General features: G+C 64.1%; 45 protein-coding genes (2 of these 45 only partly in view). 16 read left to right on the forward strand and 29 right to left on the reverse strand.

What is annotated here, in order from left to right:
* Window positions 1-190: the 3' portion of a hypothetical protein gene (locus HQR01_RS14180; protein ID WP_173215667.1), read on the forward strand. Its footprint begins 62 nt before the window's first position; 190 of the gene's 252 nt are visible here — the last part of the coding sequence; its start codon lies off the left edge, out of view; it ends in the stop codon at window positions 188-190.
* Between the two features lie 44 nt (window positions 191-234).
* On the opposite strand, the gene HQR01_RS14185 is transcribed toward HQR01_RS14180, so the two are convergent.
* A complete protein-coding gene (locus tag HQR01_RS14185) occupies window positions 235-2,391 on the reverse strand; it encodes a trypsin-like serine protease (protein ID WP_173215669.1) in 2,157 nt (718 codons plus the stop codon).
* Between the two features lie 160 nt (window positions 2,392-2,551).
* Here HQR01_RS14185 and HQR01_RS14190 point away from each other — a divergent pair, with 160 nt between their 5' ends.
* A complete protein-coding gene (locus HQR01_RS14190; RefSeq protein ID WP_173215671.1) occupies window positions 2,552-4,489 on the forward strand; it encodes a hypothetical protein in 1,938 nt (645 codons plus the stop codon).
* Between the two features lie 21 nt (window positions 4,490-4,510).
* On the opposite strand, the gene HQR01_RS14195 is transcribed toward HQR01_RS14190, so the two are convergent.
* Both HQR01_RS14195 and HQR01_RS14200 read right to left on the reverse strand, forming a co-directional pair.
* Window positions 4,511-6,364, reverse strand: coding sequence for an EAL domain-containing protein (locus tag HQR01_RS14195; protein ID WP_267905494.1), 1,854 nt, complete (start codon window positions 6,362-6,364; stop codon window positions 4,511-4,513).
* 10 nt (window positions 6,365-6,374) lie between these two features.
* Window positions 6,375-9,068 (reverse strand): hybrid sensor histidine kinase/response regulator, encoded by a 2,694-nt coding sequence (locus HQR01_RS14200; protein ID WP_173215675.1) that lies wholly within the window; start codon window positions 9,066-9,068, stop codon window positions 6,375-6,377.
* 294 nt (window positions 9,069-9,362) lie between these two features.
* Here HQR01_RS14200 and HQR01_RS14205 point away from each other — a divergent pair, with 294 nt between their 5' ends.
* Together HQR01_RS14205 and HQR01_RS14210 are read left to right on the forward strand one after the other, a co-directional pair.
* Window positions 9,363-10,010, forward strand: a complete 648-nt coding sequence (locus HQR01_RS14205; RefSeq protein ID WP_173215677.1) for a trypsin-like serine peptidase — start codon at window positions 9,363-9,365, stop codon at window positions 10,008-10,010.
* A 52-nt stretch (window positions 10,011-10,062) separates the two neighbouring features.
* Window positions 10,063-10,566, forward strand: a complete 504-nt coding sequence (locus tag HQR01_RS14210) for a hypothetical protein (RefSeq protein WP_173215679.1) — start codon at window positions 10,063-10,065, stop codon at window positions 10,564-10,566.
* Window positions 10,567-10,626: 60 nt separating this feature from the next.
* On the opposite strand, the gene cysN is transcribed toward HQR01_RS14210, so the two are convergent.
* Both cysN and cysD read right to left on the reverse strand, forming a co-directional pair.
* Window positions 10,627-12,534: a sulfate adenylyltransferase subunit CysN gene (gene cysN / locus HQR01_RS14215; RefSeq protein ID WP_173215681.1), complete on the reverse strand. Its 1,908-nt coding sequence runs from the start codon at window positions 12,532-12,534 to the stop codon at window positions 10,627-10,629.
* Complete coding sequence (gene cysD, locus HQR01_RS14220; protein WP_173215683.1) at window positions 12,534-13,454, reverse strand: sulfate adenylyltransferase subunit CysD; 921 nt, start codon at window positions 13,452-13,454, stop codon at window positions 12,534-12,536. The genes cysN and cysD overlap by 1 nt, the downstream gene beginning before the upstream one ends.
* Window positions 13,455-13,534: 80 nt before the next feature.
* Between cysD and HQR01_RS14225 the strand changes: the two genes are divergently transcribed.
* Window positions 13,535-14,563 carry a helix-turn-helix transcriptional regulator gene (locus tag HQR01_RS14225; protein WP_173215685.1) on the forward strand — a complete coding sequence of 343 codons (1,029 nt, stop codon included), beginning with the start codon at window positions 13,535-13,537 and terminating at the stop codon, window positions 14,561-14,563.
* A 186-nt stretch (window positions 14,564-14,749) separates the two neighbouring features.
* Here HQR01_RS14225 and HQR01_RS14230 read toward each other — a convergent pair whose 3' ends face one another.
* Window positions 14,750-15,496, reverse strand: a complete 747-nt coding sequence (locus HQR01_RS14230; RefSeq protein WP_173215687.1) for an acyl-CoA dehydrogenase family protein — start codon at window positions 15,494-15,496, stop codon at window positions 14,750-14,752.
* Window positions 15,493-16,629 carry an acyl-CoA dehydrogenase family protein gene (locus HQR01_RS14235; protein WP_234030185.1) on the reverse strand — a complete coding sequence of 379 codons (1,137 nt, stop codon included), beginning with the start codon at window positions 16,627-16,629 and terminating at the stop codon, window positions 15,493-15,495. The genes HQR01_RS14230 and HQR01_RS14235 overlap by 4 nt, the downstream gene beginning before the upstream one ends.
* A 113-nt stretch (window positions 16,630-16,742) precedes the next feature.
* Here HQR01_RS14235 and HQR01_RS14240 point away from each other — a divergent pair, with 113 nt between their 5' ends.
* Entirely contained in the window at window positions 16,743-18,167 is a 1,425-nt protein-coding gene (locus HQR01_RS14240) for an aldehyde dehydrogenase family protein (protein WP_173215692.1), read from the forward strand.
* A gap of 3 nt (window positions 18,168-18,170) precedes the next feature.
* On the opposite strand, the gene HQR01_RS14245 is transcribed toward HQR01_RS14240, so the two are convergent.
* The 12 genes from HQR01_RS14245 to HQR01_RS14300 all read right to left on the reverse strand — a co-directional run bounded on the left by HQR01_RS14245 (window position 18,171) and on the right by HQR01_RS14300 (window position 35,508).
* The gene (locus tag HQR01_RS14245) at window positions 18,171-18,743 is read right to left on the reverse strand and encodes a nucleotidyltransferase family protein (protein ID WP_234030325.1); all 573 of its coding nucleotides are present in this window, start codon (window positions 18,741-18,743) and stop codon (window positions 18,171-18,173) included.
* A 1-nt stretch (window position 18,744) separates the two neighbouring features.
* Window positions 18,745-19,689: an XdhC family protein gene (locus tag HQR01_RS14250; RefSeq protein ID WP_173215695.1), complete on the reverse strand. Its 945-nt coding sequence runs from the start codon at window positions 19,687-19,689 to the stop codon at window positions 18,745-18,747.
* 7 nt (window positions 19,690-19,696) lie between these two features.
* Window positions 19,697-20,155, reverse strand: a complete 459-nt coding sequence (locus tag HQR01_RS14255) for a c-type cytochrome (protein ID WP_173215697.1) — start codon at window positions 20,153-20,155, stop codon at window positions 19,697-19,699.
* A 22-nt stretch (window positions 20,156-20,177) separates the two neighbouring features.
* Window positions 20,178-22,427, reverse strand: coding sequence for a xanthine dehydrogenase family protein molybdopterin-binding subunit (locus HQR01_RS14260; RefSeq protein ID WP_173215699.1), 2,250 nt, complete (start codon window positions 22,425-22,427; stop codon window positions 20,178-20,180).
* Entirely contained in the window at window positions 22,427-22,909 is a 483-nt protein-coding gene (locus HQR01_RS14265; protein ID WP_173215701.1) for a (2Fe-2S)-binding protein, read from the reverse strand. The genes HQR01_RS14260 and HQR01_RS14265 overlap by 1 nt, the downstream gene beginning before the upstream one ends.
* Before the next feature lie 93 nt (window positions 22,910-23,002).
* Window positions 23,003-24,103, reverse strand: a complete 1,101-nt coding sequence (locus tag HQR01_RS14270; RefSeq protein WP_173215703.1) for a TIGR03032 family protein — start codon at window positions 24,101-24,103, stop codon at window positions 23,003-23,005.
* Between the two features lie 38 nt (window positions 24,104-24,141).
* Window positions 24,142-25,635 carry a tryptophan halogenase family protein gene (locus tag HQR01_RS14275; protein WP_173215705.1) on the reverse strand — a complete coding sequence of 498 codons (1,494 nt, stop codon included), beginning with the start codon at window positions 25,633-25,635 and terminating at the stop codon, window positions 24,142-24,144.
* Entirely contained in the window at window positions 25,632-27,662 is a 2,031-nt protein-coding gene (locus HQR01_RS14280) for a glycoside hydrolase family 97 protein (RefSeq protein WP_173215707.1), read from the reverse strand. The genes HQR01_RS14275 and HQR01_RS14280 overlap by 4 nt, the downstream gene beginning before the upstream one ends.
* Window positions 27,659-29,284 (reverse strand): alpha-amylase family glycosyl hydrolase, encoded by a 1,626-nt coding sequence (locus HQR01_RS14285; RefSeq protein ID WP_173215709.1) that lies wholly within the window; start codon window positions 29,282-29,284, stop codon window positions 27,659-27,661. Before HQR01_RS14285 ends, HQR01_RS14280 begins: the two co-directional genes overlap by 4 nt.
* Window positions 29,281-31,110 (reverse strand): alpha-amylase family glycosyl hydrolase, encoded by a 1,830-nt coding sequence (locus HQR01_RS14290; RefSeq protein ID WP_173215711.1) that lies wholly within the window; start codon window positions 31,108-31,110, stop codon window positions 29,281-29,283. The genes HQR01_RS14285 and HQR01_RS14290 overlap by 4 nt, the downstream gene beginning before the upstream one ends.
* Window positions 31,107-32,639: a tryptophan halogenase family protein gene (locus HQR01_RS14295; RefSeq protein ID WP_173215713.1), complete on the reverse strand. Its 1,533-nt coding sequence runs from the start codon at window positions 32,637-32,639 to the stop codon at window positions 31,107-31,109. The genes HQR01_RS14290 and HQR01_RS14295 overlap by 4 nt, the downstream gene beginning before the upstream one ends.
* Before the next feature lie 121 nt (window positions 32,640-32,760).
* The gene (locus HQR01_RS14300) at window positions 32,761-35,508 is read right to left on the reverse strand and encodes a TonB-dependent receptor (protein ID WP_173215715.1); all 2,748 of its coding nucleotides are present in this window, start codon (window positions 35,506-35,508) and stop codon (window positions 32,761-32,763) included.
* Window positions 35,509-35,791: 283 nt separating this feature from the next.
* On the opposite strand from HQR01_RS14300, the gene HQR01_RS14305 reads away from it, so the two are divergent.
* The 4 genes from HQR01_RS14305 (at window position 35,792) to HQR01_RS14320 (ending at window position 40,758) form a co-directional block, all read left to right on the forward strand.
* Entirely contained in the window at window positions 35,792-36,829 is a 1,038-nt protein-coding gene (locus HQR01_RS14305; RefSeq protein WP_173215717.1) for a LacI family DNA-binding transcriptional regulator, read from the forward strand.
* A gap of 106 nt (window positions 36,830-36,935) precedes the next feature.
* Window positions 36,936-38,450: an MFS transporter gene (locus HQR01_RS14310; protein ID WP_173215719.1), complete on the forward strand. Its 1,515-nt coding sequence runs from the start codon at window positions 36,936-36,938 to the stop codon at window positions 38,448-38,450.
* On the forward strand, window positions 38,450-39,346 hold the full coding sequence (locus HQR01_RS14315) for an ROK family protein (protein WP_173215721.1): 897 nt from the start codon (window positions 38,450-38,452) through the stop codon (window positions 39,344-39,346). Before HQR01_RS14310 ends, HQR01_RS14315 begins: the two co-directional genes overlap by 1 nt.
* The gene (locus HQR01_RS14320) at window positions 39,343-40,758 is read left to right on the forward strand and encodes an alpha-amylase family glycosyl hydrolase (protein WP_173215724.1); all 1,416 of its coding nucleotides are present in this window, start codon (window positions 39,343-39,345) and stop codon (window positions 40,756-40,758) included. The genes HQR01_RS14315 and HQR01_RS14320 overlap by 4 nt, the downstream gene beginning before the upstream one ends.
* 197 nt (window positions 40,759-40,955) lie before the next feature.
* On the opposite strand, the gene HQR01_RS14325 is transcribed toward HQR01_RS14320, so the two are convergent.
* Window positions 40,956-42,218, reverse strand: a complete 1,263-nt coding sequence (locus HQR01_RS14325) for an acetyl-CoA C-acetyltransferase (protein ID WP_173215726.1) — start codon at window positions 42,216-42,218, stop codon at window positions 40,956-40,958.
* Between the two features lie 117 nt (window positions 42,219-42,335).
* Here HQR01_RS14325 and HQR01_RS14330 point away from each other — a divergent pair, with 117 nt between their 5' ends.
* The 6 genes from HQR01_RS14330 (at window position 42,336) to HQR01_RS14355 (ending at window position 49,839) form a co-directional block, all read left to right on the forward strand.
* On the forward strand, window positions 42,336-43,097 hold the full coding sequence (locus HQR01_RS14330; RefSeq protein WP_173215728.1) for a crotonase/enoyl-CoA hydratase family protein: 762 nt from the start codon (window positions 42,336-42,338) through the stop codon (window positions 43,095-43,097).
* A 39-nt stretch (window positions 43,098-43,136) separates the two neighbouring features.
* The gene (locus HQR01_RS14335) at window positions 43,137-44,300 is read left to right on the forward strand and encodes an acyl-CoA dehydrogenase family protein (protein WP_173215730.1); all 1,164 of its coding nucleotides are present in this window, start codon (window positions 43,137-43,139) and stop codon (window positions 44,298-44,300) included.
* A 91-nt stretch (window positions 44,301-44,391) separates the two neighbouring features.
* Window positions 44,392-45,762, forward strand: coding sequence for an O-antigen ligase family protein (locus HQR01_RS14340; protein ID WP_173215732.1), 1,371 nt, complete (start codon window positions 44,392-44,394; stop codon window positions 45,760-45,762).
* Window positions 45,759-46,487 (forward strand): polysaccharide biosynthesis/export family protein, encoded by a 729-nt coding sequence (locus tag HQR01_RS14345; RefSeq protein WP_173215734.1) that lies wholly within the window; start codon window positions 45,759-45,761, stop codon window positions 46,485-46,487. The genes HQR01_RS14340 and HQR01_RS14345 overlap by 4 nt, the downstream gene beginning before the upstream one ends.
* A complete protein-coding gene (locus HQR01_RS14350; RefSeq protein ID WP_173215736.1) occupies window positions 46,484-48,691 on the forward strand; it encodes a GumC family protein in 2,208 nt (735 codons plus the stop codon). The genes HQR01_RS14345 and HQR01_RS14350 overlap by 4 nt, the downstream gene beginning before the upstream one ends.
* Entirely contained in the window at window positions 48,688-49,839 is a 1,152-nt protein-coding gene (locus tag HQR01_RS14355) for a hypothetical protein (RefSeq protein WP_173215738.1), read from the forward strand. The genes HQR01_RS14350 and HQR01_RS14355 overlap by 4 nt, the downstream gene beginning before the upstream one ends.
* On the opposite strand, the gene HQR01_RS14360 is transcribed toward HQR01_RS14355, so the two are convergent.
* The 9 genes from HQR01_RS14360 to HQR01_RS14400 all read right to left on the reverse strand — a co-directional run.
* Window positions 49,814-50,953: a glycosyltransferase gene (locus HQR01_RS14360; protein WP_173215740.1), complete on the reverse strand. Its 1,140-nt coding sequence runs from the start codon at window positions 50,951-50,953 to the stop codon at window positions 49,814-49,816. The genes HQR01_RS14355 and HQR01_RS14360 overlap by 26 nt on opposite strands.
* 2 nt (window positions 50,954-50,955) lie before the next feature.
* Complete coding sequence (locus HQR01_RS14365) at window positions 50,956-51,966, reverse strand: fumarylacetoacetate hydrolase family protein (protein WP_173215742.1); 1,011 nt, start codon at window positions 51,964-51,966, stop codon at window positions 50,956-50,958.
* A 5-nt stretch (window positions 51,967-51,971) separates the two neighbouring features.
* Window positions 51,972-52,628: a maleylacetoacetate isomerase gene (maiA, locus tag HQR01_RS14370; RefSeq protein WP_173216443.1), complete on the reverse strand. Its 657-nt coding sequence runs from the start codon at window positions 52,626-52,628 to the stop codon at window positions 51,972-51,974.
* Window positions 52,629-52,842: 214 nt separating this feature from the next.
* Complete coding sequence (locus HQR01_RS14375; RefSeq protein WP_173216445.1) at window positions 52,843-54,018, reverse strand: acyl-CoA dehydrogenase; 1,176 nt, start codon at window positions 54,016-54,018, stop codon at window positions 52,843-52,845.
* A 69-nt stretch (window positions 54,019-54,087) separates the two neighbouring features.
* A complete protein-coding gene (locus HQR01_RS14380; protein WP_173215744.1) occupies window positions 54,088-54,537 on the reverse strand; it encodes a lasso peptide biosynthesis B2 protein in 450 nt (149 codons plus the stop codon).
* Window positions 54,538-54,581: 44 nt separating this feature from the next.
* Window positions 54,582-54,944, reverse strand: coding sequence for a response regulator (locus tag HQR01_RS14385; protein WP_173215746.1), 363 nt, complete (start codon window positions 54,942-54,944; stop codon window positions 54,582-54,584).
* Between the two features lie 65 nt (window positions 54,945-55,009).
* Window positions 55,010-55,477, reverse strand: coding sequence for a hypothetical protein (locus HQR01_RS14390; RefSeq protein WP_173215748.1), 468 nt, complete (start codon window positions 55,475-55,477; stop codon window positions 55,010-55,012).
* 114 nt (window positions 55,478-55,591) lie between these two features.
* The gene (locus HQR01_RS14395; RefSeq protein WP_173215750.1) at window positions 55,592-56,332 is read right to left on the reverse strand and encodes an OmpA family protein; all 741 of its coding nucleotides are present in this window, start codon (window positions 56,330-56,332) and stop codon (window positions 55,592-55,594) included.
* Window positions 56,333-56,374: 42 nt separating this feature from the next.
* On the reverse strand, window positions 56,375-57,671 hold the 3' portion of the coding sequence (locus tag HQR01_RS14400; protein ID WP_173215752.1) for a vWA domain-containing protein. Its footprint extends 431 nt past the window's final position; the window shows 1,297 of its 1,728 coding nt (coding positions 432-1,728); its start codon lies off the right edge, out of view; it ends in the stop codon at window positions 56,375-56,377.

Consider the following 57,671-nt stretch of genomic DNA (forward strand, 5'->3'; position numbering starts at 1 on the left):
GCAGGCGGAAACCGATGCGACTGAACCGGCGGCAGAAGAAGAAATGGCCACCGCGACCGATGCCGACGCAGCTACCGAGGCGGATGCCGCGAGCGAGGGAACCGGCGAAGAGGCTGATGGGCCTGAGACCGAAGAAGCGGCCGCGACCGCTGTCGAGGGCACGACAACCCCGATCAATCCGGAGAACTGACCTTCGTATCCATCGGTGCCGCTGGCGCCCGCCGGGAGTCTTTCCTAGCGGCGCGACAGCGGCCCGATATACTGCTCGAGCCAGTCGCGAACCTTCGCCACGCGCGTATAGCGACTAGGTTCGCCGACGGTTCCGCAGGCCCGGCCAGCGCTGACCACCCCGATCACCTTGGGAACCTTGTCGGCGTCGCCGTAATAGACAAGCCCGCCGCCGCTATCGCCCTTGCAAGCCTGCTGGCCCTGTTTTCCGCCCGCGCAGAGCGCCGCGTTCAGCGCACTTCCGCGGTAGCTGGTGATGCGGGTGCAGCGCTCCTCGCTGGTCAGCTCCATCTTCGCCCCGCGCAAATTGTCGGTCGACTGGCCATCTTCGGGCCGGGTCCAGCCCCAGCCATAGGTATAGACTTCCATACCAGCCTTGATCGCCCGCTTGCCGAGTTCAAGCGGATCGAGAGTCAGCCTGGTGATTGGGCTCGTCATGCCTTGCTTCGCACCGCGATCGGGGTCGTATTGGACCAGCGCGATATCGAAGGCGTAGGTGGCGGGGTCGAAAGAGGGATGGGGGATGGCGCGCAGGATGGGGTAGCTCGTCCCCTCGGCCTCGCGCGGGTTATAGACGCCCAGGCGGACCTCGTGCCCCGCCGCCACGATATCCTTGCCCTGGTCGGTCAGGCAATGTGCGGCCGTCAGGACCCATCCGGTCCGGATGATTGTTCCGCCGCACATGACCCGCTGCTGCTGCGACAGGGACATGCCGGCCAGAGATTGTGGCCGCCATAACAGAGCTTGCCACGGGGCCTGTCCGCGCCTGAGGCGGAACCCATTGATCGAATAGGCAATCTTGCGGCAGATCCGGTCGACATAGAGCTTTCCGCGGTAGCGTTCCTGGTTGACGATGCAGCCGGTTCCGGCGCTGGGCTTGCGCTCCATTTCGCGAACCGTGCCAGATGGTTCGTCGCCCGATGCCACGGGTGGAAGATAGGTGGTATCGGCGGCGATCATCTCGATGCCCGGCACTTCCGATGCGATAATGGGCAGGTACTCGCAAGCCTCCCACGACCCCGCGCGACAAAGCGGCATGAACAACTCGGCCGCACGCGTCGGGTTGGGTTCGACGATCTGTCCCCTCAAAAACTCTTTCCCGAGCGTAAGGCACGCCCTTTGCGCGGCTTCATTGTCCGGGCGGCAGGCACGTTCGAGCAGCTGGATTGCGCGCTCCGCCTCTGGCGATCCGGCCACGCCAGCCTTGCCCAACTGCAATTCGGCGGCACGAGGGCAGGCGCTCTCCTCACCCGCGTCACAGGCACGTACCAGCACTTCGTGGGCCCGGTCAGTCCCGTCGATCACCGGCATGCTCGACACCAGCACTTCGCCGAGCGTCGCGCAGGCAGCCAGATCACCGCCATCGCATCGCGCGGACAGCACCGGTTCCTGGCGAAGATTGCGGGCGAGTTCGCAATCCGCATCCTTGTCGATCTCGCAGCCGCGCTCGATCAGGAAAGTGGCCAGGTTCGGGTCGGGTGCGATGCCGATGCCGTTCCAGGCGCGCTGGCCCGATTGCCGACAACCCTGCCATGACCCGGCCAGGCAGGCCAGGTAGTAGTATTCACCCGCCTGCCACTGATCGGCCTGCGGGCTATATTCATGCTTCCAAGCGGCTCTCTCGCAGGCTTCGGCATTGCCTTTGCGGCAGACGTTGTCGAGCAGTGTCAAGGCCAGGCCATGGTCGGCCTGGGCGGGGTCGCTGTCGAGCAGCGTGCGGGCGAGCACCAGGCATGCTTCATCACTCCCCTCGCGGCAGGCCGCATCGGCGATGGCTGTGCCCCGTTCCGGATCGGGATCGCCCCCATCGCTACCTTGTATCATTATGTCGGCCTGACGCGCGCAGCCGTCGAGATTGCCGAGTTCGCAGGCTTCGCCATAGAGCACCGTGGCGATCGGGCGCACCTGCTTGACCCCTTGCCCCTTCAGATAAGCGTAGGCCAATCCGACACAGGCTGCGGAATCCTGGCGCTTACAGGCCTTGGCATTGGCCCTGGCCTTGCGTTCCCATTCCTTGATCAGTTCGGGGGGCGGGTCGATGTCGGGACCGTTGACCTGACGCTGGGTGGCGACAAGGTCCTGAGCCTTTGCCGGACCGGGCATCGCCAACGCCCCGGCCAAGAGCATCGCTCCAGCAAGCCATTTCCACGATGCAAGAGGCATTGGTTCCTCCCCATCGCGACCCGGGAGGGAGTGCACCAAAGAACGTCCCCGAGGTCAAGGCATTGATGAACAAGGTGCTTGTGCAGCCGCCATGCAAGGCTAGTGTTCTAGCTATGCGTCTGGGGGCGCATTGGGGATCAGGATCGGGGGTAGCACGCGCATGAGTTCGGTACCGATCATGGAGACCCTGCCGCATCTTTCGCTGGGGGTTACCGGGCATCGCGGTACCAACCCGGCTTTCAGCGCCAATCGCGCTGCGGTTACGGAGGCGCTGAACGAGGTCTTTGCCCGGATCGACGGCATCCTGGCGGGTCACGAACAGGCGCTTGCGCCGGTCCGAATGCACAGCCTGCTGGTCGATGGCGTGGACCAGATCGCAGCCGAGCTGGCACTGGCGCGCCAATGGGAACTGGTCGCGCCCTTGCCCTTCGGCTCTGCTCTCAACCTTGCCATCAATGCCCGCCCGTCGACCGTCGCAGACATGGAGGCGCTGTGTCGCGGCGACATGGCATCCGATCCTGCGGTCGAATCTCACGCGGCGGCGATCCGGGAGGTCACCCAGCGGGCCCAGCTGTTCGAGCTTGCCGACCGTGACGAGGAAGTCGCGGCGCTGTTCCGCGAGGCGCTCGCCGATCCGGGCAGCTTCGACAAGGCGCGAGCTTTCGACACGCAGTGCTCCGACCATGTTGCGCTGGCCGGCCGGGTGATGATCGAGCGAACCGACCTGATCGTGGCGGTGTGGGATCGCAAGGTCCGCAATTTGCGTGGGGGGACGGGGCATACGGTCGTCTCGGCGCTTGAACTTGGCACGCCGGTGATGGTGATCGATCCGGCATCACCGACCGAATGGCAGATCTATACGCGTCCGGAAGAACTGGCGCAGCCGCTCCGGCGGGGCGAGGACCGGCTCGAGGCGATCGTCGAGGCTGCCTTCCTCGCCGCCGAGGCTGACGATCGAGCACTCGAGAAGGAGCGCTGGCATGGCTCGGGCAGCCATCTGTGGTCGCTCTATCGCCGGATCGAAGTGGTGTTCGGCGGGGAGGGGAGACCCTTCCGCAGGCTGTCATCGAGCTATGAGACGCCCGGTGCGATCGGCACGGGGTCAGGGGCCGAATTGATCGGCACCGTGGCCGAACTGCTTCCCCCGGGCGACAAAGTCGCGGATCGTCTGGCCAGCTCCATCCTGCCGCAGTTCGCCTGGGCCGACGGCGTGTCGAGCTGGCTGTCCGACGCCTATCGCAGCGGCATGTGCTACAACTTCATCTTCTCCGCGCTCGCGGTGATGGCCGGGGTTCTCTACCTGCCACTCGGCCTGATGGAGCAGAAGTGGATCTTCGCTTCGATCGAACTGCTGTTGCTGGCGATGATCGTTTTCGTGACCTTGATCGGCGGACGGCTGGCGTGGCACCGGCGCTGGTTCGAGACGCGACGGGTCGCCGAGTATCTGCGGCATTCGCCCAGCCTCTTGATGCTCGGCGTGGCCCGGCCGACCGGGCGCTGGCCGCGCGGCAAGGACAAGGAATGGCCCGAGCATTTCGCCCGCCACTGCCTGCGCGAGGTGGGCCTCCCGCGCGTCCGCATCGACCGCCGCTACCTGCGCGACGTGCTCGAGCGCGTGGTGCTCAGGCACGTGCAGGAGCAACGCGCCTACCACCTGGCCAAGGCGAAGCGGCTGGCCACGGTGCACCACCGGATCGATCGGGTGGCAGAGAAATGCTTTCTGCTGGCGATCTTCTCGGTGTCGTTGTTCCTGGCAAGTTCGGCGGGAGCAGCGCTTGGCATCCTGCCCGCGCACTGGCCCGGAGCGGGGGCGAAGTTGTTCACCTTCCTGGGCGTGGCCTTCCCCACGCTTGGTGCCAGCCTTTCAGGGATTCGCTTCTTCGGCGATTTCGAACGCTTCGCGGCGATATCGCGCGTCACGGCGGAGAAGCTGGGCGAGGTTGAGAAGCGCATCAAGCTGGTGCTGAGCGGCAATGGAGACTCGCTCGGCTATGCCTGCGCGGCCGAACTGGTTCATACGCTGGAGGAGATCGTGGTCGACGAAATCGAGAGCTGGCAGGCCGTATTCGGGGCGAAGCACATTGCCCTGCCGGCCTAGGCCCGAAGATCGACGGGCCGCTCAGGGATTATCGAAATGTCCTGCCTCGGCGAGGATCTTGCCGACTTCGGAGGCCGTGCGGGCATCGAGCTTCTTCAACGCATTGGAGCGGTGGATTTCGACCGTGCGGTAGCTGATCCCCAGCTGCTGCGCGATTTCCTTGTTGCGTAGGCCCTGGAACATCAGTTCGCAGACTTCCAGCTCTCGCTTGGAAAGCTGGGCGAGCGTTTCCTTCGCATGGGCCGAGGTTTCGGATCGCTGCCGGTCGACGCTTCGCGAATTGATCGCTTCGCTGATGGCATTCGACAGTTTCTGGAAGGTGATTGGCTTCTCGAGGAAGTCGATCGCGCCAAGCTTCATCGCTTCGATCGCGGTCGGCATGTCGCCATGCGAACTCAGGACGAGTATGGGCAGGTGCTTGAGCGTCGAGGGTAGCTCGCGCAGGACCTGGATGCCGCTCATGCCTTCCATGCGCAGGTCGAGGACAGCGGCGTCGAAATCATAGTCCGCGCAGCCCGCTAGGAAATCCTTGCCATTGGCGAAGGGGTGGGCGTTGATCCCGAAATTGGCGAGACCCGTCGTGATCGTTTGTCGAACAGCGCTGTCGTCGTCGACGATAGCGACGTTCCACGCATCGGCGCCGGCCCTTTTCTCGGGCCTTTCCGATGGGAGTGCGGAAGCGGCAGTTGCCGTCTGGGAATGGGACTGGCTTTCCAGCCATTGGCTGGCATCGCGTGCAGTCAGTGGCCCCGAGAAATAGAAACCCTGGAGGCAATCGCAGCCGAGATTGGTCAGATGGTTGGCGACTTCTTGCGTCTCGACCCCTTCGGCAATCGAACGTAGTCCCAGTCGCTTGGCCAGGTCGATGACCGACCTGGCAACTGCGTCGGCCTGCTTAACTTCCGCGGCCTTTCCGGCGACCTTCCTGTCGAGCTTCAGCTCGTCGAGCGGTACGTCGGTAAAGTGATCGAGGGTCGAACTGCCCATGCCGAAATCGCCGATGCTTAGTCGACTGCCGGCCAGTTTGGCTGCAAGCAGGGCCTTCATTGCCTCCTCGCATTCGAGGACGCCGTTCTGCTCGGACACCTCGATGACGAGCAGTTCGAGCGGGAAATGGTTCTTCTTTGCCGATTCCAGCAGGCGTTCGACGGATCGCGGCGCATGGGCCGCCGTGGCCGAAATGTTGATTGAAAGGGTGAGCCCCTCTGGCGCCAGTTCCGCCGCGGCCCATGCCATGGCTGGATCAAGCGCCGCACTGCTCAATTCGATGGACAGCTCTTCGCCCAGTTCCTCACTGTAGCGGGCCGGGGAGACCAGGCCTTCCTGGTCGTCCAGTATGCGGATCAGCGCTTCAAACCCCTCGGGCTTCCGGCTGAGCGCCCAAAGCCGCGGTTGGAAGAGGAAGGTTATTCGCCCTACCGCGCTCGGTTTGCGGACATTGTTCGCGTTAAGACCTGATCCCCGATTGTTCGATGCCTGACCTCCTTGTGCGAGGGAGGCATCACTCCCTTCGGGAAAAAGCAGCGCCTTCAACTGATCTTTCGAGAAGGGCTTTTCCAGTCGGCCACGAATATTGTGCTGGCTGGCCTGGGCCACACGCTGTGCGGCGTCGATCACCGACTGGCCGAGGCCCGAACACAGGTAGACCGGCATGTCGGCGAGTTCCGAAGCCAGTATATCGAGTGCCTCGAGGCCATTCGTGCCAGGCATTCGCAAATCCACCATGATCTCAGTGGGGTGCCATGAGAGCAGGGCCTCACGCGCGTCCTCGACCGTAGTCACCGCCTTGGCCTCAACGGAAAGCGCCCTTGCGATCCTGGCAATGGTGGACGCCATCGCCGGATCATCATCGAGAATAAGTAATTTTCGCCCCAAAGGATTCTCGCTATTCTGAATTTGCCTTACCCACTACGCCTTCTAACAATACCTCCTTCAGCCGCGCATTCGAAAAGGGCTTTTGAAGGAAGTTCTCGGATCGTTCGAGGGCCTTGTGTTTCACCGAATCTCCCGCGTAGCCTGACATGAAGATGATCTTCATGTCGGGGTGCGACGCACGAGCGCTTTCCGCCAGGTCCAGGCCCGACAGTTGGCCCGGCATGACGATATCGGTCAGAAGGATGTCGAAGTCCTTCTTGTCCTGCAACTTCTGCATGGCGCTGGCGCCGTCGGCGGCGGCCTCCACTTCGAGACCCCACCGCCGAATCTGGCGTACCAGGTGTCGGCTCACGTTGACATCGTCTTCGACCAGCAACAGCGACAGCGATTCCTTCTTGGGCACGTCGGCTTGATCGTCATCGACGCTTTCCGTCGGAGTATTCTCGGCCTTCGGCAGGAAGATGTGGATGGTGGTGCCTTCTCCCAGCCGGCTTTCGATCGTGGCGGTTCCGCCCGTCTGCTTGGCAAATCCGTAGATCATGCTGAGCCCGAGCCCGGTGCCAACCCCCACCGGCTTGGTCGTGAAGAAGGGTTCGAAGGCCCTGCCAACCTCGGCAGGTGTCATCCCGTGCCCGTCGTCCTCCAGGACGAGTTCCACATAGGCACCGTCCTGTAGATCGTGCGGGTGGGACTTGCTGCTGGCGGAGATGAAAGTGTTCCGCGCCGCGATGCGGAGCGTGCCGCCGTCCTCCATGGCATCGCGCGCATTCACCGCCGCGTTGAGTATCGCGTTCTCCAACTGGGTCTGGTCGGCATAGGCCCACCACAGGTTCTCGGACGGCTCGATGTGAACTTCGATGTTGGCGGGAATGGTTCGCCGGATCAGCTTGCCGATTTCCTGCAGCGAATTGCCGACATCGATCGCCCGCGCGGAGAAGGTCTGCTGGCGCGAGAAGGTCAGCAGCTGCTTGGTCAGGCGCGCACCACTTTCGGCAGCCATGGTGATCAGCTCGACCATTTCCTGTGCGTCTGCATCGAGCTCCAACTCGCGCAGGATCTCGGCATTGCCCAGGATAACCATCAGCATATTGTTGAAATCATGCGCGATACCACCGGTCAGCCGACCGGTCGTTTCGAGTGACTCGGCCCTGCGCAGGCGCGCTTCGACCTCTGTTCGTTCAGTCACATCGCTGATCGAACCGAAAGCTCGCGCCGGTTTTCCCGTCACGTCGCGGATGAGTACCGCGCGTTCCTCGATAATACGTACGGCGCCCGACGAGGTCAGCATCCGATAGCCCGTCGACCATTCAGATTTGTCCGATGCCAGGACCTCGAGCAGGTGTGCCTTTGCCCGCTCCTTGTCTTCCGGATGCAGGCGCATTTCCCAGGAGGTCAGACCCGGCGGGTCCTTCTCGTCCAGTTCCAGGAGTTTTTCCCAGCCATCGCTGCGCCACACGTAGTTCTCGAGAATATCCCATTCCCACACCACGTCGTTCGATAGATTGGCAACGGTGCGGAACCGTTCCTCGCTCTCGCGCAGCTTGGTATCGGCGTCGATGACGTCAGACACGTCGTAGAGCGCTGCGGCCAGCCTGATTGCCTTGCCATTTTGGTCGCGAAACACCGTGGCGTGGGCCCGGGCGACCGCGTACTCGCCGCAAGGCCGGCGATAGGTGAAGGTCTGCTTGAACGTGGTTTCCTTGCCTTCGAGCAGGGCAAGTACCCGCGCGACGAGATTTTCCCCTTCCCAGGTCTTGGAAAGGACGCGGATCATCCTGTCCCGATCCAGGTCCTCGGTTAAGCTGACCCCAAACAGGTGAGCGAATTGGTCGTTCGTCCACGCGGTTTCGGTTTCCAGGTCCCAATCGATGATCGCGATCTTACCTGCGCTGGTCGCCAGTTCGAGCCGATCCCGGCTTTGCTTCGCTTCCTCTTCCGCTTCGCGGATATGGGTAATGTCGACGAAATTCGTCAGCACTCCGTCCATCTCGCCGTCTTTGTGGAAGACTGGAGATGCGTTGCACAGAAGCCATCGACGCACCTTGCCGGTCTCATCGCGATGCCCCAGCGTCAAATTCTTGATCGGCTGGCCGGTCTTTAGGACGGTCATCGCAGGGAACCGTTCCTGCGGTACTTTTTCGCCCTTGCTGTCGACGAAATCCCAGTAGGGATTACTGGCATCCATCCCTTCTGCATCGCGATCCAGGCCCAGCAGTTCCTTGGCGCGCGGATTTGCCCGGATGATCGTGGTCGAGGTGTCGTGCAGGACCAGGCCGGCCTGCACTTCATCGAAGATGAGCTGAAATTCGGCCCGCAGGTAATTGAGCCGTTCTTCGGTCGCCTTCCGCTCGGTTACGTCGCGTACGACCCCGAGGAACCATTTCAGGCCGCGCCCCGCATTCTCGAAGGGCGTGATGACCATGTCGTTCCAGAACGTTTCGCCATTCTTGCGATAGTTGAGGATTTCGCCCGAGAATTCCCGGCGCTCTTCAAGGGCCTTGTTGATGGCGGCCCGGGTCTCTTCGAGTGTCTCGGGCCCCTGGAGGATCCTGCAGGGCTGCCCGATCAATTCCTCTCGGGAATAACCCGTAATGGTGCAGAATGCATCGTTGCAGAATTGGATCCGCGAGTGCTCATCGGTCACCACGATGCCTTGCGAGATGGTCGCCAGCACTGCTTCGAGCAGGGCATTGCGCATCGGCATCGCCAGTTACCTCCCCCGCAATTTCATACCCTCTCAGGTACTTACGGTATTGTAAATTTGCGCCTCCCGGCTCGTCAAGCTTCTGAAGGGTAATGGATTCGGCCTTGGAAGGGGTGGCTGGTTCGAGCGTGGAAACGTTCACCAAGGGTGGTCGCGAACCCATCCGTATTTGCCCGTATTCCACCTTGCCGAGAAAATTGGCCTGATGGGCTCAGGATCGCAGGCGAGGTGCCCATGCTGCGATCCGTTCCAATAGCCTTGGCGGCAATATGTGCCGTTTCCGCCACACCGGCGGTGCCTGCAGCGATTCGGATCGCTGAACCCGACCTGGATCCCGCGCGCGCAATCGGTCGCATTGTCTGCCAGCAAGCTAAACACCGCTTCGTCAGCACCGCGGTGCTGGTCCGCGATACGCGGACCCTGCTTGCCGCAGGCCACTTCAACTCGGACGATCTCGCGGCCCGGCACTTGCCGATCTCATCCTGCCGGTTCGAACACCGCTCTGCATCGGGCACGCGGTTTGCCTCTGCATTCACGCTCGTCGAAACGGGCGGGGGCCCTATGGAGCGCAGGCTCACCCCGGCGACGGACTGGGCGGTCTTGCGACTGGCTGAGCCCGCCCCCCGCTTCATGCAACCCGTCACGCGCATTTCGGATCCGGAGGAAGCCGTGGCTTCGCCGCTGGAGATGGCCGCATACGATGATCCCGGCCGGTATGGCTCGGCAGTCTCGCTCGAAGCGTGCAAGGGCTGGCGAGGCGATGCCCGATCCGTCGTTATGCGCCACTCCTGCCGCACCCGGCCGGGCCAGAGCGGGTCTCCCATCTTCCGCGCAGATCGGAGCGAACTGGAGCTGACTGCGATCCATGTTGGCGCTGGCGAAACCGCCGGGCGGGCGGTGCTACTCGCCAAATCGCTGCGGAGGGCCCTGCTTTCAACGTGACTGTCGACCGTCGATTGTTGCCTGCCCTGAATTCTTGTGAGAAAACGCTGCCATGACGCGATTGAGATCCGCTGCAATTGCCGCGCTGTGCTGCCTGGTCGCGGCTGGTATCCCCGCGTCCACTTCGCTCGCGAGCGGGACTGGGGCGGGGGCCGATGGCGGGCCGCAGCATGAGGGGACGGTGGGCGCCACACCCAAGGCCAAGCGGCCACGCGTGGGGTCCGACGTCAACGGCGCCCTGCCGCCGCCCGAGGCATGGAACTGCGACCAGATCGCTGGCGAGTACCGGGACTGGCTGGATCAGGGCAACAAGGCGGGCGACTGGAAGTATGTCGGCCCGGTCTATGTCCATGTCGAGGACGGGGGCGAATACGACTGGGGCGATTGGATCGACTGGGCCAATGGCAACGGCTGCGCCGGCGGGGCGTTCATCAGGCCCGAAGTGCTGCCCGGGGTCGTGCTGGCACCTGGGCTGGTTGGCGGCCTGATCACGGCTGCGGGCGCGGGTGGCCTGATCGGCGCGCAGGCCGGCTCCGGCCCGCGGAGCCCTGGCTGAAGCTCGGTCAATCCGACCATGGAATGCGAAGGGCGGCCCGCGAGCCGCCCTTTTCCTTGGTCACTTCAGGGGCAGGATTTGCCGAATGATAAAGTCGGCTGCCTCTTCCGCGGTCATCTCGACCGTATTGACCCGGATTTCCGGATCTTCAGGCGCTTCATAGGGGCTGTCGATACCGGTGAAGTTCTTCAGCTTGCCGTCGCGGGCCTTCTTGTAGAGGCCCTTCACGTCGCGCGCCTCGGCCACTTCGAGCGGGGTGTCGACGTGGATCTCGATGAACTCGCCGTCGCCGATCATGTCGCGCACCAGCTGGCGGTCCGCCCGGAAGGGGCTGATGAAAGCGGTCAGCACGATCAGGCCCGCATCGGTCATCAGCTTGCACACCTCGCCGATGCGGCGGATGTTCTCGATCCGGTCGCTCTCGGTGAAGCCCAAGTCCTTGTTGAGCCCGTGGCGGACGTTGTCGCCGTCGAGCAGGAAGGTGTGGCGATTCATGATCGCCAGCTTCTTCTCGACTTCGTTGGCGATGGTCGACTTGCCCGATCCCGACAGGCCGGTGAACCACAGTACGCGCGGCGTCTGGTTTTTCATCGCGGCGTGATGCTCGCGGGTGATGTCGGTCGCCTGCCAGTGGACGTTCTGGCTGCGGCGCAGGCTGAAGTGCAGCATCCCGGCACCGACGGTGTGGTTGGTGATCTTGTCGATCAGGATGAATCCGCCGAGCGTGCGATTGTCGACGTAGGGATCGAACACCACGCGCTTGTCGGTGGTGATTTCGCACACGCCGATCTGGTTGAGATGGAGCGTCTGCGAAGCGAGATGTTCCATCGTATTGACGTCGATCTCGTACTTCGGATGGGCCACCGTCACGCTGACGGTCTGCGTGCCCAGCTTGAGCCAATAGGCGCGGCCGACGACCAGCGGCTCGTCGTCCATCCACACGATGGTGGTCTCGAACTGGTCGGCCACTTCGGGCGGGCTGTCGGCCGAAGCGAGCACGTCGCCGCGCGAGCAGTCGATCTCGTCATCGAGGCAGATCGTCACCGACTGGCCGGCGATGCCTTCATCGAGATCGCCGTCCATCACCACGACCGACTTGACGGTGCTGACTTTGCCCGAAGGCAACGATCGGACCCGGTCGCCGGGCTTGACCGTGCCGCTGGCGATGAGTCCGGAGAAACCGCGGAAGTCGAGGTTGGGGCGGTTGACCCATTGCACCGGCATGCGGAATGACTTCTCGGCATCGCCCGCGGCGTTGATCTCGACTTGTTCGAGGTGGTCGACCAGTGTTGGACCCTGGTACCACGGGGTCTTGGCCGAGTGAGTGGTGATGTTGTCGCCCTTGAAACCCGAGATCGGGATCGCGGTGTAACCCTCGATGCCGATGCTTTCGGCGAAATGCGCGTAATCGGCGACGATCGCGTCGAATTTGGCCTGATCGTAATCGATCAGGTCCATCTTGTTGACCGCCAGCACCAGATTGCGGATGCCGAGCTGGTGGCACAGGAAGCTGTGCCGCTTGGTCTGCACCAGCACGCCCTTGCGTGCGTCGATCAGGATCACCGCGAGGTCAGCGGTCGATGCGCCGGTGACCATGTTGCGGGTGTACTGTTCGTGTCCCGGGCAGTCGGCGACGATAAACTTGCGCTTCTCGGTCGCGAAAAAACGATAGGCGACGTCGATCGTGATGCCCTGCTCGCGTTCAGCGGCGAGGCCGTCGACCAGCAGAGCGAAGTCGATCTCCTGCCCCTGCGTGCCGACCTTCTTGCTGTCGCTTTCCAGTGCGGCAAGCTGGTCTTCGAAGATCATCTTGGAATCGTAGAGCAAGCGGCCGATCAGGGTCGACTTGCCGTCATCCACGCTGCCGCAGGTGATGAAGCGCAGCATCGACTTGTTCTGGTGCTGCTCGAGATAGGCTTCGATGTCCTCGGCGATCAGCGCGTCGGTCTGGTAAACCTGCTCGGTCATCAGAAGTACCCCTCCTGCTTCTTCTTCTCCATCGAGGCATCGCCGGCGTCCTTGTCGATCACGCGGCCCTGGCGTTCGCTGGTGGTGGTGAGGAGCATCTCCTGCACCACATCGGCGAGAGTCGCCGCCTCGCTCTCGACCGCACCGGTCAGCGGGAAGCATCCCAGCGTGCGGAAGCGGATCGACTTTTCGGTGATTTCGGGGCGCTTGCCCATGACCTTCTCGAGCCGTTCGATATCGTCGGCCATGAACAGTCCGCCTTCATGCTCGAAGGTCGGTCGCTTGGCGCTGAAATAGAGCGGCACGATCTCGATGTTCTCGGCCATGATGTATTGCCAGATGTCGAGCTCGGTCCAGTTCGAGATCGGGAAGACGCGGATGCTCTCGCCCTTCTTCTTGCGGGCGTTGTAGAGGTTCCACAGCTCGGGGCGCTGGTTCTTCGGGTCCCATCCGTGGCTGGCGGTACGGAAGGAGAAGATGCGTTCCTTGGCGCGGCTCTTCTCCTCGTCGCGGCGGGCGCCGCCGAAGGCCGCGTCGAAGCCGTATTTGTCGAGCGCCTGCTTGAGCCCTTCGGTCTTCCACATGTCAGTGTGCAGCGGGCCGTGATCGAACGGGTTGATCCCGCGCTCCATGGCCTCGGGGTTATGGTAGACGAGCAGTTCCATTCCCGCGTCGCGCGCGCTCTTCTCGCGCAGCGCATACATGTCCTTGAACTTCCAGGTCGTGTCGACGTGCAGCAGCGGGAAGGGCGGGGGCGACGGGAAGAAGGCCTTCTTTGCCAGGTGCAGCATCACCGCGCTGTCCTTGCCGATCGAATAGAGCATCACCGGCTTTTCCGCCTCGGCGACCACTTCGCGCATGATGTGGATCGCTTCCGCCTCGAGGCGCTGGAGATGGGTAAGGGTCTTGGCGTCGCTCATCGGAACTCCTTTTCGACCGATCGAGATAGTGCGAGCGCATCCTGGTGGACCTCCCATATGGGAGGTGGTATCCTGCTGACATGCGCATTCCCAACCTTGGAGAGACCGAACTCCTCCTGCCGCTCCACGGTGGGATGTTCGAACAGCCGATGTGGCAAACTTTTCTTCGTCGCTTGAAACGCGTGGCAGGCGGGGACCTAGCCATGCTTTCCCTGCGCACGCCCGGATCGCGCGACGAGCTGATCCTCAGCGATGGCGAACCCGGCGATGTTGCGCGGCTGCTGGGCGATACCATGCGCGAAGGGCGGACCTATGCGCTCGACGAACTGGTCGAGGGCAGGGCCGGTGGCGCCTACCCGGCGGACCTGCGCGCGATCCGGCTGCGCGATCCCGGCGGGCTCGAGGCCTGGCTGGCGCTTGGTGCGGACACGCCGCTCGAGGCCGAACATTCGAGCCTGCTCACGGCGCTCGCGCCGCACTTGCGCGTGGCGCTGAATGTCCTGGCCTCGCTCGAACGCGAGAAGGCCCGGGCCTCGATGAGCGCAGACGCCTTCCGGCGAATGAACTTCGGCTGGATTGCGGTCGATGAGCGCAGCCGGATCGTCGACTGCGATCCGCAGGCCGAACGCTTCCTCGAACGCTCGGGTTCGCTGCGTCGCGGGCCCTATGACCGCCTGGTGCCCTCGTCCCCCGGGGTCGATCGCCAATTGACCGCACTGGTGCGCGACTTCGCGGCCGATCAGCGCGACCGGCCACACGCGCTCAACCTCAGCCGCGATCCGTGGATCGACGTGCTTGTCTCACCTATGCACCTCGAATCGCTCACCGGCGACAGTCGCGCGGTTGCGGTGATCTATCTGCGCGGTGACCGGTCATCGAGCGCCGACCGGCACGAGCAACTGGTCGACCTGTTTGACCTGACTCCGGCTGAAGCACGGCTGGCATGGTCCTTGTCCCAAGGGCTTTCGATCGCCGAGGCGGCCGAAAATCATGGCCTGACGCTCGAGACGGCGCGCTATTATTCGAAGCGGATCTACGCCAAGACCGGCGCGCGCGGGCAGGTCGATCTGGTGCGCAATATCCTCACCGGCGTGCTGGCGCTAGCATAGCTTTCCTACAGGCTGACAGTCGCGCTAGGGCCGGGGCCGCTCTTTCTCCTGTTGCATCTCCCACACCACCCCCCCTCTGAAAAACGGGTAATGTGTCGCCTTCGGCCCGAGGCTGGCCAATAACGCGCTGTAAAGAAGGTCAATTTCTCCGCCGAGCAAAGGCGACACCGAGTCGCCTTTGTCGCCTTAGTCGACGCGGGTTGGATCGGTCCGGGCAGTCAGGTCAGGCCAGAAGGCCTCGGAACCGCGCGCTACCACCAACTCGCCGAGTACGCGGCTCCAATGCGCATCGTTGCCGAACTCGCTGCGCCATTGCCAAAGCCGCTTGGTCAGTTCGTGAAGCCCATATTCTTCGGTGAAGCCGATAGCACCATGGACCTGATGCGCGACGGTCGAGCCCACGCCTACTGCGCGGTTGGCGCGCAGTTTGGCGGCGGCCACTTCGAAGGTCGCATCGCCGCGGTCGAGTGCCTGAGCCGCGCCCATCGCCGCGCAATTGGCGGCTGCGGCCTCGCAGGCGAAGGTGGCGAGGCTTTGCTGGACCGCCTGGAACTTGCCCAGCGGGCGGCCGAACTGCTGGCGCTCGTTGACATAGCCGACTGCTATCGCCAGCGCCGCGTCGAGCGCTCCGGCGATCTGCGCGCCGCGGGCGAAGGCGCACAGCAGGAAATGCTCCTGGCTGCCCTCCTGTGCGCGCCCGGCAATGATCGCTTCAGGCAGAGGCAGGGCGAGCGCGTGGTATCCGGCGAGGCGGAACACCACCAGCGCGTCCTCCCATGTGCCACCGAAGCCGCCTTCGGTCTCGGGAGCCAGTAGCAGCGGCAGGCCGAGCTCTTCGATCCGCGCCCAGTCGCGTTCCATGGTGGCGCTCGAGCTGAGTTCGGCGAACAGCGGATCGGCCATTTCGGCCAGCATGCGGCGGGTGTCACTCATCTCAGGCCAAGTCCCCGTGCGATGATGCCTTTGAGGATTTCGCGCGTCCCTCCACGCAGCGAGAAGCTGGGCGAGACCTGTAGCAGATAGGCGGTGACGCGGGCGAGCGCGTCCTCGCCGTTCAGGTCCATCTCCACCACCGCCTGCACCAGCTCGGGGATCGCCTGTTCGTAGGAATTGCCCAGGTCTTTGACGATAGTCGCTTCGAGTGCGGGGTCCTCGCCACGCGCCAGCTTGGCAGCGACCGAAGCACTCATCAGCCGCAACGTCCATGCCTCAGCCGCGAGCCGCCCGACAAGTTCGCGTACCGTCTGATCGGGGTGCTTGCCCGCATGGCGGACCAGTTCGGTGAACAGCGCCATCGATGACAGGTAACGCTCGGGCCCCGAGCGCTCGAGCGACAGCTCGGCGGTCGCCTGCTTCCACCCATTGCCCTCTTCCCCGAGCAGCGCGGTTGCGGGCAGGCGCACGTCTTCGAAGAACACCTCGTTGAATTCATGCGCACCGGTCAGGTCGATGATCGGCTTCACCGTCACGCCCGGAGCGTCCATCGGGATGACGAATTGCGACAGGCCCTGCTGACGCTCGCTGCCCGGTTCGGAGCGGATCAGCGCGATCATGAAATGCGCGACATGCGCGCCGGTGGTCCAAACCTTCTGGCCGTTGATGACCCAGTCATCGCCGTCACGCCGTGCCGAGGTCCGCACAGAGGCAAGATCGGAACCCGAATTGGGTTCGCTGAGACCGATGCAGGCGAAAGCCTCGCCCCGCGCAATCGCGGGCACCCAGCGACGCTTCAGCTCCTCATTGCCCATGCGCAGCAACAAGGGCCCGCTCTGGCGGTCGGCAATCCAGTGCGCGCCGACCGGCGCACCCGCCGCCAGCAGTTCCTCGATCACCACGTAGCGCTCGATCTGGCTGCGTTCGTGCCCGCCGTATTCCCTGGGCCAGGTCATGCCCAGCAGCCCGGCCTCTCCCAGCCTGCGGCTGAAGGCCGGATCGGCCTTGGTCCAGCAATTGGCGCGACGGACCGGGTCGCGCTCGCCATGCTCGGCGACCAAGGCACGCACCTGCTCGCGCAAGGCGGTGGCGCTTTCGGGCCAGTCGACGGCCTCTGTAGCGAAGGTCTGCAAGGCTTCTCCTCTCGCGCCCTCTCTCACCAATCTATCGCCGCAGCGCAAGACCCGTTGCATCGAGAAACGAATCCCGACAGTGTATGCCCTATAGCGAGTCCTGGAGGAGAGAGATGATGACCGACTACAAGAACCTGATCGATGGCGAGATGGTCGACAATGGCCGCTGGATGGAGGTCGTCAATCCCGCCACTGAGGAAGTGTTTGCCCGCGTTCCAGCCTGCGGCAAGGACGAGCTCGATCGCGCCGTCACCGCTGCGCGCCGCGCCTTCAAGACCTGGCGCAAGACCAGTTCCGAGGAACGCCAGAAGGTGGTCCAGGGGATCGCCGCCGCGATCAAGGACAATGCGGACGAGCTGTTCCGCCTGCTCACCGCCGAACAGGGCAAGCCGCACCACCAGGCGCAGATGGAAATCTACGGTGCCGCGGGGCTGGCTGCCGCGCAGTCGACCCTGACGCTGGACGACGTGATCAACCAGGATGACGAGGAGCGCCTCAGCCGCACCCGCCGCGTGCCGGTGGGCGTGGTCGGCGGGATCGTGCCGTGGAACTTCCCCGTGATGATGGCGATCCAGAAGATCGTCCCCGCGCTGATTTCGGGCTGCACCATCGTGCTCAAGCCATCGCCCTTCACCCCGCTGACCACGCTGCGCGTGGCCGAGCTGATCAAGGACGTGGTCCCGGCCGGCACGGTCAACATCATTACCGGCGAGGACAGCCTCGGCCCGCTGATCACCGAGCATCCGGATATCGACAAGGTGACCTTCACCGGTTCGACCGCGACCGGCAAGAAGATCATGGAAGGCGCTTCGAAGGACCTCAAGCGCATCACGCTCGAACTCGGCGGCAATGACGCCTCGATCGTGCTGCCCGATGCCGATGTCGAAAAGGTTGCCGAACAGCTGTTCTGGTCGAGCTTCACCAATGCCGGGCAGATCTGCGTGGCGGCGAAGCGCATCTACATCCACGAGGACATCTACGACGACCTGAGCAAGGCAATCGCCGAATACGCCAAGGGCGTGACCGTGGGTGACGGATCGCAGCAGGGCACGGGCGTCGGGCCGATCCAGAACAAGAAGCAGTTCGATCGCGTGTGCGAACTGATCCAGGACGCCAAGGACAAGGGCTACAAGTTCCTGACCGGCGGCAATGTCGATCCTACGGGCACCGGCTATTACGTGCCGATCACCATCCTCGACAATCCGCCCGAAGACGCGCGGATCGTGGCTGAGGAACAGTTCGGCCCGGTCATGCCGCTGATGAAGTTCTCGACCGTCGACGAGGTGATCGCGCGGGCCAATAACTCCGACTACGGGCTGGCCGGTGCGGTCTGGACCAAGGACGTCGACAAGGGCGTCGAGATTGCCGAGCAGCTCGAAACCGGCACGGTGTGGGTCAACGAGTTCCTCCACATCTCGCCGCTGGCCCCCTTCGGCGGGCACAAGCAGTCGGGCTTCGGTGCGGAATACGGGCTCGATGGCCTCAAGGAATTCACCTACCCGCAGGTGATCACGGTCAAGCGCAACGCGGCGGTCTGACGCCTAACCGAGTGCGCGCAGGGTAGCTTCGTCGTCCACATCGGCGAGGGTGCCCTGCGGCGCCGCGACCAGTTCAGCCGCGCCCAGCAAGGCGCGAGCACCCTTGTCGCCGCTGGCAAGCACCAGCCGATCGAAATGCGCGCTGCCGAAGACGGCGGGTGGCATCGCAGCCGTGCCATCGGTTGAGGCGACCAGCGCCGCTTCTCCCTGTATGCGGGCCTTAGCCAGCAAGGCGACGAAATGGGCATGGGGCACCAGCGGCATGTCGGCGAGTGCGATCAATAGCTGGTCGATCTTAGCTTCCTTGGCTAACCGCCCCGCGAGGGCGACCGAAGTGCCCATGCCCTGCGCGGCATCGGGGTTCGGGACCGGATTGAAACCCGCCTCCACCCAGCCGGGAACGCAGGGATGCTCCGGATCGGACACGCTCACCCAGCGGTGGGCGAAAGCGAGCTGCGCCAGGGCGTCGGCGGCATGCAGGCCCAGCATCTTGCCCCGGAAACCCGCCGCCAGCTTGTCGCCGCCGAACCGGCGCGATTGCCCGGCGGCGAGTAGCGCCACCGCAAGGCGCGGCACCTCACCCAAGCCCGGCCTCGAAGGGGGTGTCCTGGTAGGCCTTCACGATCTCCGCCAGTGCCGAAAGCGCCAGCGTGTCGGGATCACGCGAGGAATGGAACAGGCCGATCGGCGCGTGGATGCTGGCGACCTGCTGCTCCGACACACCCGCCTGCGCCAGCGCCTCGCGGCGTAGCGCATGCGCGCGGCGCCCACCCATTGCCCCGAAGTAGAAATGCGGCAGCGCCAGCGCGCGCTGCATCAGCGCCAGCTCCCAGTCGTGATCGTGAAACAGGAAGACGAAGGCGGTCCAGTGGTCGCCATGCAGCCCGTCGGTCTCGGTGGTGCGGGTAAGCCGGCTGGCCGCGAGCCCCTCGCCCGCAAGTGCCGCTACCAGATCGCCATCGGGCGACAGGACTTCGACCTCGAGATCCATGGTCCGGGAGAGGCGGGCGAGCGCGGCCACGCCCGCGCCATGGCCGACCAGCACCAGCCGCGGCTGCGGCCAGTGGCCGAAGCGCCCGCAGCCGCCGGCGAAATCGAAGGAGGGGCTGGCCCAAACCTTCTCGAAGGCCGCGCCATCGGGTTTGATCGCGACCGAGAACGGCCTGCGCGCGGCAACCGCGGCAAGGCTCGCCTCGACCAGCGCGGCGTCGCCAAGCGGCTGGAAATGGATGTCGAGCCCGCCGCCGCAGGGCAGGCGAATGTCGAGATAGGGCGAACCCGCGCCGAAGCGCACGATCCGCGGCGCGCCTTCGTCAAGCGCAGCCAGCGCCTCGGCCACCACCGCATTCTCGATGCAGCCGCCCGAGAGCGAGCCGTTGAAGCTGCCGTCCTCGCACACGCCCATATGCGTGCCGGGATTGCGCATCGAACTGCCCTCGACCGCGAGCACGGTGACCAGCACGCAGCGCTGGCCCTGGCCGAGTTTCCCCGCGAGGAAGCGAAATACGCGCGGGGAATCCATCGCGATCCTATCCGGTGATGCCGGCGAGGTAGGCGATGATCGCGGCGCGCCTGGCCTCGTCGCTCACCGCGCCCGCGGCCATCGAGGTGCCGGGTACCTTGGCGGCGGGATTGGCGAGGAAGGCGTCGAGTTCCTCCTCGCTCCAGGTGATGCCCGATCCCTTCATCGCGTCCGAATAGGCGAAACCGGCCAGCGTGCCGGCTTTGCGCCCGACCACTCCGGCGAGATTGGGCCCGACGCCCGAAGCGCCTCCGAGTTCGACCGAATGGCAGGCCGCGCAGGCGGCAAAGGCGGCCTTGCCCGCCGCGCTCGGGTCGGCTGCCGCGCTGTCGGGTGTGGCAGCCACGGGGGTCCCGGGCTCGCGTACCACGATCTGTTCGACCGGCGGTTCAGGGTCGGATCCGCAAGCGGCCAGCGCCAGCGCAAGGGCGAGGGTCAGGGGACGGGCGAGAGTGGCCTTGTACATGCTCTGGGTCTCCTTTCCGCGCTCAGGCGAACTGCTTGGCGAAGGGCATTTCGCGCAGGCGCTTGCCCGACGCCGCGAAGATCGCGTTGGCCAGCGCCGGGGCGACCGGGGGCAAGCCGGGCTCGCCCGCGCCGCCCAGCGTCACGTGGTCGCCATTGATGATCTCCACCGCGATGGCGGGGCATTCGTTCATGCGCAGCATCTTGTAATCGTGGAAATTGCTCTGCTCGACCGCGCCGTCCTTGAGCGAGATCTCGCCATGGAGCGCGGCGGTCAGGCCATAGACGATGCCGCCCTCCATCTGGTTGCGGAAACCGTCGGGGTTCACCGCGAAGCCCGGATCGGCCGCGCACCACACCGTGACCAGCTTTGGCGATCCCGAGGTCATGTCGACCTCGACCACCTCGGCCACGATGGTGCCGAAGGATTCGACCAGCGCCACGCCCTTGCCATGGCCTTCGGGCGTGTTGCCCCAGTCGGCCATCGCGGCGACCTTCTCCAGCACCGCCTTGTGGCGCGGCGACTGGCCCAGCATTCCCAGCCGGAATTCGACCGGGTCCTTGTTCGCCGCATGTGCGGCCTCGTCGATGAAGCTTTCGATGAAGAAACCCTGCTGGCCGTGGTCGACCGAACGCAGCGACGCGAAGGGCAGGAGCAATTCGGCTTCGGCCACGCGGATCGACTTGTTGGGAATGTCGTAGAATGCGCAATCGAACGACCCCGGCGGGTCGTGCCGCTGGGTGAACACGTTGTTGTAGGCCACCAGCTTGCCGTTCTGGTCCAGCCCGCCCTTGAAGCGGCTGATATCGGCGCAGCGGAACAGGCCCTTTTGGGTGTCTTCCTCGCGCGACCAGATCATCTTGACCGGATAGCCGGTCGCCGCGCCGATCCGCGCGGCCATGGTCACGTAATCGGTTTCAAGCCGCCGCCCGAAGCCGCCGCCCAGCAGCGGATGGTGGAGGGTCACGTCATCGGCGCTTAGCCCGGTGGCCTTGGCTGCCGCGGTGCGCGCCATCAGCGGCACCTGCGTGCTGGTCCAGACATCGCACTTGCCGTCGCGCACCCACACGGTGGCGTTCATCGGTTCGAGCGGCGCATGGGCGAGATAGGGCACGCGATATTCGGCCTCTACCTTGGTCGCGGCGCTGCCGAAGGCATCCACCGCATCGCCATTCCCGGCTGCTTCGTCCCCGCCGCCGTCACCGGCTTCGTCGAGCGCTGCGGTGAAGCGGGCATACTGGTCATCGCTGGTGCGGATCGCGCTCTCGGGCTCGCTGTATTCGGCGGTGATGAGGTTTAGCGCTTGCTGCGCCTGCCAGTATCCATCGGCCACCACCGCGATGAAATCGCCCATGTTGAGGATCTGCAGCACGCCGGGCATGCCCTTTGCCTGTTCGGCCTGCATCGATGTCACGCGCGTGCCGGGCACGGGTACGCGGCGCAAGGCGGCGTAGCTGAGCTGCTGGTCGGGCACGACCGCGTCGATCCCGAAGCTGGCCGACCCGTCGACCTTGGCCGGGATGTCGAGCCGCGGCGCATCGGTGCCCATCAGGCGATAGGCCTTGGGCTGCTTGAGCGGTGGGGTCTGCGGCATGTCCTGTTCGGCCGCAGCCGCGGCGAATTCGGCATAGGGGGCTGACTTGCCCGAGGCGGCATGGCTCAGCATGCTGTTGGCGGTGACGATCTCGCTGGCCGGGACGCCCCAGCTCTTTGCCGCGGCGGCGACCAGCATGTGCCGCGCGGCCGCGCCCGCGATGCGCATGGTGTGCTGGCCGGTCGACCGGACCGAGGAACTGCCGCCGGTGATCATGGCGTCGGCCAGTCGCCCGATATTGGTGAACAGCCCGTTCCAGGTCGGCTCGAGCCAGTCGGGTGCGTTAACCGTGCCCGGCGCGACGAACAGCCGCGCGGTGTCGGTGACGATGTAATTGCCGTCTGCCGGCGCCTGCATCACCCGCACCAGCGACCAGTCGGCGTCGAGCTCGTCCGCCAGCATCTGGGCCAGCGCCGAATGCGCGCCCTGGCCCATCTCGCAATGCGGGACGATCGCGGTAGCGACATTGTTGGCGTCGATCTTGAGCCAGCTGTTGATCAGCTGTTCGCCCTCGCCATTCGCGACGATCGGGCCGAGCTTGCCGACCGGGTTGCCCGGGCGCACGCCCACACCGATCAGCAATGCGCCGCCGGTCAGGACACCCGCGCCGATGAAGCCGCGGCGGGTCCACTTGGCCGCGCGGCTGCGCTGCGGCTTGGGATTGTCGGCATTGTCCATCACGCAGCCTCCTCGGTCGAGGTGGGTTCGATCCCGGCGGCAACCTTGATCGCGCGGCGGATGCGGACATAGGTGCCGCAGCGGCAGATATTGCCCGACATGGCGGCGTCGATCTGTTCGTCGGTGGGGCGCGGAATGTCGCGCAGCAATGCGGTGGCCGCCATGATCTGGCCCGACTGGCAATAGCCGCATTGCGGTACCTGCTCGCTGATCCAGGCCTGCTGGATCCTGCTTAGCTCGCCATCGGGTCCGGCGATACCTTCGATGGTGGTGATTGCCTTGCCCTCGGCCTCCGAAACCGGGGTGGAGCAGCTGCGGATCGGCTGGCCGTCGAGGTGCACGGTGCAGGCCCCGCATTGGGCGATGCCGCAACCAAACTTGGTTCCGGTCATGCCCAGCTTTTCACGCACGACCCACAGGATCGGCGTGGCCGGATCGGCTTCTACCGTGGTCGGTTTGCCGTTGATCGTGAAGCTCACCATTGCGCCCTCGTACCTTGTCTCGAAATGTTCAGGCCAGAATGCGCGAGCGAAAACCGGTTGTCCACCGCAACCTATCTGCGAGTGGAAATTTGCCTATGGGGTCTGGGGGTTAGCGTCCCACGCGGGCCTTTCGAAGGTGACCAGTTCGGCGATCTCGCGCGATTGCGGGCCGATGGTCAAGGCATTCGCCACGCCGGGCAGGACAGCGACCGAAAAGATCTCGCCGATCACACCTTCGAGATAGAACCATTGTTCGAGAGCGCCCGTCTCCAGCGAGACGATGGCAATGCCGCAACGTGCTTCCTCGCCGCGTTGCGCCAGCCTTTCGTCCAGTGCCAGGCCTTCGAAGCGCCCATCGCGCGGCTTGGACAGCCCGATCAGCGCGTGTTTGCCGAACAGCGCCAGTCCGCGCAGGAAGCCGGGCTGGAAGCACAAGGGATCGAACCGGCCGCTATCGAGGTCGATCCGGCCAAGCTCGCCAGTGCCCGAATTGAGCACCCACAGCTCGCCATCGTGCCAGCGGGGCGAATGCGGCATGGACAGGCCTTGCGCCACGATCCGGTCGTTGGCGATGTCGATCACCAGTCCGCCATTGCGCCGGTGCGGGCGCCAGCCATCCTTGTCGTCAGACTGTGCCACCGCGGTGACATAGCGCGGCTGGCCCTCGACCATGGCGAGGCCGTTGAGGTGGCAGCGATCCTCCGGCGCCAGGGCGCTGATGAAATCGGGTTTCCACAAGGGGCGGAAACTGTGCGTCAGGCTCGGCTCGCACAGGCAGGAATAGCGCGTGTTGACCACCACCACCCCGCCGCTGTCGCGAATACCCAATTCGTGGAAGTCGATGTTGCCCATGACCTGCATGTTGCGCGGGATATAGAGCCGGTCATGCTTGCCATTGGCGCGTTCGTTGGGAGCGAGGACGTTCTCGAGCCGCACGAGCTGGGTCAGCGTGCCCAGGTAGATCCGTTGCGCATCGCCGACCACGCCCATCGCCTGCGGATAGAACGCCTCGTGCACCGCCAGCTTGCCGTCGGGCGAATGGCCGACGAGGTAGAGGTAGCCCGACTGGTAGGAGGTGAAGGCGAGCGAGATGCCGGCCTGGGCGAGATAGCCGGCGAGACCGGGCGAGAAGTCGAGCGTCACCTTCGGCGGTTCGCCTGATGGCGGCGGGGGCGGCGCTGCGGTCTCGCTCATCGCGCCAAGGCCTAGCGCGTCATGCAGCGCTGCGCCAGTCAGGCGGGTGCGTAGTCGGAGAAGTTGGTGGCGCAGGCCGCCAGCATGGCGCGCACCGCTTGCGGATCGCCCGCGGCAAGCCCCGGTGGCGGGGGCTGCATCTTCGCCTGTGGGGGGAAGGTGCCGTAGCCGGCGAAGATGCAGTGCCAGCTCATGGTCGCGTAATGCGGCGCACCGTCATGCAGCTGGTTGTTGAGCTGGGTGATGTCCTCGTGAGTGAACCACGCGGTCATCATCGCCTTGAGATTGTCCGACAGTGCATGGTTTGCCGCATTGTCGCGCCAGTATTGCGTGTCGCTACGCTGGTTTAGCCGGTAATGCGCCACGATGTAGTCGCGGATGCCCTCATACTTCGCGGCGATGCGGCGGTTGAAGGTCTCGCGATGCTGCGCGGAGAAACCGCCGCCCTCATAGGCCTTGGCGAAGTCGAGCGCGGTGACGATCACGATATGCAGCGCCGTCGCCTCGAGCGGTTCGATGAAACCCTGCGACAGGCCGACCGCCAGGCAGTTGCGCGTCCAGCTGTCCTCGACCCGCCCGACCCGCATTTGCAGGAACCGCGCCTCGCCTTCGTCGACCATCCCGATCGCCGCGCGCAGTTCGGCCTCGGCCTCCTCGTCGGAGATGTATTTCGACGAGTAGACATAGCCGTTGCCGACCCGCGAGGTGAGCGGGATCGACCAGCGCCAGCCTGTCGCCATGGCGATGCTGTCGGTCTGCGGCTTGATCGGCTGGCGATGCGCGGTCGGCATCACCACGGCGCGATCGTTGAACAGATTTTCGGCGAAAGGCAGGAAGCGCGCACCCAGCTTCTGTTGGGCGATGATCGAACGGAAGCCCGAACAATCGACGAAGATGTCGCCTTCGATGCGTTCGCCGCCTGCGCACAGCAACGCGGCCACATCGCCGTCCACGCCAAGCTCCGTGTCGACCACGCGCAGCGGCATGTGCACCACGCCCCGCGCGGTCGCCCATTCGCGCAGGTACCCGCCCAACTTGTGCGCATCGAAATGATAGCCGTAGCTCGGTGCGAAGGGGAAATTATCGTTTGGTTGCGGGGCTTTGTGTGCTTCAGCCAACGTCTCGGCCAGGAACCAGTCGTCCGGGTTCGCGGGCACGTCCACGCCCCGTCGCCGCAAGGCGCAATTGCGCAGGAACTGCGGTTCGGTGTGCAGGTCTACTGGGCCGGGGAAGGGGTGGAAATAGCTCTCACAGCGCGCCCGCTCGCTCCAGCCGGTGAAGCGGATGCCCAGCTTGAAGGTCGCGTCGCAGGCCGCCATCCACTCGGCCTCGGCAATGCCGAGATGGTCGAAGAAGGCCTTGAGTTGCGGGGTTGACCCTTCGCCAACCCCAATGATCCCGATATCGGGGCTTTCGACCACCGTTACCGATCCGCCCCGCTCGCCCCATTCCTTGTGGAGCAGGCAGGCGGTGATCCAGCCTGCGCTGCCGCCGCCGAGCACGACGACGCGGGGAAGGGTAGGAGTGCTCACCGCTTGAGCGGTATCAGCCGCACTGCAAATCCGCCACCCGGTGCCATGCGCAGATCGAGCGTATCGGCTGCGGTGACGCGCTTTTCCTCGATGATGATGTCGAACCGCGCCTCGCCTTCCCAATTTGCGGAAGGGCCATCGCGATAGATCTGCGCGCGGTAAGTCCTACCCGGATCGAGGAATGACAGCGAGACCCGGCTGTCGCGACCCTGCTCGTCGACCACCCCGCCGACATACCAGTCGGCGCTGTTGCGGTCCTTGCGCGCGGTAATCACGTAGTCGCCCACCTGCGCGTCGAGCACGCGGCTTTCCGACCAGTCGGCGGGCACATCCTTGATGAACTGGAAGGCCTTGGGATACTTCGCGTAATTCTCGGGCAGGTCGGCCGCCATCTGGATCGGCGAATAGACTACCACATATTCCGCCAGTGCCCGCGCCTGCGTCATCTGCAGCGGCTGCCCGCGGCCCTCGAGGCTGAGGACACCGGGGGTGTAATCCATCGGGCCAGCCAGCATGCGGGTGAAGGCAAGCGTCGGAATATGGCTCGGCCCGTTGGGCGGTACGCCCCAGGCGTTGAATTCCATGCCCCGCGCGCCCTCGCGGGCGACCCAGTTCGGATAGGTGCGCCGCAGGCCGGTGTCCTTGACCGGTTCGTGTGCGTTGATCGCGATGTGCCGCTTAGCCGCCTCGGTCACGACCTTGAGGTGGTGGCGCTGCATCACCTGGCTTTCGGTGCATTCGCGTGTCTCGATGCCATCCGCATGGACATAGCGCAGGTTGCAGGCATCGGTGACGTAGCCCGTCTTGATGGTCTTCACGCCGTGCTGGGCCATCAGGTCGAGCCCGGCTTCGAGTTGCGCCTCGTAATTGCCGATATCGCCCGAGGTTTCGTGGTGGCCGATGATAGGCACGCCCTTCTTCGCGGCGTAGCGCGCCAGCTCGTCGAAGTCATAGTCGGGATAGGGCTGAGTGAAACTGAACAGCGACCCGTTGAAGAACCAGTCGCCATCCCAGCCGACGTTCCAGCCTTCGACCAGCACGCCTTCGAAGCCGTTCTTCGCCGCGAAATCGATGTAGCGCTTGACGTTGGCGGTGGTCGCACCGTGGATCGGGCCCGAACCCCAGCTCTCGACCGCGAGATGCATTCCCCACCACACGCCGACGTATTTGTGGGGCTTGAACCAGCTCACATCACCCAGCTTGTTGGGTTCATTGAGGTTGAGTTCGATATCGCTCATCGCCAGCCCGGCGGCATTGTCCGAGACCAGGATCGTACGCCATGGGGTGGCAAAGGGTACATCGCGCACGGCCCGCGCTGCGCCGCTTCCGGTGGGGGCGAGCGTGGCGCGGAAGTTGGCACCGGTTGTGCGCTTGACCCACATACCGGCAAAATCCACCAGTGCGGCTTCGTGCAGTGCGATGTGCGTGCCGTCAGCCATGCGGAGGGTCAGCGGTGTATGCGCGACCGAGACTCCCGAGATCGGCGTCTGCTCATAGAGATATTCGTAGCGGTTCCATTCGCCGCCAGGAATCCACCAGGCGGTCCCGTCCTGCGCGATATTGAACTCGGTCAGTTCCTCCGCGATCCGCACGGTCTGGCCCATACTCGCGTCGTCGAACAGGTAGCGGAAACCGATGCCATCGTCGAACACGCGGAAGACCACGCCGAACTTGCGCTTCGCGTCGCTCTGTTCCTCGAAGCGAACGGTCAGCTCGTTGTGATTGTCGCGGACGAAGCGCCGTTCGCCCCAGGGTTGTTCCCAGGTCTCGTCATGACTGGCGCGGCTGCTCCCGACCACGGCAAGGCGACGTTCCAGCTTGTCCTGGTCGGTCAACAGGAAACCGAGGCGACTGTCGGTGATGACTGGCTTGCCGTCCCTCTCGACGCGGTAGAACGGCCGCCATTCGCCGTTGACGTCGACGGTAACGGTCAGGCGGCCATCAGGCGAGCTGACCGTCTCTCCTGCGAATGCCGCCGGTGCGACAGTCAGGAGGAGTGTCGCGAGGAGCAAACGGAAGAACGTCATAGTTCGAGGACCAATGCTGCGAAGGGAGGAAGGGAGGTCGGGCTCGCATCGTTGACGGCGGCGATCACAGCTCCGGGCTGTAATTCCGACGGAACTACCAGTGTCGCGGCGCCCAAATTGAACAGGCACCGGATTACTTGTCCGCCGCCCTGCCGCTCGATCACGAAGATTTCGTCGACTTGCGCGCAGCGGGTCACTGCGCCGTGATGGAGTGCCGGATTGGCGTTGCGCAGCGCCAGCATCGCGCGGGTGTGGTTGAGCAGCGAACCCTCATCGGCTTCCTGCCGGTCGACCGCGCGGGCGAGGTTGTCTTCCCCGACCGGTAGCCACGGCTCGCCGTTGGTGAAGCCGGCGTGCTTGGCATCGGCCTGCCATGGCATCGGCGTGCGTGCGCCGTCGCGGCTCAACGTCAGCGGCCAATTGGCGATCGCTTCGGGATCGTGGAGCTGCTCGAACGGGATATCGACCTGGGTGAGGCCCAGTTCCTCGCCGTAATAGAGGATGATATTGCCGCGCAGGCAGGCGAGCAGCAGCATCTTGAGGCGCGCAGCGGGGGCATGCTGGTCCGCGCTCCACCAGCGGCTGATCGCACGCGGGGCGTCGTGATTCTCGAAAGCCCAGCTCGGCCAACCGAGGCCTTCCTCGTCGGGCCATTGCGCCAATGCCGCCGAGATTGCGCCGGGCGTCAGCTTGTCGGCATAGAGGAAGTTGAAGCCATAGGCGGAATTGAGATGCCTTTCGCCCGCGGTGAAGGCCTTCATCTCGGCCTCCGCTTCGTCCCCGCCAACCTCGGCCACCGTGAACACCGCTTCGTATGCGTCGGTCAGTTCGCGGATTCGCGCGATGAACGCCGGGATATCGGGGTGCGACTGATTGTACTTCTTGAGCTGGAAATCGAACGGCCGGCTGCGCGGGCGATCGCTGGCGGGGGCCGGCGGATTGTCGCGCAATTCGGGATCATGCATGGCGAAATTGAGCGCGTCGATCCGGTAGCCGTCGACGCCCCGGTCCAGCCAGAAGCGCATCACATCCAGCACCGCGTCCTGGACTGCCCGGTTGTGCAGGTTGAGCTGCGGCTGCGAGCTCAGGAAGTTGTGCATGTAGTACTGACCGCGCCGGGCATCCCACGTCCAGGCGGGCCCCCCGAACACCGATTGCCAGTTGGACGGTGGCGACCCGTCGGGCTTGGCATCCGCCCAGACATACCAGTCGTTTTTGGGATTGCTGCGGTCCGAACGGCTTTCGGTGAACCAGGCGTGTTCGTCCGACGTATGTGAAAAGACCTGATCGATCAGGACCTTGAGCCCGAGCTCGTGCGCGCGCGCGGCCAGGGCATCGAAATCGGACAGCGTGCCGAAGATCGGATCGACGTCGCAATAGTCGGCGACGTCATAGCCGAAGTCCTTCATCGGCGAGACGAAGAAGGGCGAAATCCATATCGCGTCCACGCCAAGCGAGGCGACGTGCGGCAGACGCTGCGTGATGCCGGGCAGGTCACCGATCCCGTCGCCGTTCGAATCCTGGAAGCTGCGCGGATAGATCTGATAGATCGCCGCGCCCTTCCACCATGGTAGGGCAGCGCTTTCGTCGGCGACCTGCGCGATCGCGGCTTGGCGGTTCATTCAGTTGTCTCCGAAACTCGGCAGAGTGCCCAACCGAAGGCGGGCAAGGTAAATGCGGCGCTGCCCGGTGCGGTTACCTGGGCGGGGCAGGCGCCCGATAGGGTCTCGAGCCCACTTGCGCCATAGCCAAGGGCCACGTTGACATCACGCGGCGCGTTGCCGGTGTTGAACACGGCGAGGTATTCGGTGTCGTCGACAGGATCGAACCGGCTCGCCGCAAAGACGCCGGGACCCTGTTCGTAGTGGCGGATCACTTGCTTGCCACGGGTTAGGGCCGAGTGGTTCCTGCGGATCGCACTGAATTCCGCGATAAGGGCAAAGAGTGGGTGGCTCTCGTCGAAATTGCTGGCCGCAGTGGTTGCGTCGGTGCCGATCAGGTCGTTGTCGTTGTAGACTGCGGTCTTCGACGGCATCATGTCTTCGCGGGCAAGCTGATCGCCGCCATCACCAACGAAACCCTGCTCGTCACCGTAATAGATGACCGGTGCCCCGCGCAGGCTGAGCATCATCGCGTGGCCAAGCATCACGCGCTGGAGCAGCTCGTCCTGCGAGATATCGGGCTTGTCGGCTCTGATGAGAGTCGAGAAGCGACCCATGTCGTGATTGCCAAGGAAGGTCGGCAGGTTGCGCGCCGCGTCCTCGCCTCCTTCGTAAAGCACGTCGCCGTCGAACATGTGCGCCAACACGACGGTGCCCTGGTCGCGACCCAGCAATTCGCGCATCGCCGCCTGGAAGGCGAAGTCCAGCACGGCAGGTAGTTTGTCGCGGCGGGTATACTGGGCAATATAGCCGCTGTCGGGCACGTCCTTGTAGACTTCGCCGAACATGGTGAAGTTCGGGATGCCGCTCTCCTGCGCGACCTTCTCGATCGCCGGGACGAATGCCTGCCAGAAGCCGGGGTCGACGTGGCGGGCGGTGTCGATCCGGAAGCCGTCGATCCCGAAGTCACGCACCCAGCCCGAGAATATCTCGATCATCCCCGCACGCACACGCGGGTGTTCGGTAAACAGGTCGTCGAGCCCGGCGAAATCGCCGAACCGGCTGTCTTCGCCGGTGAAGCTGCTGTTCCCGCGATTGTGGTAGTAGATCGGGTCGTTGAGCCAGGCGGGGACCTTAACGTCTTTCTCGGTCGCCGGAACAACCGGCTGATAGGCGTATCCCGCATCGGTGAGCTTCGCGAAATTCGCTGCCGAGCTGTCCTCGTCACCCATGAAGCCGGGATTGGTCGGCTGACCATCGGCCTTGCCGCGGGTCGAATAGGGATAGTCGGCCTTGCTGCGATACTCGAAATTGGTTTCGGCGCCGTCGGCATAGGTGATGACGTCGGCGGTGTGGTTGGTGATGATGTCCATATAGACCTTCATCCCGCGCGCATGGGCCGCGTCGACGAAGGCCTTGAATTCGTCCCGGCTGCCGAAATGGCTGTCGGGGCGGGTAAAGTCGGTCACCCAGTAGCCGTGGTAGCCCGCGCTCTCATCCCCTGCCGGGCCTTGTACCGGCTTGTTCTGGAAGATCGGCGCGAACCAGATCGCGGTGATCCCGAGCTTCTCGAGATAGTCGAGCCTGCTGGTCAGCCCCTTCAGGTCTCCGCCGTGATAGAAGCCCTTGGCGGACGGGTCGAAGCCGGTCTTCAGCCGATCGCCGCGAAAACCGCCCTTGTCGTTAGACGGATCGCCGTTCTCGAACCGGTCGGGCAGCACGAAATAGACGACTTCTTCGGAAGGAAGCCGATCGCGCATAGCTGCCTTTGCCTCGGCGGACGGCGGTTCGGCATGGGCAAGCGAGGCCATGCCGAGGGCCAGCAAAGGCAGAACGGATCGGATCATGCGGGAACTCCCTGCGGTTTGACTGTCTTGAGCATGGTTTGCACGAATTGGAGGTGTGTCGGCATCCGCCGCACTTCTTCGACCAGCATGGCTTCGGTTCCGTCGAGCAACTTGCGAAGGTCGCCTTCCGGCATGGCATCGGCCAATGGGTTGTAGCCACGGGCTTCGACACCCTGACCGACCAGAACCTGGAACCAGCCAACTTCGGTGAACAGTTCTTCATGCTCGCGATGGATGAAGCCGCTTGCCTGCCACTGGGCGATCTTGGCGTTGAGCGTGTCGGGCAGGTCCATAGCGCGCACGCCATCCCAGAAGGCTTCGCCCTCGCGGGCGTTGGCGTGATAGTGCAGGATCAGGAAATCGCGGATACGCGCCCATTCGAATTCGCATTGCGCGTTGAACCAGTTGACAATCGCGGGATCCGGATTGCCTGACGGCAGCACACTCAGGAAGCGGCTGATGGTCGACTGGATCAGGTGGATCGAGGTCGATTCCATCGGCTCGAGGAAGCCGGCGGAAAGGCCGATGGCCAGGCAATTGCCGCGCCACATTTCCCGCCGGGCGCCGGTGGTAAAACCGATGGGGCGCGGATCGGCGAGGGGAGCACCGTCAAGATTGCCGAGAAGTACCTCGGCCGCTTCGTCGTCGCTCAGATGTGCGCTCGAATAGACCAGCCCATTACCGATACGGTGTTGCAGCGGAATCCGCCACTGCCATCCCGCCTTGCGCGCAATGGCGCGTGTGTAAGGCGTGAAGTCCCCGCCATTCGCGCACGGGACGGCAAGCGCGCGGTCACATCGTAGCCACTGGGTCCAGTCCTCATAGTCGGTCCCGAGCGTCTGCCCGATGAGGAGGGCGCGAAAACCCGTGCAGTCGAAGAAGAAGTCGCCTCCGATCTCGCGCTTGCCATTCAGCCGCAGCGCGGAGATGGCCCCGCTCTCGCCATCGCGCGCGACCTCTTCGATCAGGCCTTCATGACGCACCACGCCGCGCGCCTCGGCAAAGCGTCGCAGATGGGCGGCGTAGAGTCCCGCATCGAAGTGATAGGCATAGGGCATCTCGGGGGCGCCCTGGGCCCTGCGCCCGCGTTGCATGCACAATGTGCGGGCGGCGAGTTCGTTGAGCGAATAGCGCATCAGCGGCTTGGCGAAGCCGAGTTGCTTTGCACGCAACCAATAATGTTGGAATGGCAGCAGCCCGGCGCGCCGACCGATTGCACCGAAGGCGTGCATGTAGGTTTCGCCTTCGCGCAGCCAGCCATCGAACTCGATGCCAAGCTTGAAGGTCGCCTTGGTTTCGCGAACGAACTCTGCCTCGTCGAGGCCAAGCGCACCGTTGAACAGGTGGATTTGGGGAATGGTCGCTTCGCCGACGCCGATGGTCCCGATGGCGTCGCTTTCGACCAGAGCTATTTCAGTGCCCGGAGGGGCAAATCGGGCCAGTGCCGCGGCCGCCATCCAGCCGGCGGTTCCGCCTCCCGCGATGACGTAGCGTATGTGCTTGCCGCTATCAGATTTTGAGTGGGTCATGATCGAGTCGATCCCCCTGGGTCAAATTCCGACCGGGCCATAGCAGGCCATCCGGCATCAAGGCCAAAGTGGGGGCGGGGCGGCCGGGAGGAGAGTGGCCGCCCCGCAAGTCAGTTCTGGGTCAGAACTTGTAGGTGAAGCCCGCCAGGAAACGGCGACCGTAGATCTGGTAATCGATCACCTGGTTCCGTGCCGCACCGACCGAGGCGAAACGTTCATCGGTCAGGTTCTGGCCCTGGACGTAGAGCGACAGGCCTTCGAGAGCGCTGCCGGGCTGGAAGTCATACCCGATCTGCGCGTCGATGATCGTCTCTGCCAGTGCCGTCCGCCGGGTCGGCGATCCGCCGAAGCCGGTGAAGTCGCCCAGGAAGGTCGAACGGTGACGGGCGCTGACACGCGTGTTGAAGCCCGCCTTCTCGAAATAGGCCGTGCCGTTGACCACCCACTTGGAGTAGCCCGGGATGGTGGTTTCCGCGCCATCGGCGTCCTTGACCTTGGTCTCGGTGTAGCCAACGCCGCCGGTGATCCCGAAGCCTTCAAGCGCGCTGCTGAAGTTCGAGAACGGGAGGGTCACCGCCAGTTCGCCGCCGTAGAGGTCACCGCCCCCGGTGTTGACCGGGGCGTCGAGCGTGCCTTGGCTCGGCAGGTTAGGATAGGCATCCGCGCCGGTCGGTGCGGGGAAGGCTCCGTAGTCGAAGTTGAAGCGACCGTTGAAGATGTAGCTCTTGATGTCCTTGTAGAACAGCTGGACAGCAACCACGCCACCGGTACCGAAGTACTTCTCGACGTTGAAATCGACGGCGTTGGCACGATAGGGCCGCAGGTAGGGGTTACCGCCGCCGCCACGGATGATGCCGCCCGGTACCGACGCATCGATCCCGTACCCGATCGACAAGCGCGTGTCGTCAAGGCGCGAACGCATGATTTCGCGTGCCGCGGCAAAGCGGATCACCCAGTCGCTGTCGAGTCTCAGCGAGAGGTTCATGCTGGGCAATACGTCCCAGTAGTTGTCGCCGAGAGTCAGTTCTTGCGGCCCGGCTGGGCCGAAAATGAACCCAGTCGATTTCTGGTTGGTATTGATCGCCTGGACGCCAAAATTGCCGGTCAGGACACCTCCACCCACATCTTGCTCGATGTTGGCTTGCAGGTACGCTGTCATCAGATCTTCGTTGACCGTGTAGCCCTTGCCCAGGACGTCGTTGGCGGCGTTGGGTCCGCTGGTGACGCGAGGCTCGAGCTCCAGGATGCCGGCAGCAATCAGCTCACGTGCGTCATAGCTGACGATCGGACCCAGGCCGAGGTAGCTGAGATCGGTCGAGCGCAGCAGAAACTCTGACGGAATGCTGGCGGTGAAGGCACCGTTGGGCAGACGCACAAAAGCTTCATCTGGGACCAGACCCTTTTCGCGCGTGGTGTAGTTCAGGCCGAACTGCACGCTGCGAAGGAAGCTGCCTTCGAACTCTTTTTCGATCTCGGTCCGGAACTGGAACAGCTCGTCATCGATGATGCGATTGTTGTAATAGCCAGCTTGCGGAATGGTGCCGCCACCCCAGCCGAGCGGGTCGGTCAAGAAGATAATCGACGGATCGCTGTAGTCGAGCGAAGGATCGAACACGGTGCCCGTGCTGCCTGATACGAAACCGATCGAGGCGGCCGCGCCGTCGCCGGTAGTCGGACCGTTGAAACCGGTACCCGAATAGCTTTCGAGGCTCAGCTCGTTGCGGTCGGTCCGCGAGTAGCCGAAGTCGAACATGGCGTGCCAGCCGTCGTCGCCGTCATAATCGGCATTGAAGCCGAACGAGTAGAGATCGGCCTTGCGCTGGAAGATGTCGTTGCGAATGACGCCGCGAACATTGTCGAAGGTGCCCGACGTTACGAGGCCGTCTTCCACCGTAGCCGTTGCTGCGTCGCCGGTCGTACCGAATGCGAAGAACCCGAGCGGCAGCTCGATACCGCGCTTCGTCTGATCGTCGTTGAAGTGCGAATAGAACCCATCGAATGTCAGCATGAATTCGGGCGTGGCTGCGATCTGCAGCGTGCCGTTCAAGCCGAAGCGCTTGAGGTCGGTGGAGGTCACGAAAGACTTCGACCCGCCGATCAGCGCTGCATCCTGCCCATTGACCTGCACATTGTTGTAACCCCAGGCGTTGAATTCCTGGAGCTGGTAGGGCTCATCCACATAGGATGCGGCAAGCGAGATGCCGATCGTGTCGTCAGCGAACTGGTCGACGTAGGTGCCGTTGACGCGATAGCCGAGTTCGTTCGATCCGGCGTTCAGTTTGCCGATGTCGGCATAGGAACCGCGCGCACCGACGGAAATGATGCGCTTGTTTGTTTCCAGCGGGCGGATCGTGCGAATGTCGATCGTGCCCACCAGGCCCTGGCCGACCAGCGAGGCAGTCGGCGACTTGTAGACGACCACCTGGTTGACGATTTCCGAGGGGTACTGGTCGAGTTCGACCGAACGGTTGTCGCTGGTGGTAGTCTGTTCACGACCGTTCAGGAGCGTCTGCGAGAAGTCGGGGCCAAAGCCGCGGATCGCGATGACGTTCGCGCGACCGTTGAGGCGCTGCGACGTTAGGCCCGGGAGGCGGGCAATCGATTCACCGATCGAGGCATCTGGCAGCTTGCCGATGTCTTCCGCGGTAACCGATTCCACAATCTGGTCGGCACGCTTCTTGGTGTTGGTTGCGCTTTCGAGTGAAGCGCGGAAGCCCGAAACGATGATGACGCCTTCGTCTTCATCGACTGTTGCTTCGACGTCGTCGGCTGCGGCGTCCTGTGCGACCGCCGGTGTTGCAAGCGCAGCAAGTGCGATGCTTACGGCGCCCACGCTGATGCCGCCGGCAAGATGCTTGCGAAATGCCATATTGTGCTCTCCCTAATGGCCCGATCCAGATAGCAGTCCCCGGGCCGAATCCAATTCGTCGACAGGAAGCTCGCGGCTCCTGTTCATCGTCCGGATAGGTGGTGTGCGCGTCGCGCCGATAGATGGCATACGTATACGCACCCTCTGCAAGGGCGGCTTGAGTCTCCGAAATGTCACAGGCTACAACCGGCAGGAGCGTTGCTCTTTCGCGCGATTGCCAGCGGTCCGCGGCCATCCTAGAGTTGGCTCCCAAGGTCCAAGGGGAGGGGCCAGGAGGAGAGCAATGGGTCGCAAGCCGACGGGTCGGCCGACCAGCTTCGATATCGCCTACGCGGCAGGTGTCTCGCAGCCTACAGTGAGCCGCGCGTTGCGTGGCGATCGAGCCGTGAGCCAGGCAACGCAAGAGCGGATCAGGCAGATCGCGCGCGATCTCAATTACACCGTCGACAAGAACGCGTCGTCGCTGCGTTCGCAGCGCTCGAACACTATCGCCTTGCTGTTCTTCGAAGATCCGACGCCCGACCAGAGCATGATCAATCCGTTCTTCCTCGCCATGCTCGGGTCGATCACTCGCGCCTGCGCCGATCGCGGGTTGGACCTGCTCATCTCGTTCCAGCGGATGGAAGATGACTGGCACGTCCAGTACCAGGACAGCCATCGTGCCGATGGCCTGATCCTGCTCGGCTATGGCGACTATACGCTCTACCGTGAGCGGCTCGACCAGCTGGAGCGGCAGGGCACTCATTTTGCACGCTGGGGCTCGGTCTCGAGCGACAGTGGCGGCCTGACCGTAGGGACCGACAATCTCGAGGCAGGACGGCTTGCAGGGCAGCATCTGATCGATAGCGGACGCCGGCGGATCGCATTCCTCGGCGGAGCGGATGAGCATTGTCCCGAGTTCGAAAGTCGCTACGCGGGGCTGTGCAGATCGCTTCGCGCGGCGGGGATCGATCCGGATCCGGCGCTGCAATATGATGCCATCACCACCGAAGAGGCAGGCCATTCGGCCGCACAGGCGCTGCTCTCCTCGGGCAAGAAGTTCGACGCGATTTTCGCGGCGAGCGACCTCATCGCGATCGGCGCGATGCGGGCATTGGCCGAAGCAGGCCTGAAGGTCCCCAGCGATGTCGCGGTGGTCGGGTTCGACGATATTCCGGCCGCCAGTCTTACGACACCTCCCCTGACCACGGTGATGCAAGACATCCGGGGCGCGGGTGAAGCATTGGTCGACACCTTGCTGGCGCAGATCGAGGGGCGCGATTTGCCGGGGCACCGGCTTCCCGGCAAGCTGGTGGTACGGGGGTCCAGCGCAGTCGCCTGAACCACAACGTATTCGTATACGGCCTTGTTGCAGGTCCCGCATCATGCGAGCCAAGCCGGATTGCACCATGGCGGGCACCAAGACCTGCGCGGGATGAGGGACTGGAATGGAACAAACGCTTCGCGAGAAGCCGCGCCAGGGCTTTGCCGGCCTGTGGAACATCAGCTTCGGCTTTTTCGGTATCCAGATCGGTTTCGCGCTGCAGAACGCGAATATGAGCCGCGTCTTCCAGACGCTGGGCTCCTCGATCGATGACTTGCCGGCATTGTGGGTGGCGGCGCCGCTAACGGGCCTGCTGGTCCAGCCCATCATCGGCCATCTGTCCGACCGCACGTGGAACCGGCTGGGACGCAGGCGGCCGTACTTCCTGACAGGTGCCGTACTCGCCTCGCTCGCGCTGCTTGCCATGCCGTTGAGCCCGGCGATGGGCGCACCACTGCTGTTCGCGGCGGCGATGCTGTGGATGCTCGATGCCAGCCTCAATATCTCGATGGAGCCGTTTCGTGCCTTCGTTGGCGACATGCTCAATACCGACCAGCACGCCGCAGGCTATGCCGTGCAGACCGCCTTCATTGGCGCCGGTGCGGTGGTCGGGTCGATCTTTCCATGGTTCCTCGAACACCTCGGCGTGAGCAACATCGCTGCAGAGGGCAGCCTGCCCGACACGGTCAAATGGAGCTTCTGGGCGGGCGCTGCTGCACTGTTCGGTGCGGTACTATGGACCATCCTGACCACCCGCGAATACTCTCCCGAAGAACAGGCTGCCTTTGCTGGTGGGGAAGCGGCCGTCGACGACAGCGTTTCCCTGCGCGCGCTGGCGGCAAAAAGCTACGGTTCGGCAGCCCTATGGGTCGCTGCCGGCGTCCTCGTCGCCCTGGCTGTGGATGCCCTTGCGCTAGAAAGAGAGGTATTCCTGCTGGGTGCCTTGCTGGCGCTTTATGGGCTGCTCAGCGCCATCGCGATTGCGATGGCCAAACAGGGGCGCGCGGCCAACATGCTTTCCAGCATCGTCGGTGACTTTTCCGGCATGCCCGAAGTGATGAAACGCCTGGCGCTGGTACAGTTCTTCAGCTGGTCGGCGCTGTTCATCATGTGGATCAACACCACGCCAGTGGTGACGCAATATGTCTATGGAAGCTCGGACACGGCCAGCACCGCCTACAATGAGGGCGCGAACTGGGTGAACGTCCTCTTCACCGTTTACAATGGCGTCGCGGCCGTAGCCGCTCTGGCCCTGCTGCCATGGCTCAGCCGCAAGGTTGGGCAGGTGACGACCCACTCGATCTGTCTGACGCTGGGTGCCGCAGGTTTCCTGACGTTCTTTCTCGTTCGTGACGCGCAGGTCCTGCTGCTGGCCGAAGTCGGTATCGGTATCGCCTGGGCGAGCATCCTCGCCATGCCATATGCTATTCTCGCAAGTAACCTGCCGCAGGCCAAGCTCGGCATCTACATGGGGCTGTTCAATATCTTCATCGTTGTCCCGCAGTTGCTGGTGGCGACGGTGATGGGCTCCATCATGCAGGCCTTCTTCCCCGGCGAGCCGGTGTGGACCATGCTCTTTGCCGCGGCCAGCTGGATCGTGGCCGCGCTGGCCATGCAACGGGTCAAGGCGGCGCTGTGATGCCGGGCCTGGTCGGTGCGGTCGAGGCCGGGGGGACCAAGTTCGTCCTCGCGCTCGCTCGCCCCGACGGCACGGTGATCGAGCGTACGCGCATCGATACACAGGATGGCCAGAACACCCTGCGGGAACTGACCGCATGGTTCGCGGCGGCCCAAGCTCGGCACGGTTCGATTGACGCCTTCGGCATCGCCAGCTTCGGACCGATCGGGATCGATCCGGGGCAGGCCGATTACGGTACCTTCCTCACAACGGTGAAGCCCGGATGGCAGGGTGCCAGTTTCACCCAGGCGCTGGCCGGTTTCGACGTGCCGGTGAAGATCGATACCGATGTGAACGGGGCTGCGCTCGGGGAAGCCTTGGCTGGCGCGGGCAGGGGCCGAAGGGTCGTGGCCTACACCACGGTCGGTACTGGTATCGGGAGCGGCATCGTAAAGGACGGCGCGGTAGTCACGGGGCTATCGCATTTCGAAACGGGGCACCTTCGCCCGCCGCATGACCTCTCCCGCGATCCCTTTGAAGGATCCTGCCCATACCACGGGGACTGTTGCGAGGGTCTCGCCAGCGGCACCGCGATCCGCGCGCGATGGGACGCCGAATTGGGCGAGGTGACGGACCCTCAGGCAGTCGCACTAATCGGTCATTACCTGGGCCACCTCGCCGCGACGCTGGCGGCATTCCACATGCCCGAAGTTTTTATCTTCGGTGGCGGGGTCATGAAGACGCCCGGCCTGCTGGAGGCGCTGCGCACGACCATGCGTCAAAGCCTCGCTGGCTACCTCGCCTATTACGATCGCGATCTCGACGAGATCGTTGTTGCGCCCGAACTGGGCGACGATGCCGGCATAACCGGAGCGATCTCGCTCGGTCGGCAAGCCATGGAGAAGACCCCGTCATGAAACGCCTGCTCGCTGCCGCGGCAATCCCGCTCCTCGCCGGCGGGGTCTATGCAATCGCCTCAAGGGCCGATCAGCCGGAGGCTTCCGCTTGGGTTCCGCACAGCAAGGTCACGCTCACCCATCCCGAATGGTCGCGCAAGGCCGTGCTCTACCAGATCAACACCCGCCAGTTCACGCCTGAAGGGACATTCAAGGCCGCGCAGGCGCAATTGCCGCGGCTCAAGGAGCTGGGCGTCGATATCCTGTGGTTGATGCCGATCCATCCGATCGGCAAGGACAACCGAAAGGGTACTCTGGGCAGTCCCTACTCGGTCCAGGACTATTACGCGGTGAACCCCGAGTTCGGCACCAAGGAAGACCTCAAGGCCTTCGTCGATGCGGCCCACGCGCAAGGCTTCAAGGTGATCCTGGACCTCGTCGCCAACCACACCGCGTGGGACAACCGGATGGCGAAGGATCATCCCGACTGGTACGAGAAGGACTGGAAGGGCGATTTTCGGCCGACCCCGTGGTGGGACTGGTCGGACATCATCGATCTCGACTGGTCGCAGCCCGGTGTGCGCGAGCATGTCGGCGGGGCCATGGAAATGTGGGTTCGCGACTACGGTATCGACGGCTATCGCGCCGACGTCGCCGGGTACGTCCCGCTCGATTTCTGGGAAGCGATGCGGGCGCGGCTCGATGCCATCCGCCCGGTCTTCATGCTCGGCGAGGTCCAGCAGACCGCCTTCCACTTAGCCGCCTTCGATGCGACCTATGGCTGGGACTGGCACGTCACCAGCAAGAAGGTCGCACATGGCGAAGGCGATGCGACCAGCTTCTACGGCTACTATGCCGAGAATGAGAGCCTGTGGCCGCGCGAGGCGATGCGGCTGACCTATATCGAGAACCACGACAGCAACGCCTGGGAAGGCACGATGCGGGAGAATTACGGTCCGGCGCTTGAGGCGATGACCGTACTGTCCTTCACTGGCCAGGGCCTGCCATTGGTCCATAACGGCATGGAAGCCTGCAATGCCAAGCGGCTGGAGTTCTTCGAGAAGGACCCGATCGATTGGGATCAGGGGCAGCAATGCGACTATGGCGCGCTGCTCAAGGACCTGATCGCCTTCCGCAAGGCCAATCCGGTGCTCGATAACGGGCAATGGGGTGGGGTGATGCAGAAGGTCGATACGGACAAGCCGCAGCAGGTCTTCGCCTGGGCGCGGCAAGATGACGGCAACAAGGTGCTCGCCTTCTTCAATTTATCCGGCGCCCCGGTGACCTTCTCGATCACCAGCAAGCTGGCCAACGGGACCTACCGCGAGTTCCGCGGCGCGGAGGGGGTCAAGATGGCCGCGGGCGACAGCATGACCCTGGCACCCTGGGGCTACCGCCTGCTCGCGACGGATCCTGCCGCAGGCCAGCGGTAATTGGGGTCGACGAAGGCGACAAAGGCGACTCGGTGTCGCCTTTGCGCTATTAATATAAGACTTTGGGAATAAATAGAAAATTTTCCCTGTTTCGGGTAAAGGCGACACTTGGCCCGATTTATGGGGGGTGTTGCGCGGGCCGACTATGGGGAACAGCGCATGCCGCCATATCCCCAGGTCGGCCCCGTAGGAAAGGCCTATCCGACGAAGCCGTCGATACGCTCGATGATGACCGCCGGAGCCATGCCGCCCGCAGCGCACATGGTGACGAGGCCGTAGCGCCCGCCCGAACGTTCGAGCTCATCGAGTGCAGTGCCGATCAGGATCGAGCCTGTGGCACCGATCGGGTGGCCAAGAGCCATGGCACCGCCGTTGATATTCACTTTCTCGCGGTCGAGATCGAGGTCGCGGATGAACTTCTCAGCGACGACCGAGAAGGCCTCGTTGATTTCCCAGACGTCGATGTCGTCCTTGGAGAGACCGGCCTTTTCCAGCACCTTCTTCGCCGCCGGGACCGGGGCGTTGAGCATCAGCGTGGGGCAATCGCCCTGGTTGGCATAGGCGACGATGCGGCCGCGCGGCTTGAGGTCGTGTTCCTTTGCGTAGTCTTCCGATGTGATGAGCAGGGCCGCAGCCCCATCGACCACGCCCGAACTGTTGCCCGCATGGTGGAAGTGCTCGATCTTCAAGTCAGGGTACTTGCGGTTGATCTGCTTGCGGAAGGTGGTGCCGCCGATGTCGAAATCGGCCAGCTTGGCGAAGCTGGGATTGAGCGCGGCTAGGCCTTCGGCGGTGGTTTCGGGGCGCGGAAATTCCTCGCGATCGAGCGCGACCGAGCCATCTTCATTGTACACCGGCACAACCGACTTCTTGAAGCGACCTTCCTTGATCGCCCGGTCGGCGCGCTGCTGGCTGACCAGCGCAAGCGCATCGAGGTCTTCGCGACTGATCCCTTCCATCGAGGCGATGGCATCGCCGCATATGCCCTGATGGCTTTGCGGGTGCAGCACGTCGAGCGCCTCGTTACCGGCGCCCATCATCCGTGGCGGAAGGCCGGCATTGGCCTGTTCGGCAGCATAGGCCGTCGTGTAGCTCATCATCTCGGTGCCGCCGGCGATGACGCAGTCTTCCATTCCGCTCATCACCGTGGCCGCAGCGAGGTTCACCGAGGTAATGCCGCCACCGCAAAAGCGGTCGAGCGTCGTGCCGCTGGCGCTGATGTCGTAGCCCGCCGACAGCGCAGCCATGCGGCCCAGATCGCCGCCCTGCTTGCCGTTCTGGCTGCTGGTCGACCAGATGATGTCGTCGACCGTCTTCGTGTCGAGATGGTTGCGCTCCTTGAGCGCACTGAGGACGGTGGCGGCGAGGTGCTGCGGGTGCAGGTGCGACAGTGCGCCCTTGCCCGGCTTGCCGATTCCGCGCGGGGTGCGGACAGCATCGATGATATAGGCTTCGGCCATGGTCCTGGTCTCCTCTCGACTTGTCGTTTTGTGCGGCGAATGCCGGTTGACGTTTGCGTAAACGTCGCGCAGCAAGGGCGCAAGACAAGTTTCGAATTGAAATGGGAGAGAGCAGCTATGTCCGAGGAAGTCCTGACGAGCGAAGAGGACGGCATCCTCGTCGTCACCATCAACCGCCCGGAGGCGAAAAACGCGATGACCAAGGCTGCGGCCGAAGGCATCGCGGCGGCCATGGACCGGCTCGACAGTGACGACAACCTTCGCGTCGGCATCCTTACCGGTGCGGGTGGGACGTTCTGTTCGGGCATGGACCTCAAGGGCTTCCTGCGCGGTGAGTCGCCCAGTATCGAAGGTCGCGGTTTCGGCGGCATCGTGCAGAAGCCGCCGGTCAAGCCGCTGATCGCCGCGGTCGAGGGCTATGCGCTCGCGGGCGGGCTCGAACTGATGATCGCCTGCGACCTGGTCGTCGCCCATTCGGGTGCCAAGTTCGGGATTCCCGAGGCCAAGCGCGGACTCGTCGCCGCGGCTGGCGGCGTCATGATGCTGCCTGACCAGATCCCCGAACGCGTGGCCATGGAGCTCGCGCTGACGGGCGATTTCATTTCGGCGGCACGCGCCTACGAACTCGGCCTGATCAACCGCGTCACCGACGGTTCGGCGCTGGACGGGGCAAAGGAACTTGCCGCGGCGATCGTTGCCAACGGTCCGCTCGCGGTGAGGATCTCCAAGCAGATCATCAAGGAATCGCGTGGTTGGCCAATGGATGAACGGTATACGCGTCAAGCCCAGCTGATTGCGCCGGTCTTCACCAGCGCGGATGCGCGCGAAGGCTCGCTCGCCTTTGCCGAAAAGCGCAAGCCCAACTGGACCGGCAAGTAACCAAGACACAACGAAAAGATACCCGAGAGGACCCTAGAGATGCCCGCAATCGACGTACCCCAGCCCGAATTCATGAACGACGAGGAGATCTCCATCTTCGCGGATGCGGTCGGCAAGTTTTACCAGCAACATGCGCCGGAGAAGCGCGTGCTCGAATGGCGCAAGAACGGCCAGGTCGAACGTGATTTCTGGCGTGAGGCAGGTCAGGCTGGCCTGCTTGGGGTTTCAGTGCCGGTCGAATACGGCGGCCATGGCGGCGATTTCCGCCATGACATGGTGGTGATCGACCAGCAGGCGAAGCACGGGGTCGAAGGCTTCGCCGCTTCGCTGCACAACACGATCATCCTTCCCTACCTCGTCCGGCACGGTACCGAAGAGCAGAAGAAGAAGTATCTGCCCAAGCTGGTTACCGGCGAGCTGGTCAGCGCTATCGCCATGACGGAACCGGGCGTGGGCTCCGACTTGCAGAGCATCACCACCACCGCGATCAAGGACGGCAATGGCTACCGCATCAACGGAGCCAAGACCTATATCTCGAACGGCCAGACGGCGGACTTCATCATTGTCGTCGCCAAGACCGACCCGAACGAGCGCGCCAAGGGCATTTCGCTGATGTTGCTCGAGACCGAAGGGGCCGAGGGATTCCAGCGCGGCAAGAAGCTCGACAAGATCGGGCTCGATGCGTCTGACACTTCAGAGCTGTTTTTCGATGATGTTTTCGTCCCGGCCGAGAACGTGCTGGGCGGCGTCGAAGGCAAGGGCTTCTACCAGCTCATGGGCGAACTGCCGCAGGAACGCCTGATCATTGCCATGGGCGCAGCCACGGGTATCGAAAAGGCGCTCGAGACCACGCTCGAGTACGTGAAGAGCCGCAAGGCCTTCGGGCAGACGATCTGGGACTTCCAGAACACCCAATTCGTCCTCGCCGATCTCAAGGCACGCGGGACGGCGGCGCGGATATTCGTCAATGACTGTATCGCTCGACACCTTAAGGGCGAGCTCGATGTCGCGACCGCCTGCATGGCCAAGTACTGGGTTACCGAATTGCAGGGCGAAGTTGTCGACAAGTGCCTGCAGTTCCACGGCGGCGCTGGCTTCATCAACGACTACCCGATTGCGCGGATGTATCGCGACAGCCGCATCACTCGCATTTTCGGCGGCTCGAACGAGGTCATGAAGATGGTGATCGCTCGCTCGATGTAACTGCAATCTTGCGGGGAATAGGCGGGGCCCGCGCTTTAACCGGCGCGGGCCCCGCGTTACGTCCGAGCCCGGAGTCGCGCCGGGGAGAGCAATGATAGGCCTGCAGCACCGCTTGCCGGAAACACGCCAGGGCTGGATCGTGGCGGGGTTCCTCGGGCTTGCACTCGTCTTCGGCGGAGGCGGGTCGCCAAGTGCGGCGGCCGAGATCATCGTCCAGCTCGCCTTTGTCGCCGGCGTCGTCGCATGGGTTTGGTGGCCGGACAGGCAGGCGCTGGTGCCGCCGAATGGTGCCCTGCTTGTCCTGGCAGGGTTGCTCCTCGGCCCGCCGGTGCTCCAACTTGTCCCCCTACCTCCCGCCATCTGGCAGGCACTGCCCGGACGCGAGCTGCTGGCTGCGGCCTTCGCCTCGGTGGAAGGCGCAGCGGATCGCTGGTGGCCGCTTTCCGTCGCGCCGTACAACACGCTGGCGGCCTTGCTTGCGCTCGTGCCCGTTGTCGGCGCCTTGCTGGCATCGGGCATGCTTGCGCCGCGCGACCGGCGTTTCCTCTTGCTCGTCATCAGCCTCGTTTCGCTAGCCGGCGCTGCTTTGGGGGCGCTGCAAATGGCCGGCGGAGGGCACCGATTCCGGCTCTACGAGATTAGTCACGATCTGTGGCTTACGGCCTTTCATGCCAGCCGCAATTCGGCTGCGGACGCGCTGCTGATTGGAATGCTGGCGCTTACCGCCTGGTTCGCGTCCGGATCACGGCGGAGGCCATTGCTGCCAAGCGACCTTGGGTTGCTGGCCCTGTGCCAGACGTTCCTCTTCGTTGCCTTGGTCCTGACCGGATCGCGCGCTGGGATTGCCCTGTTCGTACCGGTCTTGCTGTTCCAGTTTGCCATGCTCCGCACGGCCGGGATCGCCCGCGGTCTGTCGAACGGAATGGCGAGCGCAGCAAGCTTGTTCGGTCTGGTAGTTCTCGGTGCGACGCTGTTTTCGCACAATTCGCGCGTGGCCGAAGTGCTGGCCAGGTTCGACGCGACCCGCGATTCGCGGATCGATATGTGGCAGGATACCTGGACCGCCATTTCCACATATTGGCCGGTAGGCAGTGGGATCGGGACATTCACCCGGACTTTCCTGCCGGTCGAACGCCTGCCGATGATCGACGACCAGTTCCCTAATCGCGCGCACAACGATTTCCTCGAATTCTTGCTCGAAGCAGGACTGCTTGCTCCCCTTGTCCTGACCATCGGCTTCGTCGTGTTCGCCTATCTTGCGCGCAAGGCCTGGCAGGTGATGCCGCAGGAACGGCCGGTCACCTTGTTCAGTGTCGGTACTTTCGTGGTGATAGCGCTCCATAGCCTCGTTGATTATCCGCTGCGGAACATGGCATTGGCGGTGGTAGCAGGGGTCGCGGCCGGGCTCCTTGGGGCAATAGCTCGGGAAGGCCGGGAAGGGCGCGAAACGAACGCGACATGACGGTGCATCGGGGACGCATTACCGCCGGACGGCGCTTGGCATTTTCCGTGGTGCTTGCGCCGGTATGCCTGGGTCTTGCCGCTTGCCAGCCGGGGACCGATTCAATCGTGCCTGCGGGTGACGCCGGCTATGCTGCGATTGCCCTTCCCCAGGGCGACGGGATGCCCGAACGATACCTCCTCCAGCCGGGCGATGTGGTTTCGGTTCAGGTTTACGGGGAACAGGAATTGAGCGTTGCGGAAGTCTCGCTCGACAATGCGGGTATGCTCAACCTGCCGTTGATCGGGGGAGTGAGGGCGAGCGGCCTGACCGCCGATGAACTCTCGGAATCGATCGAGGCGGTCTATGCCGCGGAATATGTCCGCGACCCGCGTGTCGCGGTGCTGGTCAAGAAGACCCAGCTTCGCACCATTGCGGTGGAAGGGGAAGTCGCGCTTCCCGGCGTCTACCCCTACGCCGAAGGCCAGACCCTGCTGACCGCACTGGCCTTGGCGCGCAGCACAACCGAAAAGGCCAAGCTCGACGAAGTCATGATCTTTCGGACGATCGATGACCAACGAATGGCAGGTCGGTTCGATATTCGTGCAATCAGGGGCGGGCGCATGCCCGATGTGACCTTGTTGCCCGGTGACATAGTCGTGGTGGGTTTCTCTGGCTCGCGCGGTGCATTCCTCGATGCGCTCCGGGCGATCCCCGCCATCGGCATCTTCCGGCCCTGGCCATGAACATGGAACCGCCGCTCCAGCCCGTGACTCCGGCATCGCGCTATCAGGCGGCCTATCTGGCTGCGGGCGAAAACCCGATCAGTGCGAATCTGCGGCATGCCTTCTCGGCCCTGCGACGCCATTTGTGGATGGCGATCGCCATCGTCGGGGCTGCCGTGCTGCTGGCGCTCATTTCGACCCTGCTCGATACGCCGCGCTATACGGCCGAGACGAGCGTTCAGATCAATGACCAGAGTGACGAAGTGCTGGGCAGCGACTTCGAGGCGGGCAACGTTACCCCGCCATCGGATTGGGATATCGATCGCTTCCTCAACACGCAGCTGGACATTCTGCGCAGCCGTGGACTGGCGGAGCGGGTAGCCGACCGGCTCGAGCTGGCGGGTAGCGAGACGTTCTTCAGCGCGATGGAGGTGGCGCCTACGGCCCTGACCGGCGACCAGGCGAAGGATCGGAGCCTTGCGGTCAGCTTGTTGCGGGGCAATCTCGAAATCGACCTGCCCCGCGCAACGCGCGTGGCGACGATCTCGTTCACCAGCACCGATCCGGCGACATCGGCTTCGATTGCCAATGCCTTCGCCGAGGAATTCATCCAGGCCAACCTGCAGCGCCGCTACGACAGCACGTCCTATGCGCGCGATTTCGTTGCCGATCAGCTTGAAGAAGCGCGGATCTCGCTTGAGGATTCGGAACGGGAACTCAACGAATATGCCAAGGGCGTAGGGCTGATCCGAACGCGCGATGCCCTCTCGCCCGATGGCCGCGATGTGATTGCGGGTACGGTCACGACGTCCAGCCTCGTCCAGCTCAACGGCGCGGCGATCCAGGCACGTGCTGCCCGGATCGAGGCGCAGGCACGCTGGGAAGCGATCCAGGGCACACCCCTGCTGGCGTCGCAGCCCGTCCTCGGCAATCCCACCGTGCAGATCCTGATGACCCGGCGGGCCGAATTGCAGGCGGAATTGCAGTCCGCACGCGACCGCTATCTGCCCAATCATCCGGCGATCAGTCGGCTTGAAGAGGATCTGGCGGCGGTCACGCGCCAGTTGGAGGGCACGGCGTCGCAGGTTCGCGAATCGATCCGCGCCGAATTTCGCGCGGCGCAGAACGCCCAGGCGCAGCTCGACAGCCAGGTCAGCAATGCGCGCGGCGCGAGCCTTGCCGAGCAGGACCAATCGGTGCGGTACAATGTGCTGGCGCGTCAGGCCGACACCGCCCGTTCTATCTATGACGGATTGCTGCAGCGCTATCGCGAGCTCAACGCTTCTGCCGGTATCGCATCGAGCAATATCGCCATCATTGACCGGGCCGAGGCACCCAGCGTTCCTTCCTCCCCCAATGTTCCTCGCAACATCGCCCTCGGCATGTTCGTCGGCCTGGCGCTGGCCGGCATGGCGGTGTTCCTGCGTGACCAGCTCGACGACGTCATCCACACGCCGGAGGATGTCGAGGACAAGCTCGACCTCGCGCTCCTGGGCGTGGTCCCGCGGGCCGACGACGGTTCGCCGATCGCCGCACTCGAGAATCCGAAATCGCCGATCGCCGAAGCCTACAATTCGCTCCGCGGTGCGCTCCTCTATTCGACGCCCAAGGGCCTGCCACGCATCATCGTGGTGACCAGCGCGCAGGCGCATGAAGGTAAGTCGACGACCAGTTTCGCCATTGCGTTGGGGTTTGCCAGGATCGGCATGAAGCCACTGCTGATCGACGCCGACCTGCGACGCCCGGCGCTCGACAAACTTTTCGGCCTGCGGGCGGAACGCGGCCTGACCGATCTTCTGGTTTCGCAGGACGATCCATCGACCGCGATCATGCATATCGACACCGCGGGTATCGACCTGCTGCCGACCGGGCCCTTGCCGCCCAGCCCGTCGGAACTCCTGTCCTCGCCACGCATGGCGCAACTCCTCGAAAGCTTTGCAGAGAGCCATGATGTGGTGATCCTCGATAGCCCGCCTGTCCTGGGTCTCGCGGACGCGCCGATGCTGGCAGCTATTGCGGATGGGACCGTTTTCGTGGTCGAGGCCGAACGTGGGCGAAGCGGCGCACTCAAGGCCGCGCTGAGGCGGTTGCGCTCGATGAAACCCGTCATGCTCGGCGCAGTGCTGGCGAAATTCGATCCGACGAAGTCTGGCAACCGCTATTCGGCCTACTACGGCTACGATTACTACCAATACGCCTCGGGCGAACGGCACAGCGAGGCATGAGGCCCAGACGCGTGCAAATCGGCGCGGGCCTTGGGATCGCGCTGTTTTGCTTTCTGGTGCTGACCTCGGGCTTCGATCGGATGAGCGAGACCCGCGAAGCCTTTGAACGATTCGTGCCGGAGTCCATGCAGGTCGGGGCAGCGAAGCGTCGGTCGGCGACCGCGCTCAGTGAAGAAGACTACACCGCAGCGGCCGAACTGGCCCGCGCAGCAGTCTTGCGCGATCCGCTCGACGCGCGCGGGTTGGCGTTCTTCGCCAGCGCGCGGCTCCTGGCTGGTGACGGCGGGGACGCCGATCGTGCCTTTGGGGTGGCGCGCCAGCTTGGCCGGAGGGAGCCCCTCACACAGGTATACTTCCTGTCGCAGAGCCTGGATCGCGGCGATTTCGAGCAAGCCGCGGTGGAACTCGACGCGCTGCTCCGTTCTGGGCGTCGCGATGCGGCGGTCGCACAGACCTATTTCTCGCTGCTCGAACAGAGCGACGCCGGACGGCGAGCCCTGGGCGAGCGGCTGGCGCAGAATCCCCGCTGGTCGGATGTCTACCTGCGCGCCCAGGGAACGAGCGCGGCGACTTTGCGGGCGCGCGGCAGCTTTCTTGCCAGGGCGGATAATGGGGTGAGCAAACTTGGTTGCGAGGCGACGCTGCCGATGATCCGCGAGCTGGCGAAGCGGAACTTCCGACGCGAGGCGGAAGGCCTTGCCGCGCGCCATTGCGATCGTGTCGCGCGCGGTAGCATCGTGGCCGATCCGCAATTCCTGCTGTTCGGCGACGAGGAAGCCGGAGCGCTCGGCTGGCGCCGGTTCAACACCGGCGACGTGCGGGTGACGAGACTTTCGGGCGAACGCGCCCGGATCGAGCTGGAGAACCGGGCAAGCGTAAGTCGCCGGGTGCTCGCGCAACCGATCGCCGTGGTCCCAGGGCGCTACCGGATCGCCGCCAAGGTAGATGGTCCGGGAGGCGAGCGCCTGATGGCCGGGATTGCCTGCGGCAGGCCTGAACGCCCCCGCGCGGCGCGCGATCGGATCGATGGGGAAGGCCTGCTGCTCGATGCGCCCGCCTGCGATAACCAGCTGCTCAGCCTATGGCTCAGGCCGGGAGCAGGCCGGGTCGTGATCGACAGTGTCACACTCGCTCCTGCTGATCGATGAGCAATTCAGAGTAGATCTCTTCCCAATGCCGGGCGATGGCGGCCTGACCGAACGGGCCCACCGCCAATTGCTGCGCGGCCTTGGACATTTCCAGCCACTCATTCTCGTTGCGGGAGAAAGCATCGCGGAAGGCCGAGGCGATGGCCTGCGGATCAGTGCCACTGTCGATCGCGGCACCGGCGGCAAAGCCTTCGGGCAAGCCGCAGGCTTCAGACATGATTGTTGGAACACCGGCCGCCCATGCCTCGAGGATCACCATGGGGAGGCCTTCGCTCAGCGAGGGAAGGACGAGGAAGCGGGACACATCCAGCAGAGCCGCCTTCTGCGATCCGAAGGCAGCGCCCACGAAGTGTACCGAGGGTCCGCAGTCCGCCAGCGTTGCCTCCAGCGCTTCGATGCCCTCGTTTTCGCCCCATCCGGCAATGGTCAGCGTGGCATCGGTCGGCAGGTCGGGTAAGGCGGCGAGCCAACCGTCAACCAATGCGAGGATGTTCTTCTTCTCGTGAATGCGGCCCAGGTAGAGCGCGGCAGGGCCGGGCATGCGAGTGGGTCGCGGGCCGGGTGGGGGCGCGGCATTGGGGATCACGGCGATCCGCTGCGAGCCGGTTTCCCGTTCAATGTCACTGGCTTCTGCCTCGGTAAGCGCATGAAAAGCCGTTGCGCGTTTCCACATCGTCTTTTCCCAGCCGACCCGCGCCAGCTCCTTCTTCCAGGCGTTGCGGCGCGTGATCCACGGGTCCAGCATGCCGTGCGGACTGACGATCAGCGGCCTGCCCGTGCGGCGCGCCCAGCCGCAGGCTGCACGGCTGGGGAACTGCCAGATTCCGTGGAGATGGAGCAGGTCGAGCTGCGCTTCGTGTAAGCGCCGCGGAAGATCGGGGGAATAGGCCAGCTGGCTTGGGCCAGAGCCGCTCGAAAGGTGGATTTCCGCATCCGCCAGTCGCCAGACATCCAGCCCGTGCTGCTCGTCGGCCAAGGCCACAACGACCGGCACCGCGCCGAGGCTGCGCAGCAAGGCCACGTTGTTCACGATGGCCTCGAACACCCCCCCATTGGCTCGGCTGGCTCGGGCGGAGAGTAGCCCGATCCGCTTTCCTGCGATCGGGCTCAGCATGGTCAGGCCTGGACGACCTTCTGCTCGATCGCGCCGAAGATCGAATGGTGGTGCGCATCCTTCATTTCGATCCGCACGACGTCGCCGGGCTGCATGAATGGCGTGCTCGGCTTGCCGTTGGCGATCGTCTCGATCATGCGAATTTCGGCGATGCAGCTATACCCAAGGCCGCCTTCGGCAACGGGCTTGCCTGGATCGCCCTCGGGGCCCTGGTTCGATACCGTGCCCGACCCGATGATCGTACCCGCGCACAGGCGCCGGGTCTTGGCCGCGTGGGCGACAAGCTGGGCAAGGTTGAACGTCGCGTCGACACCGGCATTGGCGCGGCCAAAGGCTTCGCCATTGAGGTCGACCATCAGCGGCAGGTGAACGAGATTGTCGCGCCACTCGTCACCCAATTCGTCGGGCGTCACCGCGACCGGGCTGAAGGCGCTGGCAGGCTTCGACTGGAAGAAGCCGAAGCCCTTGGCCAGTTCGTCGGGGATCAACCCGCGCAGGGACACGTCGTTGACCAGCATGACGAGCTTGATGTGGCCAGCGGCATCCTCGGCGGAGACGCCCATCGGTACGTCGTCGGTGATCACCGCGACCTCGCCCTCCATGTCGCAGCCCCAGGCGACATCGCCCAAAGGAATGTCCGCGCGCGGCGCCAGGAAAGCGTCGCTGCCCCCCTGATACATCAGGGGGTCGTGGTAGAAGCTCTCCGGCACGGTCGAGCCACGCGCCTTTCGCACCAGTTCGACGTGGTTGATATAGGCCGAGCCGTCGGCCCATTGGTAGGCGCGCGGCAGCGGGCTAAGCGCTTCGCGTTCGTGGAAGCGCTCGCACGGGACCGCCTGATGCTCGACGTCGCGATAGAGCGCTTCGAGCTGCGGCGCGACGCGGTCCCAGTTGTCGAGCGCATATTGCAGCGTTGGCGCGATGTAGCCGGCTGCGCAGCAGCGCGTCAGGTCGCGCGAAACGACCACGAGCTTGCCGTCGCGGCTTCCATCATTGAGCGTGGCGAGTTTCATGGCGGTTATTCTCCTGCGGGCCCCTTGTAGTCGGGGCTGTCAATCTGGTTGTCGGGATAGGCGCGTTGAAACTCTGCGCGTGCAAGGCAGGCAGCCTCGATCCGGGTGATGTGCGGATGCTCCGAAAAATCGAAATCGAAGCGGCGGGCGTTGTAGACCTGCGGCAAGAGGACGACTTCGAACAGGCCGGGCGCATCGAAGAGGAATTCGCCCGTGCCCAGCTGGGCAAGCCGCGCCTCGACAGGATCGAAGGTTCGCTTGAGCCAGTGGCGATACCAGGTGTCGATCTCGTCCTTCGAATGACCCAACGGATCGGCAAGGTACTTGAGCACCGGGAGATTGTTCACCGCATGCGTTTCCGTAGCGATGGCATAGGCCAGCTCCCGCACGGTGAAGCGGTCCTCGATGGCCGTGGGCAACAGCGGCGGTTCGGGATAGGCTTCTTCGAGCCATTCGATCTGCGCCATCGACTGGGCCCGGTCCCTGCCATCGGCTTCCAGCATCGGCACCGAACCGAAAGGATTGCGGCTGGTATAGGCGGTGTCTTTCTGCTCCGAGGTGACGAGGTTCACCGGGACATAGTCATAATCCAACCCCTTGAGGTTGAGCGCAATGCGCAACCTGTAGCTGGTCGAACTGCGGAAATAGCCGAGCAGCCGCATCATTCCGCACTCACTCCCCGTGTAGGACGATTATAGGATCTCCCGGCGACATCCCTGCTGGACGGAACACATGGAACACGGTCCTGGCGATAAGAACCGCCAGCGCCCCAGCTTCGTGCAATTGTGCTTGCCGCAGGCATGATGGGGAGGCCGGACATCGCGCTACGGTGCCATGCCGGCACGGGGTAGGACAGGTTCGACGACACCACCTGCATCAGAAAGCGGCGATCCCCGTGATGGCCCTGCCGAGGATCAAGGCATGAACGTCATGCGTGCCCTCATAGGTGTTGACCGTCTCGAGGTTCACCATGTGGCGAATGACCTGATATTCCTCCGAGATGCCGTTGCCACCATGCATGTCACGCGCCTTGCGTGCGATATCGAGCGCCTTGCCGACATTGTTGCGCTTGACGATCGAGATCATTTCGGGAGCGAACTTGCCTTCGTCCATCAGGCGACCGACGCGTAGCGATGACTGGAGGCCGAGCGAAATCTCGGTCATCATGTCGGCCAGCTTGAGCTGGTACAGCTGCTTCGAAGCGAGCGGCACGCCGAACTGGTAACGGTCGAGGCCGTACTGGCGTGCGGCATGCATGCAGAATTCAGCCGCGCCCATCGCGCCCCAGCTGATGCCGTAGCGCGCCCGGTTGAGGCAACCGAAGGGACCCTTGAGGCCCTGCACTTCGGGAAGCAGCGCATCGGCGCCAACCTTGACCTCGTCCATCACGATCATGCCGGTGGTCGAGGCGCGCAGCGACAACTTGCCTTCGATCTTGGGCGCCGACAGCCCCTTCATGCCCTTTTCCAGCACGAAGCCACGAATGCCGCCACCATGCGCCTCGCTCTTCGCCCAAACGACGAAGACGTCGGCGAAGGGGGCGTTGGAGATCCAGGTCTTGGATCCCGAGATAACGTAGCCGTCGCCGTCCTTCTTCGCGACGGTCTTCATGCCTGCGGGGTCGGAGCCGGCGTCGGGTTCGGTCAGGCCGAAGCAGCCGATCAGCTTGCCGCTGGCAAGGCCGGGCAGATACTTCTGCCGTTGTTCTTCCGAACCGTATTCGTAGATCGGAAACATCACGAGGCTCGACTGGACCGAGGCCATCGAGCGATAGCCCGAGTCGACCCGCTCGATCTCGCGTGCGATCAGGCCGTAGGCGACATAGCTCGCGCCCGCGCCGCCGTATTCGGGCGGGATCGTGGCACCCAGCAGCCCGGCCTCGCCCATCATCGGGAACAGTTCGGGGTCGTCGATTTCCTTGGAAAATCCTTCGATCACGCGCGGTTGCAACTCGCCCTGCGCGAAGGCGTTTGCGGCGTCGCGGATCATCCGTTCTTCTTCGGTCAACTGCTCGTCGAGGTTGAACGGGTCTTCCCAGCCAAAAGGCACCATGCCGGCCATGTGGTCTCCTCTGCTACCGGCTGCGCACTGGCAGGCTTGCGCCCGCTCTGCAAGGGGGCGTCAGGCGGGCTCTGCCTCGCCCGGAACCAACAGTGTGTAGCGGCTTTCGTCGCACAGGCCAGTGACCCACTCGGGCCCTACCTTCAGCCAGGCGTGGAAGCGCGGCTTGCCATCGGCATCGCGTTCGGCGCCGAGGAACAGCGAGGAGGCGATGCCGCGCCGCTCCAGCATCCGACGCGCTGCAAGCGCCTGCGGCAGGCAGTTCGGATCGGTCGGGAGATTGCGCGTGGCACGGAGCACTGCCAGCCTCACGCGGCGTACCGGCGCGATCGCATCTGGGTCGAGCGCCACCAGGTCCCCGCCTGCCGCAATCGGCCCGAAGCTCGAACGCCATTTACGTGGAGGCACCAGGCGAACGCGCAGCTGCGCCACCGCCAGATCGAACAGGGCTTCAAAGGTTGCCCAGCGATCGGCGCCGTCGAGAGCGAGAAAACTTGCCAGCTTGCCCATGCGCGAAGGCTATCACCTTTGCGCCCCGGGCACGATAGTTCGATTCAGGACTGTTGCAGCGCCTGCTGGACCCTGGCGATCACTTCCGCTGGAGGGCAGGGTTTGGAAAGCGCCTGTGCGTGGGGGAAGCGATGGGTCACCTCGGCGGGAGTGAGCTGGCCGGAATGGAAGATGACCGGGACTTCCTCTGCCATCATCTGCTCTGCCAGCGGATAGACGATCCCGTCGCCAAGCTGAACGTCGAGGATCGCGACGTCGGGCCGATTCTTCTGATAGGCAAGCATGGCCGAGGACACGCTCTCATAGGGCCCTTCGACCTCAAAGCCCGCTTCGGTGATGGTTTGGCACAGGTCCTCACCGATGATCAGCTCGTCTTCGGCAACGAGTACGCGTATCGAATGGCTCATCCGGCAGTCTCCAAGAAGTTGCCGACCCCGGGAACCAACCCCGCTCAGCGCGATTGGTTCCTGCGCTAATCGAGACGTCCGTATTTGTTTGCGAAGCCGCTTTGATCGCCGGCGGCGAGGAGCTTTGCCTGACCGACCCAATCGTCGCGCCGGATGCGTCCCTGGAAGCGGCCGAGCTGCGCATCGATGCGGTCGATTTCGCCATCGTCCCACGCTGCGACCTGCGCGAAGCTGGTCACGCCGAGCTCGCCAAGCAGGGCAGCCAGCTTGGGTCCCAATCCCTTGATCCGCGTGAGATCGTCGCCGCTGGGCGGTGCAGCCGTGACTGGCTTCGGTTCCTGTTTCGCGGCAGGTGCACTGTCGATCAGCGCCTTGTTCCGCTCGGCGGGCGATGCGCCTTCATCCAGCACGTCCTTGACCGTGCCGGTCACGCGCGTGCGGCGCGAAGCCTTGAACACGTACCACGCAATTACCAGGCCCAGCGCCAGTGCGATCACCACCGCGGGCCAATAGGTCTGGAGCAATTCCGTCATTCGCTATCCTCTTGTGTCGTCGTGGCGTCACGGGCCCACAGAGCCCAGCCGATCGCGATTCCCGCGCCATAGGCAGCCAGCAAGGTCACCACCAGTTCGAACCACACCGGCATCTCAGCGCGCTCCCGGCGTGTCGACGGGGGTGGGAACGGGAGGTTCGGTGCGGATCACGGCGAATTCGATACGGCGGTTGGCGGGGTCATCGGGGGTGAGCCCTTCCACAGGCTTGGCCGATCCGACGCCGCGTGCACGCAACCCGTCGCGCGGGATGCCGCGCCGGACCAGCGCCTCGCGCACCGCACGCGCGCGTTGCATGCTCAACGCGATATTCCCCGGTTCGGCACCCGAACTATCGGTGTGGCCCGTTATCGAGATGATCGCGCCAAGGCAGGGGCGCAACGAGGCTGCGACTTCGTCGAGCAGCAGCTGGCTGGCCGGAAGCATCCGGCTCGATCCCTCTTCGAAACGGATCGAGCGGCTTCGCAGGAGTCCGTCGACATCGTCCTGGCAATGGAGCGGTTCGTAGTGGGATTCGGTGTTCGCTGCGCGCACTGTGCCGTCGCTCCAGAATACCCCGCCGACGCCGTCCACCGCTGCCACTGCTTTTGCCACGCGCGCGCGGGTCTCCAGGGAAAGCCTACCTCCACCGATCAGCAGCGGGTGGCGCGACGGCGCACCCTCAGACGTAGTGAAGCGTGCGGTGACTCCGCGCCCCCCGGCCTTGGCAATGGCGGCCTGCGCCTCGTCATCCATGGGCGCAATGAATCCAGCAGCGGTGGACAGCGCAAGCGCATAGCCCGAGGCTGCAACCAGCACGGCACCGGCAAGGATGGCAAGGGCGGGGCGGATCCGCATGCTGCGGCTCTTAGCCGCGCGGCGCCCCGCCTGCCAAGCGCGCTAGTCGAGCGATCCGGCGGTCTTCACCAGTTGCACGAACTCCTGACGCCAGAAGTCGCGCGGATTGCCGGCCAGGCTGGCGATCTGGCCGTAGTCGAAACTGGCCAGCATCGGGTCGCCGCGCAGCTTCTGCCCAAAGGCCGCGACCGCACTGGCAAATGCGAAGTCGCCGCCCGGGATAGCATTGGTGCGCAGGGCACTGGCGGGCAGGGTGTAGGTGATCAGCGAAGACTTATCGCCATCGGGCAGCTTGTAACGCAGCTTGATGTAGGCCGCCTCCGCCGCGAGATCGAGCGCGCGGCTGTCGGGCTTGTCTTCATAGCGACGCTGGCTGATCCACCCCTTGGCACCGGCGGGCACGACTTCGTAAATCGCAGTGACCTGGTGCCCGGCGCCGATGTCGCCCGCGTCGACCGCGTCATTGTCGAAATCCTCTTCACGCAGCGCGCGGTTCTCGTAACCGACCAGGCGATACTGGCTGACTACTGCGGGATTGAACTCGACCTGGATCTTCACATCCTTGGCGATGGTGAAAAGGGTGGCGCCCATCTCGTCGCCGAGCACCTTGCGGGCCTCCAGCGCGCTGTCGATGTAGGCATAGTTGCCGTTCCCGTGATCGGCGACCTGTTCCATCATCGCGTCGTTGAGATTGCCGCGCCCGAAGCCGAGCACGGTCAGCGTGGTGCCGCTGTCGCGCTTCTGCTCGATCAGTTCGATCAGCCTGTCGCGATCGGAAATGCCGACATTGAAATCACCATCGGTGGCCAGGATCACGCGATTGACGCCGCCCTCGACGCGGTTTGCTTCGGCCACGCGATAGGCCAGCTCGATCCCGGCCCCGCCTGCGGTCGATCCGCCGGCCTGAAGGTGGTCGAGTACGTCGCGGATCTTGCGTTCGTCGCTGGTCGGTTCGAGCACCAGTCCGGCTGCGCCCGCGTAGACGACGATCGAGATCTTGTCCTTCGGCGTAAGCTGACCCGCCAGCTGGCGCATGGCAGTCTTGACCAGCGGCAGCTTGTCCGGGCTGGCCATCGAGCCCGAAACATCGAGCAGGAAGACGAGGTTCGCAGGCGGGCGTTCGCGTTTCGGCAAGTCGTAGCCAGCCAGCCCGATACGCACTAGCCGCGTTTCGGGATTCCAGGGCGAAACCGCGACGTCGGTGTTCACCGCAAACGGATGGCTACGTTCCGTGGGCAGGGCATAATCGTAGCGGAAGTAGTTGATGAACTCCTCCGTTCGCACCGAGCCCTTCGGCGGAACCTGGCCTTCGGAGATGAACCGCCGCGCATTGGCATAG

The organism is Erythrobacter mangrovi, assembly GCF_013260645.1.
GTDB classification, from domain to species: Bacteria; Pseudomonadota; Alphaproteobacteria; order Sphingomonadales; family Sphingomonadaceae; genus Qipengyuania; species Qipengyuania mangrovi.

Coding starts and splice junctions, on each gene's coding strand:
- HQR01_RS14230 (WP_173215687.1), bottom strand. CDS start 15,496: ATGAGTGACACCCGCCGCATGCTGGCCGAAATGGCCGATCCGCTGTTC.
- HQR01_RS14265 (WP_173215701.1), bottom strand. CDS start 22,909: ATGGTGAGCTTCACGATCAACGGCAAACCGACCACGGTAGAAGCCGAT.
- HQR01_RS14320 (WP_173215724.1), top strand. CDS start 39,343: ATGAAACGCCTGCTCGCTGCCGCGGCAATCCCGCTCCTCGCCGGCGGG.
- HQR01_RS14190 (WP_173215671.1), top strand. CDS start 2,552: ATGAGTTCGGTACCGATCATGGAGACCCTGCCGCATCTTTCGCTGGGG.
- HQR01_RS14340 (WP_173215732.1), top strand. CDS start 44,392: ATGATAGGCCTGCAGCACCGCTTGCCGGAAACACGCCAGGGCTGGATC.
- HQR01_RS14250 (WP_173215695.1), bottom strand. CDS start 19,689: ATGGATTCCCCGCGCGTATTTCGCTTCCTCGCGGGGAAACTCGGCCAG.
- cysD (WP_173215683.1), bottom strand. CDS start 13,454: ATGAGCGACGCCAAGACCCTTACCCATCTCCAGCGCCTCGAGGCGGAA.
- HQR01_RS14375 (WP_173216445.1), bottom strand. CDS start 54,018: ATGGTGCCTTTTGGCTGGGAAGACCCGTTCAACCTCGACGAGCAGTTG.
- HQR01_RS14325 (WP_173215726.1), bottom strand. CDS start 42,218: ATGGCCGAAGCCTATATCATCGATGCTGTCCGCACCCCGCGCGGAATC.
- maiA (WP_173216443.1), bottom strand. CDS start 52,628: ATGCGGCTGCTCGGCTATTTCCGCAGTTCGACCAGCTACAGGTTGCGC.
- HQR01_RS14310 (WP_173215719.1), top strand. CDS start 36,936: ATGGAACAAACGCTTCGCGAGAAGCCGCGCCAGGGCTTTGCCGGCCTG.
- HQR01_RS14185 (WP_173215669.1), bottom strand. CDS start 2,391: ATGCCTCTTGCATCGTGGAAATGGCTTGCTGGAGCGATGCTCTTGGCC.
- HQR01_RS14350 (WP_173215736.1), top strand. CDS start 46,484: ATGAACATGGAACCGCCGCTCCAGCCCGTGACTCCGGCATCGCGCTAT.
- HQR01_RS14305 (WP_173215717.1), top strand. CDS start 35,792: ATGGGTCGCAAGCCGACGGGTCGGCCGACCAGCTTCGATATCGCCTAC.
- HQR01_RS14360 (WP_173215740.1), bottom strand. CDS start 50,953: ATGCTGAGCCCGATCGCAGGAAAGCGGATCGGGCTACTCTCCGCCCGA.
- HQR01_RS14260 (WP_173215699.1), bottom strand. CDS start 22,427: ATGGACAATGCCGACAATCCCAAGCCGCAGCGCAGCCGCGCGGCCAAG.
- HQR01_RS14290 (WP_173215711.1), bottom strand. CDS start 31,110: ATGATCCGATCCGTTCTGCCTTTGCTGGCCCTCGGCATGGCCTCGCTT.
- HQR01_RS14270 (WP_173215703.1), bottom strand. CDS start 24,103: ATGAGCGAGACCGCAGCGCCGCCCCCGCCGCCATCAGGCGAACCGCCG.
- HQR01_RS14335 (WP_173215730.1), top strand. CDS start 43,137: ATGCCCGCAATCGACGTACCCCAGCCCGAATTCATGAACGACGAGGAG.
- HQR01_RS14330 (WP_173215728.1), top strand. CDS start 42,336: ATGTCCGAGGAAGTCCTGACGAGCGAAGAGGACGGCATCCTCGTCGTC.
- HQR01_RS14200 (WP_173215675.1), bottom strand. CDS start 9,068: ATGCCGATGCGCAATGCCCTGCTCGAAGCAGTGCTGGCGACCATCTCG.
- HQR01_RS14280 (WP_173215707.1), bottom strand. CDS start 27,662: ATGACGTTCTTCCGTTTGCTCCTCGCGACACTCCTCCTGACTGTCGCA.
- HQR01_RS14355 (WP_173215738.1), top strand. CDS start 48,688: ATGAGGCCCAGACGCGTGCAAATCGGCGCGGGCCTTGGGATCGCGCTG.
- cysN (WP_173215681.1), bottom strand. CDS start 12,534: ATGACCGAGCAGGTTTACCAGACCGACGCGCTGATCGCCGAGGACATC.
- HQR01_RS14380 (WP_173215744.1), bottom strand. CDS start 54,537: ATGGGCAAGCTGGCAAGTTTTCTCGCTCTCGACGGCGCCGATCGCTGG.
- HQR01_RS14345 (WP_173215734.1), top strand. CDS start 45,759: ATGACGGTGCATCGGGGACGCATTACCGCCGGACGGCGCTTGGCATTT.
- HQR01_RS14390 (WP_173215748.1), bottom strand. CDS start 55,477: ATGACGGAATTGCTCCAGACCTATTGGCCCGCGGTGGTGATCGCACTG.
- HQR01_RS14365 (WP_173215742.1), bottom strand. CDS start 51,966: ATGAAACTCGCCACGCTCAATGATGGAAGCCGCGACGGCAAGCTCGTG.
- HQR01_RS14300 (WP_173215715.1), bottom strand. CDS start 35,508: ATGGCATTTCGCAAGCATCTTGCCGGCGGCATCAGCGTGGGCGCCGTA.
- HQR01_RS14315 (WP_173215721.1), top strand. CDS start 38,450: ATGCCGGGCCTGGTCGGTGCGGTCGAGGCCGGGGGGACCAAGTTCGTC.
- HQR01_RS14240 (WP_173215692.1), top strand. CDS start 16,743: ATGATGACCGACTACAAGAACCTGATCGATGGCGAGATGGTCGACAAT.
- HQR01_RS14225 (WP_173215685.1), top strand. CDS start 13,535: ATGCGCATTCCCAACCTTGGAGAGACCGAACTCCTCCTGCCGCTCCAC.
- HQR01_RS14295 (WP_173215713.1), bottom strand. CDS start 32,639: ATGACCCACTCAAAATCTGATAGCGGCAAGCACATACGCTACGTCATC.
- HQR01_RS14285 (WP_173215709.1), bottom strand. CDS start 29,284: ATGAACCGCCAAGCCGCGATCGCGCAGGTCGCCGACGAAAGCGCTGCC.
- HQR01_RS14385 (WP_173215746.1), bottom strand. CDS start 54,944: ATGAGCCATTCGATACGCGTACTCGTTGCCGAAGACGAGCTGATCATC.
- HQR01_RS14395 (WP_173215750.1), bottom strand. CDS start 56,332: ATGCGGATCCGCCCCGCCCTTGCCATCCTTGCCGGTGCCGTGCTGGTT.
- HQR01_RS14210 (WP_173215679.1), top strand. CDS start 10,063: ATGACGCGATTGAGATCCGCTGCAATTGCCGCGCTGTGCTGCCTGGTC.
- HQR01_RS14255 (WP_173215697.1), bottom strand. CDS start 20,155: ATGTACAAGGCCACTCTCGCCCGTCCCCTGACCCTCGCCCTTGCGCTG.